Source organism: Pseudomonas sp. 10C3 (genome assembly GCF_036346185.1).
In the GTDB taxonomy this organism is placed as follows: Bacteria; Pseudomonadota; Gammaproteobacteria; order Pseudomonadales; family Pseudomonadaceae; genus Aquipseudomonas.
This window is the reverse complement of sequence record NZ_JASJVE010000011.1, coordinates 114,645-172,315: the sequence shown is the minus strand read 5'-3', so window position 1 is coordinate 172,315 and position 57,671 is coordinate 114,645. Positions and strand designations below refer to the sequence as shown.

The window sequence follows — 57,671 nt, the reverse complement described above, 5'->3', positions numbered from 1 at the left end:
CCTCAGGCGCTGATTGAACGCCAGGCATAACACCAGGTCGACACCCTCACCTGCCAACAACTCGAGTTTGTCACGCAAACGTGTCAGGCGCGCTGGCGCAGTGTCGGGGGCAAAAAATTCACGCGGTTGCGGTTCAAAAATCACCACGCAGCTGGGCACGCCCAACTCGACCGCTCGCTCACGCAAGCGCGCCAGAATAGCCTGGTGGCCACGGTGAACACCGTCAAAGTTGCCAATAGTGGCGACACAGCCCCGATGCTGGGGGCGCAGATTGTGGAGGCCTCGAACCAGCTGCATAACACGCTTCTTGCTCATAAAGTGGCCGATTATAACCACACACAGCCCTGGACGACAGGCAACAGTCCGAGGCAAAACGCAAGCAGTCGGCCTTCAGCCCGAAAAACCGACGATTGCCCCTCCTCTCACCCCCTACATAATCGCCTTGCGAGCGAAGTCCTTCAGGCGAAAACCTAGCAACAGCAACGCACCGAAATAGACCGCGACACCCGCCGTCACCAACGCCCCCAGACGAATAAGGCGCTCAAGCATGTGCCCTTCGTCCCACGCCGGCATGACGTGCATCAGGCCGAGCAACACGCCGGACATCAACAACACCGCGACGACCAGCTTGAATAGAAATTTCGTCCAGCCTGGCTGCGGCTGAAACAGCGCCTGCTTGCGCAACTGCCAAAACAGCAGCCCGGCATTGATGCAGGCGCCCACGCTGATCGCCAGTGCCAGCCCGGCGTGCTGCAGCGGGCCAATGAACGCGAGGTTGAGCAGTTGAGTGACGATAAGCGTGAAGATCGCGATTTTCACCGGGGTGCGAATATTTTGTTGCGCATAAAACCCCGGCGCCAGGACCTTGATCACAATGATGCCCAGCAGCCCCACCGAATAGGCGATCAAGGCACGCTGAGTCATGACGGCGTCCAGCGCATCGAATTTGCCGTACTGAAACAGCGAAACCGTGAGCGGCTCGGCCAGAATCCCCAGCGCCAGGGTGCACGGCAAGACCAGCACGAAGCACAGGCGCAGGCCCCAATCGAGTATCCGCGAATACTCTTGACGGTCTTTGCTGGCGTAGGTTTTCGACAGGACCGGCAGCAGGATGGTACCCAGCGCCACGCCGAGGACGCCGGAAGGCAACTCCATCAGGCGGTCGGCGTAATACATCCAGGACACAGAGCCGGCAACCAGAAACGAGGCAAAAATCGTGTTGATGATCAGGGATATCTGACTGACGGAAACACCCAGAATCGCTGGCAACATCTGCTTCATAACGCGCCAGACACCGCTGTCGCGCAGGTTCAGACGCGGCAGGACCAACATGCCGATTTTTTTCAGGTGTGGCAGCTGATACAGCAATTGCAGAAGCCCGCCGGCCAGCACTGCCCACCCCAACACCATGACCGGCGGATCGAAATACGGCGTCAGGAACAGCGCAAACCCGATCATAGCGACGTTAAGCAGGGTTGGAACGAAGGCCGGTACTGCAAAGCGGTTCCATGTATTGAGGATCGCTCCCGCGAGCGATGACAGGGAAATGAGCAATATATAAGGAAAGGTCACTCGCAACAGGTCAGTGGTGAGCGCGAATTTTTCCGGCGTATCGGCGAAGCCGGGGGCGGTTACCCAGATCACCCAAGGTGCCGCGACGATCCCCAGCAGCGTAACCAGCGCCAGCACCAGGGTCAGCAAGCCACTGACGTAGGCAACCAGCGTGCGCGCCGCCTCCTCGCCTCGCTGGCTTTTATATTCGGCCAGAATCGGCACGAAGGCTTGAGAGAAAGCGCCTTCGGCGAAGATCCGGCGCAACAGGTTGGGCAGCTTGAAGGCGATAAAAAAGGCATCCGTCGCCATTCCAGCACCGAAAGCACGCGCAATAATCGTGTCCCGCACAAAGCCCAATACGCGGGAAAGCATCGTAATAGAGCTGACGGCGGCTAATGATCGAAGTAGGTTCATTGAAAGAGTTGTGCGCCTTGACTAAAGGACGGGCCCTTAAGCTGCCCGTTTATGCGATACTCCGCGCCGCAGCAGCACAGAGCCAAAGTCCGCGAGTTTACAGGTCGTACGCTGGAAATAAATAACCCGGCGATATACCAGGACCACTCAGCGGAGCGCATCATCTGCCCTTGACAAGACATCAACTCGTCGGCATGATTCGCGGCCTTATTTGTTTGCTATTTCACAAGTCTTTCGAGGAGCTCGACGGTGGCCAACACACCTTCCGCCAAAAAACGTGCAAAACAGGCTGAGAAGCGTCGCAGCCACAACGCCAGCATGCGTTCCATGGTTCGTACCTACATCAAGAATGTAGTTAAAGCCATTGACGCAAAAGACGCTGAAAAAGCGCAAGCTGCTTATGTTCTGGCTGTGCCAATCATCGACCGTATGGCCGATAAAGGCATCATCCACAAGAACAAAGCTGCTCGTCATAAGAGTCGCCTGAACGGCCACGTCAAGGCTCTGAACCTTGCTGTAGCTGCGTAAGCGATAAGCTTGTTAAAAAACCGACCCCAGGGTCGGTTTTTTATTGTCTGCGATTTGATCAGCACACCGAACATTTGCAGGCGTGACCGGAACGCGCAGACTAGCCTTCGCAGACAAAACTACACGCCTCGATCCCTCTTACAGGACGAACGCCAGGCGCACCCTCAAGGCGCGCTGTGTGTCCACGGCAGGATCGGAATAGCTGTCACCGCATTCTGCGGACTGCCTTCGATAATTCGGTCGCTATAGACCAAGTACACCAGCGTATTGCGCTTTTTGTCGAAGAAGCGAACGACCTGCATGGTTTTGAAAACCAGCGAGGTGCGCTCTTTGAAAACCTCTTCGCCATCCTTCAACGGCTCCTGGAAACGAATCGCCCCCACCTGACGGCACGCAATGGAGGCTTCGGCGCGATCTTCTGCCAGACCCAGACCACCTTTCAACCCACCGGTCTTGGCGCGGGACAGGTAGCACGTCACACCTTCGACTTTCGGATCGTCGAATGCCTCGACCACGATTCGATCATTGGGCCCGACAAACTTGAACACCGTCGACACCTGACCGATCTCTTCGGCCGAAGCCATCAAGGGCAACGCCAACAGCACGCCCAACACACCTTTTAAAACTCGCATCACACCTTCCTGCTTCTTAATAGGGGCCGGATCGCAACCGTTCACACCAGAATCAGGTTATCCCGATGCACCAACTCCGGCTCAGCCATATAGCCCAATACACGGACGATGGCCTCGGATGATTGGCCGATGATTTTTTGAGCCTCCAGCGCACTGTAGTTGCTCAAGCCTCGGGCAATCTCACGACCGTCCGGCGCCACGCACACCACCATTTCACCGCGACGGAAGCTGCCCTGCACCAACTTGACGCCCACCGGCAGCAAGCTTTTATTGCCTTGCGCCAAAGCGACCACCGCACCTGCATCGAGCACCAGGGTGCCGCGCGTTTGCAGATGCCCGGCCAGCCACTGTTTACGCGCTGCCAGCATTTCCCGCTCAGGTGACAGCAGTGTGCCCAGCCGCTCGCCCGCTTTAAGCCTCGCCAGCACGCGCTCGATACGCCCACCAACGATAACGGTGTGCGCCCCGGAACGCGCAGCCAGACGCGCCGCGCGCAGTTTGGTCTGCATGCCACCACGACCCAACGCGCCGCCGGTACTGCCCGCAACAGCGTCCAGTGCCGGATCATCGGCACGCGCTTCGTGAATCAGTTTCGCATCAGGATTGTTGCGCGGATCAGCATCGAACATGCCGTCGCGATCAGTGAGGATCACCAACAGATCAGCTTCAACCAGGTTCGCCACGAGCGCCGCCAGCGTGTCGTTGTCACCGAAACGGATCTCGTCAGTGACCACCGTGTCGTTTTCGTTGATCACCGGGACCACGCCCAGCTCGACCAAGGTGCGCAACGTGCTGCGTGCATTCAGATAGCGTTTACGGTCAGACAGGTCGTCGTGAGTCAACAGGATCTGCGCGGTATGGCGACCATGCTCGGCGAAACTCGACTCCCACGCCTGCACCAGGCCCATCTGACCGATGGCCGCAGCGGCTTGCAACTCGTGCATGGCCGTAGGTCGCGCCGTCCAGCCCAAACGACTCATGCCTGCCGCGACAGCACCGGAAGAAACCAGTACCAGTTCGACGCCCGCCTCGTGCAACGCCACCATTTGCTCGACCCAGACACCCATTGCCGCCCGATCCAGGCCCTTGCCATCAGCGGTCAGCAAGGCACTGCCGATTTTCACGACCCAGCGCTGGGCACCCGTCACTTTGCTGCGCATCATCTTCCAACCTTAGCCAGAGAATTTTGGTTAATACAAATCCGAGATACTAAAACGCCGCTATTAAGCGGCGTTTAGTTTACTGCACCCGATCAGTCACGGACGTAAATGATTTCCGGACCATCTTCATCGTCCTCTTCATCATCGCCCCAAACATCTTCTTCGGCATCATGCACGCTCTTCACGCCGCTACGGCGCAGAGCACGCTGATCGTCCAGCGCTTGCAGCTGCGCACGCGCCTCGTCTTCGATGTTCTGATCCAGCTCGGCCAGCTCACGGGCGAACGCCGGATCTTCAGCGATACGCAGGTTACGCTCTTCGAGGTAACGCATGATGTCGCGGCTAAGCTGCTCGGTGCCTTGCTTGGAGATCGCTGAAATGACGTAGACCGGACCGGTCCACTCCAAACGATCCACGATTTCCTTGACCCGCTCTTCGTGCTCCTCTTCGAGGATCTGGTCGCACTTGTTGAGTACCAGCCAGCGATCACGCTCAGCCAGTGACGGGCTGAACTTGATCAGCTCGTTGACGATGACTTCAGCCGCGTCCGGTGCACTGGTGTCATCCAGCGGCGCCATGTCGACGAGGTGCAGCAGCAAACGCGTACGCGCCAAATGCTTGAGAAAACGAATCCCCAGACCGGCACCGTCGGAAGCACCTTCGATCAAGCCTGGAATATCGGCTACCACGAAGCTCTTCCAGCGATCGACGCTGACCACACCCAGGTTCGGAATCAACGTGGTAAACGGATAATCCGCCACTTTCGGTTTGGCCGCAGACACAGAACGAATAAAGGTACTTTTGCCCGCGTTTGGCAGGCCCAGCAGACCGACGTCCGCCAACACTTTCAATTCCAGCTTGAGATCACGCTGATCGCCGAACTTGCCTGGCGTGGTCTGACGTGGCGCACGGTTGGTGCTGGATTTGAAACGGGTGTTGCCCAGGCCGTGCCAGCCACCGCTGGCCACCAGCAAGCGCTGACCAGCCTTGGTCAGGTCACCAATGATTTCCTGAGTAGCCGCATCGATCACCGTGGTGCCGACCGGCACACGCAGCACCATCTCTTCGCCTTTCTTACCGGTGCAGTCAGCACTGCCGCCGTTGGAACCGCGCTCAGCATCGAAGTGCCGGGTGTAACGGTAGTCGACCAAGGTGTTCAGGTTTTCGTCGGCGATCATGTAGATCGAGCCGCCATCACCGCCGTCGCCGCCGTTAGGGCCGCCGTTCTCGATGAACTTTTCCCGACGGAAGCTCATGCAACCGTTGCCGCCATCACCTGCTTTTACTCGAATCGAAACTTCATCTACAAACTTCATAACGCACGCCTCCCGCCACAGGGACGAGCTGAAAAACACAAAGACATAAGACTCTTGCAAAAATGAGCGTTGCGATACCGATCAGAAACCAGCAGCCCCAGGGGCCCACATCACAACAGCCCGCACAAACAGTTTTGCGAGAGACTCACCTACATCTACAAACAAAAAAGCCCCGTCGCTAGACAGGGCTTTTCCAGCAACTACGTGATTATGCCGCGACGACTACAGTCTTCGGGACAATGCTCACATAACGGCGACCGAAGGCGCCTTTAACCTGGAACTTGATCACGCCTTCCACTTTCGCGAACAGGGTGTGATCTTTGCCCATACCAACGCCGTAGCCAGCGTGGAATTGGGTGCCGCGCTGACGCACGATGATGTTGCCCGGAATGATTGCCTGGCCGCCATACATCTTGACGCCAAGACGCTTGGCTTCTGAGTCGCGACCGTTACGGGTACTACCACCAGCTTTTTTGTGTGCCATGAGTTCAATACTCCAAATAGTGGATTAGGCTGAATTAAGCCTGAATACCGGTGATTTTGATCTCGGTGTACCACTGGCGGTGGCCCATACGCTTCATGTGGTGCTTACGACGACGGAACTTGATGATGCGAATCTTGTCGTGGCGACCTTGGGAGATCACTTCAGCGACTACAGTGGCGCCAGGAACGACTGGAGCGCCGATGCTGACGTCGTCGCCGTTGCCGATCAACAGAACACGATCAAAAGTCACGGATTCGCCGGTAGCGATTTCCAGCTTTTCGATCTTCAGGTATTCGCCCGGGGCGACTTTGTACTGCTTGCCACCGGTAACAATTACTGCGTACATGGTATTTCTCCGTTAATCCTGCTCACCCAGCTCTTTATAAGTAGAGTATTGGCTGGCATGGCTGCATTGGGCTGGAACGGCCCGTTGCAATTGCGTAAGGCAGGTGCTGCCCAGGAAAGTTAGGGTGCGCGATTGTACGCAAGGCGCAAAAGCGATGCAAGTGCCTAATCAGGATACCTTGACAGGGTCAGGCCCTAGACCTAGCATGCCGCGCAACCCTTTTGGAGCGCCTGTCGCTGATGCAACCCCAAGCTTTCTACCGCACGGTGGCGGACGACTTTAGTGCCGTTGACGTCATTATCAAAAAGCAGCTGGCGTCACGCGTGCCGTTGGTGTCGAAAATCGGCGACTACATTACCTCGGCCGGCGGTAAACGCCTGCGTCCTTTATTGGTACTGTTGTGCGGCAAAGCGCTGGGGCGCGAAGGCGATGACCTGCGTCTGCTGGCGGCTACCATCGAGTTCCTGCACACCGCCACCCTGCTGCACGACGACGTGGTCGACATGTCCGGTATGCGCCGTGGCCGCTCCACCGCCAACGCCTTGTGGGGCAACGCCCCCAGCGTATTGGTCGGCGACTTCCTGTACTCGCGTTCTTTCGAGATGATGGTTGAACTGGGCTCGATGTCCGTGATGAAAATCCTCTCCAAAGCCACGCGCGTCATCGCAGAAGGCGAAGTGCTGCAGCTGTCGAAAATTCGCGACGCCAGCACCACTGAAGAAACCTATATGGAAGTGATTCGCGGCAAGACAGCCATGCTGTTCGAAGCCTCGACTCATAGCGCTGCAGCCTTGTGCGGCGCCACCCACGAGCAAAGTGAAGCCCTGCGCACGTTCGGCGATCACTTGGGCGTGGCCTTCCAGCTGGTCGACGATCTGCTGGATTATCGCGGCGATGCCGAAACCCTGGGCAAAAATGTGGGTGATGATCTGGCAGAAGGCAAACCTACCCTTCCGTTGATCTACACCATGCGCGAAGGCACGCCAGAACAGGCTGCACTGGTGCGCCAGGCTATCCAGAAAGGTGGCCTGGAGGACCTGGAAAGCATTCGCGAAGCCGTCGAAAACGCGGGCGCCCTGGATTACACCGCACAACTGGCCCGTGATTACGTCGCCAAGGCCATTGCTTGCCTTGAAGTGCTGCCAGCGAGCGAATACCGCGATGCGTTGATCGAGCTGAGTGAGTTCGCGGTAGCGCGCACGCACTGAGACACAGCGGCACCCCATTTACAGACACGTCAGCTCCAGAATCGCGTACACCGCGACAGGTGCACCCGGCACAGATTATGTGCGAGAACTGACGTGTCTGCGAATGCGACCTCGCTCCCCCGCCAATCAAATATCCAATAGTCCCTTGCTATTATATGAATAAGAATTATTCTCATCTAAACCCAGAAGGAGATGAGACATGACTTATTTGATTGATGCCTGGCTGGACCGCCCACACCCTTACCTGCGAATCATCCATCGTGAAACCGGAGAGGTTTGCGCGGTGTTGGAAGAGGACGCGCTGGACGAACTGCGTGATCAGGGGGATCTGGACGTTACAGGACTGTGTTCGAGCGAACCCTGCGTACTGAAGGAGATGGTGCGAAATCTGTTTTTATTTTGCTACGCGCGGGCGCTACGCCCTGCCGGTGAACTGCACTGAACATGCGCGCTGAACGCAACATGCCTGCCTGTCATGATTGAACGGATCAGGACGATCCGTTCAACCATCATCTGCTTACAACGCGACGGTTACAGAACGTCCAGCAGCTCGACGTCAAATACCAGAACGCTGTGCGGAGGAATGCCGCCGACGCCTTGTGCGCCGTAAGCCAGTTCGCTCGGAACGTGCAGACGCCATTTGCTACCGGCGTTCATCAGTTGCAAGGCTTCAGTCCAGCCGGCAATCACGCCACCAACCGGGAATTCAGCAGGCTCGCCGCGATCGTAAGAGCTGTCGAACACCGTACCGTCGATCAGCGTGCCGTGGTAGTGGGTGCGAACCTGATCTTCGCGCGATGGCTTGGCGCCTTCACCGGCGTTCAGGATTTCGAATTGCAGACCTGAAGCCAAGGTTGTAACGCCCTCACGCTTGGCATTCTCAGCCAGGTAAGCCAGGCCAGCACCCGCAGCTTGTTCAGCCTTGGCCGCTGCTTCTGCCTGCATGATTTCGCGGATGACTTTGAAGCTGGCAGACATTTCGTCCTGACCTACACGGCTTTCTTTACCGTGGAAGGCGTCATTCAGGCCCGCCAGGATCGCGTCCAGGCTGATGCCCGGTGGCGGGTTATCACGCAGCTGGTCACCCAACTGACGACCAATGCCGTAGCTGACGCGGGTTTCGTCGGTGGACAAGTTAACTTCGGACATAACACTGCTCCGCTGAGGGGGCGCTTGGAAAAGACCGGACGTGGGCACGCTGAGCGGCTAATCCACGGCTCGCCTGAAGACGCCCCGAACCAAAAGGGCAAGCAGCCTAGCACAGATGAGCAAGCGCTCCCTACCCGCAGGTATCACCACGCAGAGTGGAAGGCTATCGGCACACTCAGGGGTTCTTCGTCGACATTGTGCAGACCGCACATTTCGTCGTGAACCACGGCGTGCACCAGATTGAACGGCACCTTTGGCAAGGTGTGCAGCAGATCCCGAGCATGCTCCACGGAGCGTAAGTGCAAGGTTTTGCCGTTCAAGTCATTGAGCGGGTACGCCACGCCACGTACGCGGGCCTCCAGTAAATAGATGCCCCCTTCCATAGAGATCAGATTCAATTCATCCACAAGCCCTGCATGGGCAAAAGCGGTCAGTTCCTGGAGATTCATGAGAAGGCCCTGTCAAACTGTACCGATGAGTCAGAAGTATAAGTCTTGTACAGGACGGCGAAATCACAACCTGGAAATGACACCGCCCGTCCATTACCTCTCCGAAGAACGCAAGGGCCAGACGTCTGATGGTGGATGGTCAAAACTCTTAGCACTTTCATCGTCCCAGCCAAGCTACTCACACATGCTTAAAAAATCGTGGCCGTTTGTGCAAAATGGTTGATAGGTACTGTAAGAAAGATTCACTCGAGCAAAACTATAACCAAGGATATAGAAGCAGGGAGCGCCCCGGGGGCTCCCTGACACACGTTAAAAACAACAGCACCCGACGAGAACGTGTAACGAACCTCGTCAGCGCCGCGAACTCAAACCGGGGACATTCGCTGACAACGCGAACCTTCTCCGTTTATGCGACGCAACTCGCCTTGCAGGTGTACCTGCCAAATGGGGACGTCTTCGGCCACCTGATAGCCGTGCAACGTCAGGCTTTCGGCAATGGCCATCAATACCGATTCAGCGGCCAGTGGCCCATGGAAAGGCCCTTGAGCCTTGAGTGCGGAGGGTTGCTCGTCAGACATGCCGGCGGCGAACAGTAACGTCCACATACCGTTATCTCCTGAGAGCGGGCGAATCACACATTCGATACGGGTGACCAGACCCAGACATTGGCGGGTAAGACAGAGGCTGCGCGACATGGCGAGCTCCTCGGTAGATACAGTGTTCGCCCCTCGAACCGCAGGAAGGAGCGCGTCAGTCCTTTTGACAACTGTGATATGTGCCAGAGTAGAACAAAAGCAGAATTCGAAAAGCACCCGCAGTGACTGGGCGCCGAATGGTCATGCCACCACTGCGGCGCCCTGCCCTTTCAATCCGCTTTTTTTGCCAAGGCCTTGAGTTCCGGCTGCAACTGCGCCGGTTCTTTCCCCAGTTCCTTGAGCTCTTCATCACTGAGCATCTCGGCAATGTCCCGCAAACGCTCAACCACACGGGCGTTAACGCTGCCTTCCGGGAACTGACCGTCTTCATCTGGCGCACCGGCAGGCTCGCCAACCAACAGGCTCAGCGCCTCATCGGCCTGACGCACCGCGTACACATGGAACTGCCCGGCACGCACGGCTTGCAGCACACGCTCGTCGAGCATCAGGGTGGCCACGTTCGCCTGCGGAATGATTGCGCCCTGCTCGCCAGTCAAGCCACGCGCTTCGCAGAGACGGAAGAAGCCTTCGATTTTTTCGTTGACCCCGCCCACCGCCTGCACTTCACCAAACTGATTGATTGATCCGGTAATGGCGAAACACTGCTTAAGCGGTGTTTTCGACAGTGCCGAAATCAAGGTGCACGCTTCGCCCAGTGACGCACTGTCGCCATCCACATAACCGTAGGATTGCTCCAGAGCGATGCTCGCGGAAATCGCCAGCGGGAATTCCTGCGCGTAGCGGCTGCCCAGATAGCCCGTGAGAATCATCACCCCCTTGGAGTGGATCGGCTGACCCAGGTTGACCTCGCGTTCGATATCGACAATACCGCTGCCTCCGGGATAAACCGTCGCCGAAATCCGCGCAGGTACGCCAAACGCCGAGTCGCCGACTTCCAGCACCGTCAGCCCGTTGCACTTGCCCACGGCCGCACCGGCGGTGTCGATCAGGATGATGCCCGCGAGCATGTCGTCGAGAATCCGCGCCGACACCCGGCCCGTGCGCGTGGCCTTGGCCTTGAGCGCGCGCTCGATGTGCCCGGCATCGGTCTTGTCATCACTGGCCAGTTGGCGAATGAAATCCGCCTCGCTGACCAATTGGAACAGGTCTCCGATGCGCGCCGACAACCGGCCCTGATGTTCAGCCAGGCGGGCGCTGTACGTGGCCAGGCGGGCGACAGCGTCAGCGGTCAACGGTGCCATGCCTTCTTCGGAGGTGCGGGTTTTGAGCAACTGGGCGAACTGCTCCAGCGTCTCGTCGCCCATCGGGATGTCTTCATCGAAATCCACCAGTACCCGGAACATCTCCTGAAAATCCGGATCGGCGTCTTGCAACGCGTAATACAGTGAACGCGCACCAATGATGATGACTTTGACCTGGAGCGGAATCACTTGCGGGGTCAAAGTCACCGTCGCCAGACGACCCAACTCGCCCAGAGGCGATTCCATTTTCAACTTGCGCGATTGCAAGGCGCGCTTGAGCGCATCCCAGACAAACGGCTCGCTGAGCATTTTTTCGGCTTCGAGCACCAGAAAACCACCGTTGGCCCGATGCAGTGCACCGGGGCGCAGTTGACGGTAGGTGGTGTATAGAGCGCCTTGATCGGTGCTGTATTCGATGCGCCCGAACAGGTTGTCGTAGGTGGGATGCGGTTCGAAAATCACCGGCGCGCCCGAATTGACCGGGTGGTCGACCACCAAACTCGGGCAGTATTGTTCTTCGAGCAGCTTGCGCGCCTCGGCGTCGGTCTTGCTATCGTCGACCAACTGCTCGACCACGGTTTTCAGCAGGTAGACCTGCACCCCTTGCAGGTAAGCGCAGACCCCGGCGTTCTCGTCGTACTTCTCGGACAACGGCGCCAGCAACGGCTGCAAGGCCAGGGTGATGGTTTCTTCATTCAACTGACGCATCTGGTTGCTGGATTCACGCTTCCATTGCGGCAGGCTGGCCAGCTCCTCGTTGAGGCGCTCTTCCAGACCGGAAATGTCGGTATGAAAACGCTCACGGTCCACTTCAGGCAACTGCGAAAATTCGGCCTCGTCCAGCGCCTTGCCTTCGCTCATCGGTGTAAAGGCAATGTTGGTGCTGTCGCGGTAAAGGGCGACTTCTTTTTCCAGGGCCAAGCGCTCGATAACGTCCAGCGCTCGGTCATAACGTTGATTAAATGCGCGGTCGATGGCGCTTTTTTTCTGTTGGTACGACGGGTGTTCGAACACCGCCGGGAAGGTCGCCAGCAGGTTATCGATCAGGCCATTGATATCCGCAATGAACGCACCCGCGCTGCCAGGAGGCAACTCCAGTGCGCGCGGCTCGCGCGGTTCATCGAAATTATTGACGTAAACCCAGTCCGACGGCGTCTCCATGCGCTTGCCTTCGGCTTTGAGGTAGCGCTTGACGAAGGAGAAGCGGCCGGTACCGGGCTCGCCCATCACAAATACGTTGTAACCGGGGCGCGGCATGGCCACGCCAAACTGTAAGGCTTCGACTGCTCGCTCTTGGCCGAGCACACCGCGAAAGGGTTCCAGATCATTGGTTGTCGTGAAGCTGAACTGTTCAGCGGAGAAAGGACGTGTCAGCGCTTCAGGCGCAAGACGCAAGCTGGCAGCAACAGGATCGGGCATCGGACATCCTTACATCGAGCGGGGCAGATAGCGGCATTCTGGCGCTCGCTGTACCCCGCTGGCAAGGCACGGTGCGGCCGATTTTTTTGCACGTAAAAGCTTCACTCTCCTTAATGGGAGAAAAGTCTCCAACCCTATAACAATTTGCAATAAATCACGGAACCCCTGGATCGGACCTAAACTCAAACTTGCGCAGCCAGTCATAACAACTCTGGCTTGCCCTGGCGCAATGACCGGCCAGGAACCTTGACCCTTGGTTGATCACAAAAGAGACTAAAGCTATGAAACGGATTCTTCTTGGTACTCTCTTCACCGTCGCATCCCTCAACGCCATGGCCCAAGCGCCAGGTGGCCCGGATTGCGGCTGGGGCAATATGCTGTTTGAAGGCCAGCGTGGAACTCCAGCCCACTTTCTGGCTTCCACCACCAACGGCACATCGGGTAACGCCACCTTCGGCATGACCTCCGGTACAAACGGCTGCTCCACCAACGCTGCCTTGACCTACGGCGGTAAATCCTGGCTTTCCATGAACGGCATGATGGACGAGCTTTCCAAAGACATGGCCATGGGTCAGGGCGAAGCGCTGACCACGTACGCGGTCGTGTTGGGCGTTGCACCACAAGACCGTGCGCATTTTGCCGCAGTCACCCACGAGCACTTCCAGCAGATTTTCAGCAAAGCAGATACAACGGCCGAAGATGTCCACAACAACACCCTCGCGGTGTTGAAAAACGACCCTCTTCTGGCGAAATACGCAACTCAGGCTTAAGCTCGCACCGCCTGCCCCCGCCTCAGGGGGCAGGCCCCTGTTTACGACCCCGAACATTGATTGCCCTGCCTCCTGACTAGTTGCCCTCTATGCTCAAACGCCTTGGTTATGTGGCGCTCTGTATCTGCGCCCCGCTGTATGCCTCGCCGCATATCGACAATGATCGCTTGCAGCAACTGGCAAATACGCAGTTCTGGATATCCCTGGGGCACTATGAAACGGCCAAGCTGGGTGGCTGGCGCAGCTATGTAGATGACCCCAAATTTTTTCTTGCTGCCAACGGTGCCCACGATCCTGCAGCGGAACTGAGCGCCACGCTCGATGCGATTTATGCCCCCGTCAGCAGCTTCGACACCCTGGCTCAAAATAACCACGCCCAATGCGTTTACCCGGCACGGACCCGCTGGCTGCGTGACCAATTGCAGCTGAGCGACCTGCCCGCCGTAGACTGCAAAGAATTCAAGCAATGGTTCAAGGACGTGGCACCCGACAGCGCCGTGTTGATCTTTCCGGCCGCTTACTTGAACAGCCCTTCCTCCATGTTCGGTCACACCCTGTTGCGCATCGACCAGGCTGACGTGCAGACCAATCACACCGCCCTGCTCAGCTATGCAATTAACTTTGGCGCGTACATCGAAGGCATGGACAACAGTATTCTGTACGCGTGGAAAGGCTTGATGGGCGGTTATCCAGGCCTCTTCGCACTGGTGCCTTACCAGGAAAAACTGTCCGAATACCGCAGTCTGGAAAACCGTGACCTTTGGGAATACCGGCTGAACCTGACCCACGAAGAAACCGGGCGGATGGTCGAGCATGTCTGGGAGCTCAAGCAGATTCGCTTCAGCTATTTTTTCTTCGACGAAAACTGCTCGTATCGCTTGTTGGAGCTGCTACAAGTCGCACGACCCGGCCTGAACCTGACCCAGCACTTCCCGCTGACAGCGATCCCGACCGACACCGTACGCGCCGTGAAAGACGCAGGTCTGGTGGAGAGAACCGACTATCGCCCGTCCCGCGAGCGAGAGTTGCTCAGCCGCGCCGCGCCCCTTGAGAGTGAAGAACAGCAATGGGTGCTAAAGGTCAGCGCCGATCAGAAGCAATTGCAAAACAGCGATTACCTGACCCTGCCCAAAGAACGCCGCGCGTTGATTCAGGACGCCGCCTACCGCCTCGAACGCTATCGCGCAAATGGTCTGGAACGCGATACAGAACGCTCGCAGCGCAGTTTCGAGCTGCTGCGTGCGATCAACCAGAATCCCCCGCCACCACTGGACATCGCACGCCCCGGCTTAACGGAAGACGGCCATGAGTCTCGTACCTGGCAATTGGGCGCGGGCAGCCGTGATGACAAGGCGTTCGCCGAATATGGCCTGCGCATGGCGTATCACGACCTGAACGACAATGCCTATGGTTTCCCGCTGGGCGCGCAGATCGAGATTCTCCAGCTAAAATTACGTCAATACGAAGGGAATCACTGGCAGGTCCAACAGTTCGATCTGGCAACCATTCGCTCGCTGACTCCACGCAACGCCCTGCTCCAACCCTGGTCCTGGCAAGTCTCCGGCGGACTGGAACGGGTGCTGGGTAAACATGCAGATGAAACCCTGGTCAGCCACGTCAACGGTGGCGGCGGCGGCACTTGGCAACTGACCGACGACATGCTCGGTTTCGCATTGGGCACCGTGCGCATCGAACACAACGCCGACTTCGCGGCCCTTGTTTCGCCTGCTGCAGGCTTCAACACTGGCCTGCTGTGGCGCAACCCGCTGGGCAACCTGAGCCTGGAAGCCAAGGGAGATTACTTCACCAATGGCGAAGTACGCCGCAGCATCAGCCTGAACCAGCAATGGGAACTGTCACGTAACCTCGGTCTGCGCCTGAGCGCCCAACGCGAGTACAGTCAACTGGCTTCGCCGGTCAACGAAGTGATGCTGGAAATGAAGTGGTATCACTATTGATCTTCAGCGTCTTCACGAACGCTTTCGCGGATAAATTCGCGGGTAATGCGACGCGACCATCACCGTTCTAAAACCCACTAAAGGGAGAAAAGCCATGAGTCGCGCCTTCGTCAATGAAGATCAAGCCGCCGAGCAAGCCGACCAACCGGTGGAACGACGAGTCAGCGAGCAGCCCAACTACGTGACCGCCCGCGGCCTCGTGCAGTTACAGACGCATGTGGCCGAGTTGCAAGCGCAGTACAGCGAACAATCGGCCCAGGGAGATCAAGCTGACAAACAACGTCAGGCCGACATCGAGCGCGATCTGCGCTACTTCAACCAACGCCTGCAAAGCGCCCAAGTGGTCGTACCGGCCCTCTCGACTGACAAGGTACACATAGGTAGCTGGGTGACGTTCGCCGATGAGAGCGGCGCAGAGCAACGGGTGCAGTTGGTGGGTGAGGACCAGGCCGATGCGGCCAGCGCCTTGATCAACTGGGGCTCACCGCTGGGCCGAGCGTTGCTGGGCGCGCAACCGGGCGATGAGGTGCTATGGAAGCGCCCTGCGGGGGATCAGTTGATTGAGGTGATCAGGATAGAGGCGGAGGCTTGATTTATTGCGATCACTTCGTGATCGTTCGCAGACAAGTCAGCTCCCACGGCCTAGCGGCCAGACGCGGAGGCCGTGTGGGCAACGCTTTTAGGAACTAAAAGCCTGCGAAGACGGCATCTCAGGCACAAGCGATATGCCTGAACTAAACCCCACATGAAAACGGAGCCCGAAGGCTCCGTTTTCATGGCAGATCAAATCACGCCAGTTTCTTGTGACGTACCCGGTGCGGCTGGGCCGCGGCTTCGCCGAGGCGTTTTTTACGGTCAGCCTCGTACTCGGTGTAGTTACCTTCGAAGAACACGGCTTGCGAGTCATCTTCGTACGCGAGGATGTGCGTCGCTACCCGGTCCAGGAACCACCGATCGTGAGAGATCACAATGGCCGCGCCCGGGAAGTCGAGCAACGCTTCTTCCAGCGAACGCAGGGTTTCCACGTCGAGGTCGTTTGACGGTTCGTCGAGCAGCAGCACGTTGCCGCCCTCTTTGAGTGTCAATGCCAGGTGCAAGCGACCGCGCTCACCGCCAGAGAGGTCCTTGACGAACTTCTGCTGATCGCCACCTTTGAAGTTGAAGCGGCCAACGTAGGTGCGCGACGGGATTTCATAGTTGCCGATGCGGATCACATCGGAACCATCGGAAACCGCCTGGAACACCGATTTGCTGCCGTCCAGATCGTCGCGGCTCTGATCCACGCACGCCAGCTGCACGGTTTCACCGACTTCAATCGTGCCGGAGTCCGGTTGTTCCTTGCCCATCAGCATGCGGAACAAGGTCGACTTACCTGCACCGTTACCACCAATAACCCCGACGATAGCGCCTTTAGGCATGGAGAACGACATGTTGTCGATCAGCACGCGATCGCCATAGCCTTTGGAAACGTTCTTGAACTCGATGACCTTGTCGCCCAGACGTGGACCGGCGGGGATGTAGATCTCGTTGGTTTCGCTGCGCTTCTGGAATTCCTGCGATTGCATTTCTTCGAAGCGTTGCAGACGGGCCTTGGATTTCGATTGGCGCGCCTTGGCACCTTTGCGAACCCACTCCAACTCGTCTTTCATGGCCTTTTCATGAGCCGACTGCTGCTTGGATTCCTGGGCCAGACGATCGGACTTGGCTTCAAGCCAACCCGAATAGTTGCCCTCGTAAGGAATACCGGCACCGCGGTCGAGCTCAAGAATCCAGCCAGCGACGTTATCCAGGAAGTACCGGTCGTGCGTGATCGCAACCACTGTGCCCGGGAAGTCGTGGAGGAAATGCTCCAGCCAGGCGACGGAATCGGCGTCCAGGTGGTTGGTCGGTTCGTCGAGCAACAGCATATCCGGCGCGGACAGCAGCAGACGGCAAAGGGCCACACGACGCTTTTCACCACCGGACAAGAATTCGATCTTCGCGTCCCAGGCCGGCAGACGCAGCGCATCGGCGGCGACTTCCAATTGACGGTCCAGGTTATGACCGTCGCTGGCTTGCAGGATGGACTCAAGCTTGGCCTGTTCGGCAGCCAGCTTGTCGAAGTCGGCATCCGGCTCGGCGTATTCGGCATACACCTGATCAAGGCGCGCCTGTGCATTTTTGATCACGCTGACCGCTTCTTCGACCACTTCACGCACGGTCTTGGTCGGGTCCAGCTGTGGTTCTTGCGGCAGATAGCCAATGTTGAGCTCAGGCATTGGCCGAGCTTCACCGTCGAACTCAGAGTCGACACCGGCCATGATTTTCAACAGTGTGGATTTACCCGAACCGTTCAAGCCCAGCACACCGATCTTGGCGCCAGGGAAAAACGACAGGGAGATATTTTTCAAAATTTCCCGCTTCGGCGGCACAACTTTGCTCAGCCGATGCATGGTGAAGACGTATTGAGCCATGGAAAGAAAACCCGGTATCTGTAACTGTGATAAAGCGCGGGCTTAGAGCGCGCCTCGAAAATAGCGGTGCAATTTTATTTATCTCCGGCGCTTGCCGCCAGAGAGATTGACCCTTTGATTGAAAATGCGCCGACCGGACATCGATTGCCGACATCACGTTATCTGGATATGGATCAATGCTTGCAGGCAGTGAAATCACTATCGTTAGAAACGGCCTAAACCGCACATCAAGCAAAGCTACCCGAATGCATCCGTCAGGGCAAACCATCCGGCCTAATGGGACTGGCACTTAGCCACGCATCAAGGCATGCTAGCCGCCCTTTGGGCGCCCGGCTTATAGTGCATCTCGCATTCGCCGCTTCAGTCCCGTCGTCAGGATTAGAGTTTGTCCACATCACTCCCCCCTGTTCCCCTGCGCACCTCTAGAGGCGCACCCACCGCGCATTTTCGCGGCTCATTAAAAGCTGCGCTCGCAGCCTTGGTGTTGCTGATGGTTGTGCTGCTGTTCTGGCAACTGATGGATCAGTTCCAGCAGACCCAGGACCGCCAGCGTCAGCGTAGCCTCGACTACAGCGCACAACTGGCCGATCGTTTGGGCCTGAACATGGCGCTCAGTGCACAAAGCGCACTCAACGTCCTAGATAATACGAAAGCGCAAACCCAAACCGCCGCACAACAAGCGCTGATGCTGGACACCCTGCGCCAGACCCTGCCGTCATTGCACAGCGCTGTCTGGTTGAATGCCGAAGGCGAAGTGCTTAAAGACAGCGCCCGCAGCGATGCAGGCTCATCCAGCGACGCACCCATCCTCGCGCAATTGATGCAGCGCGGTCAGGCGTATCCTTATTATTTCGGCAACGCGCCGGATGGCTCACGCGTCTATTTGTTGGTGCGCCAGCCTGGCGAAACGACAAAAGGCTATTGGGTACTGCGCCTCGCGCCCAACGTGCTGACGAAACTTACTCACCAGACAACTCAGGATTTCCAGCCCATGTGGCTGCTGGAAAACAGCATCACCCAAACAGTGATCCATCGTGATGCCGCTGGCATGGACAGCCCGGAAGACGCCAGCCGTGATGGTATCCAGAATGTGTTGCTGTCACCGTTGACCCATAGCGACTGGCAATTACGTGGCTTGTTCGATGCCAGCAAGGCACGTCAAGTATTGCTGCCAGCGCTGATCGGCAAATGCCTGATCGGGCTGTTGTGTTCCCTGTTGCCGCTGCTGGCCCTTGCCGGTCTGCGCCGTCGTCAACGGCAAATGCTTGAGAGCAAACGTCGTTATCAGGACATTTTCGACGGCACCGGCGTCGCGCTCTGCGTGCTCGACCTGTCAGGGCTTCATGGCTATTTGAGTAAGCTGCAAGTACACAGCAGCGATGATCTGGACCGTGTGCTAAAGACACAACCGCAGCTGTGCCCGGAACTGCTACAGCAACTGCACATTACCGAGGTCAATCAGGTCGCACTCGATCTGCTGAAAATCGAATCTGGCGCCGAGGCGTGGCAGCACCTGATAGAGGGGTGCCCGAGCACCCAACAAGGGATTGGCCTGCAGCTGATTCACGCGGTGCTCACCCGGCAGAGTCAACTCGAACTGGAAATCCGTCTGGCCAGCCCACAAGGCGACGATCAGTACCTGTGGCTGGTGATGCGATTGCCTGAACCGGCCGACTATAAGGCGGTGATCCTCAGCATCAGCGACATCAGCAGCCGCAAGCGCGTCGAACTGTCGTTGGTCGAGCGCGAAGGTTTCTGGTCCAATGTGGTGCGTACCGTACCGGATCATCTGTACGTGCAGGACGTCATCAGTCAGCGAATGATTTACAGCAACCACCATCTTGGTGAAACGCTGGGCTACAACAAGGCCGAGCTACAGAAGATGGGCGAGTACTTCTGGGAGATCCTGCTACACCCGGACGACGCCGAACACTATCAGTCCATGCGCCAACTGCAGCGGCAAACCGGGCATGCCGAGCTGCTGCAATGCCAGCTACGGTTTCGTGATCACAATAACCACTGGTGTCGCTTCGATATACGCGAGCAAGCATTGGTGCGCGACAAGAACGGGGTTGTGACGCGCATCATCGGCGTTGCAAAGGACATTACCGAACAGCTCGAAGCCAGCGAGTCCCTGCGTGACAGCGAACAGCGCTACCGGATGCTCGCGGAAAGCATCAGCGATGTAATTTTTTCCACCGACAGTGCGCTGAAACCCAATTACGTCAGCCCGTCGGCGCAGACAGTCCTGGGCTACAGCGCTGAATGGATTCTTGAGAACGGGTGGCAACCGACCATCGCCAACCCGCAGCAATTGACCAAGATGAATGCGCTGCTTGAGCACGTCGCCAAGGCCCTGGGCAAACCCGACGAGTTGGCGAAACTGCGCGCGGGCCTGCCGACCCAGCTGTTCCTCTTCGACTGCCTGCGAGCCGATGGACGCAAGATCCCGATCGAGCTGCGCCTGATTCTGGTGTGGGATGAGCACGGAGCCTTCGAAGGCATCCTGGGTGTCGGGCGCGACATCAGCCAGCAACGTCGTGCCGAGAAAGACCTGCGTATGGCCGCCACGGTATTCGAACATTCCACGTCGGCGATCCTGATCACCGACCCGGCTGGCTACATCGTGCAGGCCAACGAAGCGTTCAGTCGCGTCAGCGGTTATGACGCGTCACAAGTACTCGATCAACTGCCCACCCTGCTGACCGTCGATGATCAGCAGGAAGCGCACTTGCGTTACATCATCAAGCAACTGCACCAACGCAGCAGTTGGGAAGGCGAAGTCTGGCTCAAGCGTCGCAGTGGCGAGCATTACCCGGCGTGGGTCGGCATCACTGCGGTGCTTGACGATGAGGGCGATCTTGCCAGCTATGTGTGCTTCTTCAACGACATCAGCGAGCGCAAGGCCAGTGAACAACGCATCCATCGGTTGGCCTATTACGACGCCCTGACGCACCTGCCCAACCGCACCCTGTTCCAGGACCGTCTGCACACTGCACTTCAGCAAGCCGAGCGCCAGCAGGCGTGGGTGGTGCTGATGTTCCTCGACCTGGACCGTTTCAAGCCTATCAACGACTCCCTCGGCCACGCCGCTGGCGATCGTATGCTCCAGGAAATGGCATCGCGACTGCTGGGTTGTGTTGACGACGACGACACCGTGGCGCGCATGGGGGGGGACGAGTTCACCCTGCTGCTGCAACCGCGGGCCACCCGGCAGATCGCCCTGAACCGTGCGATCAATGTTGCTGAACAGATCCTCGGCAGCCTGGTGAAACCGTTCGTCCTCGAAGGTCGTGAGTTTTTTGTGACCGCCAGTATCGGCATCGCGCTCAGCCCGCAAGATGGCAACGAGCTGAGCCAGCTGATGAAAAACGCCGACACGGCCATGTACCACGCAAAAGAACGCGGCAAAAACAACTTCCAGTTTTATCAAGCCGACATGAACGCCACGGCCCTTGAGCGACTGGAGCTCGAAAGCGATTTGCGTCACGCCCTCGAGCAAAAAGAGTTCACGCTGTATTACCAACCGCAGTTCAGTGGTGACGGTAAGCGCCTGACAGGTGCCGAAGCCCTGCTGCGCTGGAACCACCCCCGACGCGGTCTGGTACCGCCGGGCGACTTCATTCCGGTGCTTGAAGAACTCGGACTGGTCGTGGAAGTCGGAGATTGGGTACTGACCCAGGCGTGCCGTCAGCTCAAGAGCTGGCACCAGGCCAAGGTCCGCGTGCCCAAAGTATCAGTCAACATTTCCGCACGGCAGTTCTCCGACGGTCAGTTGGGCACGCGCATTGCCGACATTCTCAAAGACACCGGCCTGCCGCCGGCCTGTCTCGAGCTGGAGCTGACCGAAAGCATCCTGATGCGTGAAGTCAACGTGGCCATGCTGATCCTAGACGGTTTAAAACGTCTGGGCCTGAGCATCGCGGTGGACGACTTCGGCACGGGCTATTCATCGCTGAACTACCTTAAGCAATTCCCGATTGATGTGCTGAAAATCGACCGGACGTTCGTCGACGGCCTGCCATCGGGTGAGCAGGACGCGCAGATCGCTCGCGCCATCATCGCCATGGCCCACAGCCTCAACCTGTCGGTCATCGCCGAGGGCGTGGAGACCCATGAACAGCTGGAGTTCCTGCGCGAACACGGTTGCGACGAAGTTCAGGGCTACCTGTTCGGCCGCCCAATGCCACCTAATCGCTTCGAAGCGCAATTCAGCAATGATGCGTTGTTCATGTTTGATTGATGGTGGCGGTGATCCTCGTGAAAACCGCTTGTCTCCGACATGACTGCCTTTCATATGCCAGATAAAAGCCGATGGGTTAGAATGCCCTCCTTTTCTACTGCCCCGATCCTTGAGGACCGCCATGTTCAGCCGTGATTTGACTCTCGCCAAGTACGACTCCGATCTCTTTGCCGCCATGGAGCAAGAAGCTCAGCGCCAAGAAGAGCACATCGAGCTGATCGCTTCGGAAAACTACACCAGCCCTGCCGTGATGGAAGCTCAAGGCTCGGTCCTGACCAACAAGTACGCTGAAGGCTACCCAGGCAAGCGTTACTACGGCGGCTGCGAATACGTCGACGTGGTTGAGCAACTGGCTATTGATCGCGCTAAACAGCTGTTCGGTGCCGATTACGCGAACGTTCAACCACACGCGGGCTCCCAAGCCAACAGCGCGGTTTACCTGGCGTTGCTGCAAGCGGGCGACACCATTCTGGGCATGAGCCTGGCCCACGGTGGTCACCTGACTCACGGCGCCAGCGTCAGCTCGTCCGGCAAGCTGTACAACGCCGTACAGTACGGCATCGACGGCAACGGCCTGATCGACTACGACGAAGTCGAGCGTCTGGCGGTTGAACACAAGCCAAAAATGATCGTGGCGGGTTTCTCCGCGTACTCGCAAATCCTGGACTTCCCGCGCTTCCGCGCAATCGCTGACAAAGTCGGCGCTTACCTGTTCGTCGACATGGCGCACGTGGCCGGTCTGGTTGCTGCAGGCGTGTACCCGAACCCGGTTCCATTCGCTGACGTGGTCACCACCACGACTCACAAAACCCTGCGCGGTCCACGTGGCGGTCTGATTCTGGCCAAAGCCAACGCCGACATCGAGAAGAAGCTGAACTCGGCCGTCTTCCCAGGCTCCCAGGGCGGTCCGCTGGAACACGTAATCGCAGCCAAGGCCGTCTGCTTCAAAGAAGCCTTGCAGCCTGAGTTCAAGACTTACCAGCAACAAGTGGTCAAGAACGCCAAGACCATGGCCAGCGTGTTCATCGAGCGCGGCTTCGACGTAGTGTCTGGCGGTACCGAAAACCACCTGTTCCTGCTGTCGCTGATCAAACAGGACATCTCCGGCAAAGACGCTGACGCTGCCTTGGGTCGCGCGTTCATCACCGTGAACAAGAACTCGGTGCCGAATGACCCACGCTCCCCATTCGTGACCTCCGGCCTGCGCTTCGGCACCCCAGCCGTGACCACTCGCGGCTTCAAAGAAGCAGAATGCAAGGAACTCGCTGGCTGGATCTGCGACATCCTGGCTGACCTGAACAATGAGGCCGTGATCGACGCCGTACGTGAAAAAGTCAAAACCATCTGCGCTAAATTGCCGGTATACGGCGCTTAATCGCCCCGTATTACTGGCGACATAAAAAAACCGGCTCTTAGAGCCGGTTTTTTTTGCAGAATCCCCAGTGTTTGGCCTGTCGCATTCGCGCCCACAAATTCTGCGATCCATCCCGACCTCGTGACGACTTAACCGGAAATAGCTGACACTCCGCAGCCGTTAAGCCATCTCAACTCGCGCAAACCCCGTACGGATTTTCTCTTCCGGCAAGTCATCGGCAATGAACACAATCACACTTTCGCGCTTTTCGTCTTCAGCCCACTCCGTGTCCCAGTCAAAGCCATACAACTTCAGCACGCCTTGAAACACCATGCGTCGGGGTTCGTTGGCGATGTTAAGGACGCCTTTGTAGCGCAGCAGTTGTTTGCCGTGGTCTTCCAGCAGTTCGTTCATGAACTCGCTGAGCTTGTCGATATCCAGCGGTTTGTCGGTGCGCAGAACGAGGCTGGTGATGCGGTCAATGTTGCCTGCGCTGCTCACTGGTTTCAGCGGACGCAGCATCATGCCGCCGCCAACGTCAGCGTTGAGGTTGAAACCGCGCACGTCCAGCAATTCAGCCAGATCAATATTGCCGTGTTCAACCACTCGAATCGGAGCGCGACGGTTGATCCGGGTCAGCCGTTCGCTCAGGGCATTAAAAGCGGCGTCATCCACCAAATCGCGCTTGCTCACCAACAGGCGATCAGCGAAACCGATTTGCGCCTGGGCGATGGTTTGGGTCAGGTGTTGCTCGGCATGGGCCGCGTCGACCAAGGTGATGATGCCGTCGAGGAGGTAGCGCTCGCGCAACTCCTCGTCAATGAAGAAGGTTTGCGCCACCGGTGCCGGATCAGCCAGCCCGGTGCATTCAATCACCAGACGGTCAAAGGCAATCTCACCGCTGTCGAGCCGCTCAAGCAGCAAGTACAAAGCCTTGGTCAAATCGGTGTGAATGGTGCAGCACACGCAGCCATTGGACAGGGTCATGACCTGTACGGGCTCGGTGCCAAGCAATTGGGTGTCGATCCCGGCATCGCTGAATTCGTTCTCGATGACGGCGATTTTCAGGCCGTGTTCAGCCTTGAGCAAATGACGCAGCAAGGTGGTTTTGCCGGCGCCGAGAAAGCCACTGAGTACAGTGACCGGAATGGGTTGCGAAACAGTCATGCGTACTCCTGCGTTTAAATGCGCTTCATAACCAGACCCCATAAACGAAAACGCGCCACGACTGGCGTGGCGCGCGGGATCAGAGATGACTATCCATCAGAGGCTCAGCAGCATTTCGGGCCACCTTTGCCGCCGTAACGAGCCTCTTGGCGTTCACGAAAGAACGCTTCGTAGGTCATCACAGGCTTGTCCGGGTGCCTGATCTGCATATGCTCGACGTAATTGTCATAGTCAGGCATCCCCACCATCAGGCGGGCGGCCTGACCGAGGTATTTCCCGAGGCGACTCAGGTCATTGAACATGTGCAATTCCTCCGTTGAAGCCTGGGTTCATCGTGCGTTCGGCAGCGCCTGGAAAGGCGCCTCTTTGTCCGTACGCCCTTTGGTGCCCCATGCTGCCACACCGACCTTGATCGCATAGAACAGGATCGCGAACACCACCACCATGAACAGCGCGGTCAGGGTAGCGTTGGTGTAGGCGTTGAAAATCACGTGCTGCATCTGATCAATGCTGTTAGCCGGAGCCAACACCTGACCCGCGTCCAGGGCTGTACGGTACTTGGTCGCCAGTGCCAGAAAACCAACCGCAGGGCTCGGGTCGAACAGCTTGATGTAGCCGGCGGTGGTGGTGCAGATCAGCAGCCACACCGCTGGCAGCATGGTGACCCAAATGTAGCGTTGGCGCTTCATTTTGATCAGCACAACAGTAGCGAGCATCAGCGCGATACCGGCCAGCATCTGGTTGGAGATACCGAACAATGGCCACAAGGTGTTGATCCCGCCCAATGGGTCGATCACGCCTTGATAGAGCAAGTAGCCCCACATCGCGACGCAGCCTGCGGTGGCGATCAGGTTGGCAGGCCATGAATCCGTGCGCTTGAGCGACGGCACAAAAGTACCCAGCAAATCCTGGAGCATGAAACGACCGGCTCGGGTCCCCGCATCCACGGCGGTGAGAATGAACAGCGCCTCGAACAAAATCGCGAAGTGGTACCAGAACGCCATGGTGTCTTTGCCCGGCAGTACCTGGTGCAGGATCTGCGCGATACCGACCGCCAGGGTCGGCGCACCGCCAGCACGGGCCAGCACAGTGGTTTCACCGATGTCTTTAGCCACCGCAATCAGCGCGTCCGGGGTAATGGCAAAGCCCCAACTGCTGACGGTTTGCGCAACCGTGACCGCGTCGCTGCCGACAATCGCTGCAGGGCTGTTCATCGCGAAATACACGCCCGGATCAATCACCGAAGCCGCCACCATGGCCATGATCGCCACGAAGGACTCCATGAGCATCGCGCCGTAGCCGATGTAACGGGAGTGGGCTTCGCTCTCTAGCAGCTTCGGCGTGGTACCCGACGCAATCAACGCGTGGAACCCGGACACCGCACCGCAGGCAATGGTAATGAACAGGAAGGGAAACAGCGCGCCTTTCCAGACCGGACCGGTGCCGTCGGTAAACTGAGTCAGCGCAGGCATTTTCAACTCAGGCGCAATGATCAGGATGCCAATCGCCAAGGCGAGGATGGTGCCGATTTTCAGGAACGTCGACAGGTAATCCCGGGGCGCCAGCAACAGCCAGACCGGCAGTACCGCCGCGACGAAGCCATAACCGACCAGCATCCAGGTGATTTGTATGCCGGTGAATGTGAAGGCCTTGGCCCAGACCGGGTCCGCAGCAATCTGCCCGCCGGTCCAGATCGACGCCAGCAGCAGAATCACACCCACCAATGAGATCTCGCCAATGCGACCCGGACGGATGTAGCGCATGTAGACACCCATGAACATCGCAATCGGGATCGTCGCCAGCACCGTGAACATACCCCACGGGCTACCCGCCAGCGCTTTAACCACGATCAGTGCCAACACCGCGAGGATGATGATCATGATCAGGAAGCAACCGAACAAGGCGATAGTGCCGGGCACACGGCCCATTTCTTCACGCACCATCTCGCCCAGGGAGCGACCGTTGCGCCGGGTAGACAGGAACAGAATCATGAAATCCTGCACCGCACCGGCGAACACCACACCGGCAATCAGCCAGAGCGTACCGGGCAGATACCCCATCTGCGCCGCAAGCACCGGGCCGACCAGAGGGCCGGCGCCAGCGATGGCGGCAAAGTGGTGACCAAAAAGAATATGTTTGTTGGTCGGCACATAGTCCAGACCATCGTTATTGAGGACCGCAGGGGTGGCGCGATTAGGGTCCAGCTGCATCACTTTGGTGGCGATGAACAGGCTGTAATAACGGTAAGCAACCAGATAAATCGCGATAGACGCGACCACGATCCAGAGTGCATTGATGGCTTCACCGCGACGTAAAGCCACGACCCCCAAGGCAAACGCCCCAACAACTGCAAGGATCAGCCAGGGCACATGACGCAGCAGGCTAGTATTGGTTTTCATTTTTTTTATTTTCCAGCGAGTGATCTAGGAACAGACCTCCGAGTTTAGACTCAACAGCGCGAAAGGCCACCCCCCGAACAGGGTCCTGCGCGGGTTTTCGGCGACGAAAGACCAAGAACGGGTCGCAATCAACCTGCGGGGAAAATGTCGGCAGGTACAGGTCGGTTTATGAAGCTATAGTCAGCGCTTCAGAGGGTGAAACCATGACCGAATCCAACGCAGAGCGTCGACGCTTCAAACGCATCGCCTTCGACGCCAAAACCGAACTCAGCCAAGGCCCGAACCGCTGGCCGGTTCGGCTGCTTGACCTGTCCCTCAAAGGCCTGCTCATCCAACGCCCAACCCCATGGCTCGGCAACCCGGATCAACCCTTCGCCGTCGACATCCACCTGAGCGAAGACGTCGATGTGCGCATGGACGTCCAACTGACCCACGAAGACAATCAACAACTGGGGTTTGTTTGTTTGCATATCGGGCTGGAGTCGATCAGCCACCTGCGCCGTTTGATCGAACTGAACCTGGGGGATATGCAGGAGCTGGAGAGAGAGATAAAGGCGTTGGTTGAGGGTTGAGGTACCACTTCAAAGCACCTCAACTCCTCGCTGATGATTAGCACCCACCGAGGCGGGCGAACCGAACGCCGATGGTTTTATCGCCCACCAGGGACAGGTTTACTTTCTGGACAAACAGGCCAAAAAACAAACGGGAGCCTTTTAATCTTATTGACGATTACAACGTCATTTAGTTTCTTTGGTAACCGTGCCGAGAGAAGCCTCTTTGACAAAGTAACGACCTTCCATATCACCTAACAGGCTCAGGCTGTTCCTGGCCATCACAAACCCGACTTCCACGCTCTGTTTAACGTAGACGATCTCCCCTGCACGCACGTTTACTTTCAACTCGGCCCAGTTTTCAGCCTTAGAGTTAAGGGTATGCGAACCCGGTGTAACGTAGAAATAAATGTATTCATTCCCACGTGTATAACCCATTTCAGAATGGGCCTCTTGGTCATCCAGGAAAACATTGAAACGAACCAGCGTACCCGCTGAACTTGGACGAATCACATAAACTAATCCCTTGTCCCCAACGGCAGGCTTCGGCAGCGAATACCCGGCCAACTCACCTTGCATCGTGCTAACTGATGGCGCAGACGCACAGCCATAAAGCAGAACTAGCGCGAAAAGGACGAACATTTTTGAGATATTTTTTATCACTTAAAACTTCCCTATTTTTTGGTCATTGTTGACGCTGAACATCACCTGCGACTCGAGGCGCGAGGAAGGCAATCAAGACAAGGCGTTGCAATAAAAGAGAGCGGACTTATCCACATGCCCTGAGATGCAATTTATATAACCCCCCCTTGTCTGCCCCATGGAAGATGTTTCTGGCGATGAAGCTGGCGCTCATTGGCCATAGCTCTCTGAAAGAGCCACAACCCGTCTAGCCACCATAGATATCAAAGTGCCACACATGGTAGCCCGACGGATTTGTGACGTCAATTTATCAGTCACTGGACAAACTTGATTGCCTGCACACCTTGGCTAAGAAGGGTGACAGCCTGCACCTGGCAGGCCTTGAATCCGCGTAACGGCCTGGTCTCAGGTGCGAAAATGGCTGACCATGACCTGCAGCTCGTTGCCCAAGCGCGCCAGTTCGACGCTTGAGGCCGCCGTTTCCTCGCTGGCGCCAGCAGTTTGCTCGGAGATGTCGCGCACGTTGAGTACGCTGCGATTGATCTCCTCGGCCACGGCGCTCTGCTGCTCGGCGGCGGCGGCAATTTGCTGGTTCATCGACTGGATCGTCGACACCGTGCGCGTGATACTTTCCAGAGATGTGACGGCGCGACGGGTCAATTCGACGCTGCTGTCCGTGAGGACACGGCTGCTTTCCATTACGGTCGACACTTCCTGTGTACCGCTTTGCAGGCTAGTGATTAGCCCTTCGATTTCTTCGGTGGATTTCTGAGTGCGCTGAGCCAGGCTTCGGACTTCGTCTGCAACGACAGCGAAACCCCGTCCAGCCTCTCCCGCTCGCGCGGCTTCAATGGCGGCGTTGAGCGCCAACAGATTGGTTTGTTGAGCCACGGCCTTGATCACATCGAGCACGCCGCCGATTTTTTCGCTTTCCTCCTTCAGATGATTCATCGCTTTGTTAGAGTTATCGACCTCGACGGCCAACAGTTCGATTTGATCTATAGCCTCACCAATAACTTTTTCACCTGCTCGCGCCTCTTTATCAGCGGCGGCGGCGGCATTTGAGGCTTCTTCGGCGTTACGTGACACTTCTTGTACGGTGGCGGTCATTTCGTTCATGGCGGTCGCGACTTGATCGGTTTCGACTCGCTGGCTGTTCACACCCGCACTGGTCTGCTCGGTAACGGCGGACAACTCTTCCGCCGCACTGGCAATCTGGGTGACACCCTTGCTGATGCCACCGATCAGCTCGCGCAAACTCACCGTCATACCCTGCATGCTGCGCTGTAACTGGCCAAGCTCGTCACGCCGCTCGGTCTTGATGTCGTGACTAAGATCACCCGCAGCGATGCGTTCTGCGGCTTTCAGGGTTTCCAGCAGCGGATGGACTATCTGTGCAGTGATGACCCATGCCGCGAGGATGCCCAGGGCCAACGCCAGCAGCGTACTGATCACCAGCAATTGGCGAGCACTTTGCGCCTCGCTGTCGCGCGCCTGACTCTGGCTGTCGATGAGTTTCTGGCTAAGCGCCTCGAGACTGACGCCAGAAACAGCCATCTGATCAAGCGTTTCCAGGCTGGTGTGTACCTGTGCAGCATAGTTCTGCACATCCTTGCGGTACTGTTCCAGCACGTGTTCCGCTTGCGTCAGGCGGCCTTGTTCTCGAGGCGCAGTCGCGTCGCGGACCTTGATCAGTTCGGCTGTGACCTGATCAATAGTCGCCAGAGTTCCTTGCTCTTTGCTCGGATCATTGGTGTAGATGAAGCTGTACACCACTATGCGGGCCTGCTGGATATGCACGGCGAGTTGGCCGATGGCCTGAAACTGGCTCAAGCGCAGAGTGTCATTTTGACCTTCAACCGCAGGGGCGCTGACAAGGTCCTGGGTGGCTTCATTTAGCGCCTCGGTGATTTCTGCAGCGCTCTGCACCAACTTCGCGAGCGCTGATTCACGGTCTTTAAAGGTTCGCTCAAGCGTGCTGAAGCGGGTCCGGTAGTCCTCAACGATGCGGCCTTGCTCCTCGATAAGTTGCAGGTCCACAGGATTACTCACCACGCCGCTCAGAGACCGTTGATTGTCCTGGATACGTTCCAGCACGCCTGACACTGCGGCGCTGTTTTGTTCGTTGCGCTCAGCCAGATAGCGCAGGCGGTTAACGCGTAAATCTTTAGTCAGGGCGCTTAGGTTCGCAATGGCGCTGATCTTGTTGCCGCGGTCGACCATGTTATTGGCGCTGTGCCAGCCGGTCAGCGCGATCAATAAGGTCAGTAACACCAAGAGGCCGAAGCCCAAGGCAAGCTTGGCCTTTACACCGACATGACCCAAGGCCTGACTAAAACGTTTGAACATTGCATTTCCTCAAAGTGCTGCGAACTGACGGCCATAGGCTGCTGATATGACCACTATCGGCAATGTCCAAGTGGAACTGTAGGGTATGAGGGCGAGACTTTAGTCTGCTTGTGCACGTGTGCCATAAGACACTATGGGGCAACAGAATGAGTGCGGCATAGCCTATGCCGAGCAAGCGATTGCGACAAAGTGTCGACAGACACTCGATCGCTGATTTCTGATGATTTCGATCGCAATAAATCAGCTTCAGTGCTGGATACGCTGTCTCAGCAGACGCCTGGCATGGTGATCTCCGATGTACAGGGCAACCCGTTTTCGCAGGACATCAACTTGCCTGGCCTATGTCGATGCCACTTATCAATCCAAGTTAACCCTGACGTTGGCCAATAACCCCGATGCCGATGCAAACGGTAATATTCTTGTCACCCCAGGCAACAAGATCCCTGGCATTTCGCCCCTACAGTTCAAGTTGGGCGGCGACTATAAGATGACGTCTGCATGGACCCTGGGTGGAGACGTGATAGCCAACAGCGGCCAGTATTATGTGGGTGACGATTCAAACAAAAATGCCAGGTTGGGCGGGTATACGGTTTTCAATGTCCACAGCGCCTACCAGCTTACCGACAACATCAGACTGTTCGCCAAACTTGATAACGCCCTTAATCGGCAATATGCCACCCATGGTGGATTCGCCGCCGTTGGCGACATCCCCTCCCTTGGGCTATCAAACCCCCAATCAACCACCCCAGCGGCGCCTCGCTCGATGTTTGCAGGCTTCAACATCAAGTTCTGAGGCCTTCAAAACGGGGCGGTCGTTTTCTGCCTGTAGCCACCAGCATCAGTGATCAGTGCTCTCTGCCGATCATGGTTACTAAACGTGAAGGTCAGATTCGACATGATCGGTGGCCCGATCGAAGGCAAGGGCGGCGTTGTCGACAAAGTCACGTTGCTCTTTTTTGTAGCCGGTGCTGCTCTGGTGGCTGGTGACCGTGCGTTCGTTGATCACGTCGCCATTGATGGCGGTGAGACTGATGTCGCGACCGGCGATGATCCCGCCAGCCTTGTTGGTCAGGTCGTTGCCCGCGCTGGATCATCCAATGCGGCGAGCACTTGCAACCGTTGCTGAGTCTGATGCGTGATCGGTTGCTGGAAAGCCCGGTCATTCACTGCGATGAAACCCGCGTCTAGGTACTCAAGGAGCCAGGTCGAGACCCGACCAGCCAATTCTGGATGTGGGTGCAAGCCAGTGGGCCGCCAGATCGAAAAGTCGTGCTGTTCGACTACACCTCCAGCCGTGCGCAAGAAGTACCGTTGCGCCTGCTGGAAAGTTATCGAGGCTCGTGATGACCGACGACTACGCGGGTTACAACGCATTGGCGTTGCAACCTGGCGTGGAGCGTCTGGCGTGCATGGCCCATGCGCGACGCAAGTTCGTTGACGCGCAAAAAGTGCAGCCCAAGGGCAAGACGGGACGTGCAGATATCGCGCTGACGATGATCAACAAGCTGTATGGCATAGAGCGTGAACTCAAGGACGTCAGCGATGAACAGCGTTTTATGAATCGTCAGGAAAAGAGCCTGCCGATCCTGGCTCAGTTGAAAAGCTGGCTGGAACGTTACATAGAGGCTGGTTGTTTACCGATAGACAACAACCGAGCTGAGCGTGCAATAGAACCGTTTGTCATCGGGCGCAAGGCATGGCTGTTCAGCGACACGCCCAAGGGCGCGACGGCCAGTGCGCAGATATACAGCTTGGTCGAGACCGCCAAGGTCAACGGCCAGGAGCCCTATACGTGGCTGCGCCACGTACTGGAAAGGATGCCACATGCGCAGTCGGTAGCTGATTACGAAGCGTTGTTGCCGTGGAACTGCTCGTCAGAGATGCCACGGTAAACGCGAAGCGCGTCTGGCGGTAGGTATGGTTCATGGATCGGATACCTTCGTTTGACCGGGTAGGCGCTCAGATAACCGCTTTTACGATCCACCAACGTGACCAGATTGCCACCAACGCCATGCACCGTATCACCTTCCCAATCGCCCAGCCGCTCGCGGGTTTCAGCTTCGGATGGTCGTTCGGTTATCGACACCCGATTACGCAACTGCCCGCGCCGGTCGTGGCTTCCGTAGCGTTTTCGATAGCGCTTACGGCGGGGTCGCAGATACATATAGAGCGCGCCACCGGCATGTTTGTCGGTGGCAATAAACCGATAAATCCACTCATGGCTAACTGCATGTTCCGGTTGTTCTTGCTTCAGTCGCTGAGCAATCTGTTCCGGGCTCATGCCGTGTTTTAGCCAGAGCGGCAGGTAATGGCTGAACCACGTTACAGGCTTGCAGTGTTTGCGCGCATCAGCTCGACGGGCATCACTTTGCATGGTCGCCGAAACAGCTTTGTAGCACGTCTGGCTGCTATTGCGGCGAACCTCACGACTGATCGTTGCGGGATGCACGCCCAGCTGTTTAGCAATGCTTGCTTGGCTTTTTCCAGCGGCTAAGCCGCCCTCGATCTGATAACGTTGGCCCTGAGTCAGCTGCCGGTAAGGCGTACTCATCTGCGCTTGAATCCTTCGGTGTGAGAGCCTGGACTCTATCGGTGGCTGGCTCTCTGCCTATCATTTCAAACGTTGCACTTATTCTATGAATTCAGGTTCGGTACATTCAAATTCCCTCGTTGTTATCGCTTTGTCTATTTCTTATGTATTCTTAAGACCTTTAATAGGATTAGGGTTTACCCAGACCTTTATTACCTGCCCAGGCTTCAACACCACATCATCGTTTGAAGATGGATTCAAGCCATCCAAAAATGCATCAATCCCCACTGATAACTTCACATAACCATCTAAGATTTCATGATCAACAAAATAAACACAACCATCTATCAAATCAACCGCCAAATAATTGCCACCTTCGGCCCAAGCAATCGGAATAAACCCTTCTCTAAACTCGAACCGCTCAAGCTCTGAAACCACCTCATCAATAGGAATAAACTGATTCACACCACTATTATTATCACTGCCCACATCAAAAATATTTAACGCTGGTTTCCCGCCATTAAACTTTTCAAAAAAAAGCCTGATTGAATTATTTAGAACCCTACCAACAAATGCCTCAACCGCCTCAAAAGCCCCAAACTCCACACCTCTAACTTCTTTAACTTCAACTTTCATTTATCAAACCCTCCATTTCTAATAACTGAGGCACCACCGGTATGTCTCGTAGAGTTATGCACATCTTGGGGTATTAGGAGCATTGTCTGTCCATCCTCAACATGATGCCAGACAAACCCGTTGGGGGTTGCGACTAATCCAACCGCCAAGTTTGCAAGCTTAGAGTCTACTCCGTACATCCCGGTAAGCCCCACAATTTGCGCCCCATATTTAGCATAAGGGGAAAAGTCTGGAAATCCCTGTTCAGTAAAATCTACTCCTGAAGGATGGGTACTACCGGCATAGCTACTATTAATTGGAAGTCGCCCCCTAATAGTGGGAATGGTGCTACCCAGAGGGCTAGCACCACCATGTGGTCCTTGCATGATGTCGATAGGCTCGACCTTAGCAAGGTCATCTTGCTCCTGCTGAGGGATGGATTCACCCATCATTTTCCTCAGCTCATAGTCTGCTTCCTCTACTTGGTTCTGGTGTAGCTCGTTGTTGTACTTCTCCCCGGCCCCGCCAATCAAACTGCCGGTATTGGGGTTGCCACCCGCCAGTGATGCTGAGAGCAAGCCAATAAGTTGAGCCGTCGCGATCTTGTCTTGACTACCTTGCAGACTTAAATCGCCAACGTTGAAATGATCACTGACGTACTGCGCCAGTAAATCGTTAGCCTGAGGTGTCAAGCCCTCAGCAACACCACCCGCAATAGCCCCACTGGCAAACCCTTCCCCTTTTGCCGACGATATCAACCCACCCAATACAGCATGTAGAAATATTGTCTCGGCTGTTCCAGGATCAACTTTCAATTCATGAGCAAGATCACCAACCCCCTGGTTACCCGCCGCCGCAGCTAGGTCCAAGCCCTCACCCACAAGCTCGCCGCCCAAGCTCTGACCCAGGCTACCGCCGTTGATAGCCGTCGAGATCCCGCCGTTGATCAACGCATGCGTACCGCTGCGCAGTGTGGTTTGCTCGGCATTACTCCAACTGAGCATATCGCTGGAATAACCAGGATTTTGGATGGGGCCCGCGCTCGTGACTTGCGATCCGCTATTGGTTGCGTCGACCGGGCTCTGAAACCATGTGCTGTCGGCATAGCTCATCGCGCCGGCAGTCAAACTCCCAATCACGGCATTTTTCAAGCTATTGCTACTGAAGGTGTCTTTGAAAGTGCCGCCCAGATTGCCCTTGTTGTTGATAAAACTGACGGCACCGGTACTGGTCATCGAGGTCAGCGCGGCCGTAGCCATGACGTTGCCCCATCCTGCCGCTGCCGTTCCCACGGCAGTTCCCGCCTCTACCATCGCGCTACTCCCGGCGGCAGCCATCGCGGACCCGGCTCCGGCCTCGGTTCCAGCCATCATGCCCACCGCGCTACTCGCCGCCCCCGCAGTGAGCACCGTGACGATGATAATGATCGCCAGCATCGCCCCTTCGCCCAGGCCGGAGTTGCTGTACTTGAAGGAGTCGTGCAGTTCCTTGACCTGCTTCCAATTCACGTCGCCACGGGCTTCGGCTTCTTTAAGCCACGCCAGTTGAGGGTCGGCCTTGACCATGGCGTCGATGGTTTGCGAAACAGTGTGTTGGTCGATCTGCTTGATGTCGATGTTCAGGCCATTGACGGCATTGATGACCGTCTGCCCTTTCGCCGTCAGCTGGCTTTGACGCAACGTTTCATCGGTACTGCCCTTACCCTCGAAGGACTGCCATGCCAGGTCGCTATCGCTCTTGGTATGACTCTCCTGATGCAGGTCCTTCACCGCCTCAAAGGTGATGCTCCCGCCACTGTCGAGGGTCAGGTCCTTACCGCTGTCCAGCTTGGCGCCCTGGTAACGCTGATCGCCGCCACTGACCAGCGTCAGATTTCCACCCGTGGTGATTTCACTCCCGACGTTGGTGACTTGGGTGACTTCATCGCGCTGGGTCTTTTTGCTGCCCCAACTGCCGCTTTTCTTCATGTCGTACAGCGAGTAGTCGCTGTTCTGCGCGGCCAGTAGTTGAAGCTTGTTGCCCGCCGCCAGATAGGCTTCGTTTCCGGCCTCGACCTTACTGGCAATCAAGCCCAGGTCGTTGCCCGCACTCAGCGCAACATCGCCGCCCGCCGTAACAACCGTCGACACCTGACTAACGTGATCTTGCTGGCTCGTGACCTTCTTGGACTTGCTGTATGAATGCTGCTCATCCGCCGCCGAGGCCAGGGTGAGGTTTTCGGTAGCGGCTATGGCTGACACCGCGTCAGTGCACGTTAATCAGATTCGGCGCTATGAGGCAGGGACGGCGCAACCAACCTTAGAAGCCCTAATTAGGCTTGCTCAGGCGCTGCACGTCAGTCTGGATGATTTGGTGTTTGCTGAAGGAGAGCGTGGGCCGTCCGACGATTTACGCCTGCGTTTCGAGGCCGTCAGTCATATGCCCGAAGCCGAGAAATCAGTGATCAAGGCACTGCTCGATGGGATGATTCTCAAGTACCAGGCATCAAAAATCATGGGGGCGGATAACAGCAGCCGACCACCCAGTGCGTAACCAGAAAAAAGGGCCGATCTGAAAGAGTGAACCGACCCCCATGCTTCACTGCTGCGTATAGCAAAAGCTATACGCCATACGTCAGTGTTTATTGGGTGAAACCTGCATTTCGTATTACAAGTGTATAGCAGCACCTAGAAGACATAAACCGGATAACCAATTGATACATATAGAAAATACCCACCTCGCAAGAGGTACGTGTTGTGTATTGAGATTTTGCTCCTGTTAAGGAGCGAAAATTCATGCTCAAAAAGGGCGTATTGAGCAGATAGACCGTAGGTCGTCAGGGTGGTAGACAAAAAGGAGACAAAGGGACTGCAAAAAGGATACAGCTTGAGTACAAGAAGGCTACAGGATGGGTGCAGGAAGGCGGCAAAAAGGGTGCAGATAGGGTGCAAAAAACACCGGCATAAGGCCGGTGTTAGTAATATTCCTATAAAGGCTACTCACCATCTATCCATGCATGTTTTATCCAACTAGCGAGACTGGGCCAAGTTTCATTGGAGCGCCCATCATGCGCCCAGTAACTGACAGAGCCATCCTCAAGAAGACAATAGTAGTTCCCATTATCCTCGCAAATGGGGAGCCACGACTTTGGAACACCTTGCTCTCGAGCCTCCGCAACAACGTTCAGAAGCTCTCTCGGGCTATTTCTGTCCACGGTTAATCGAAGCGCATCCTTGCCATTAAAAATACTATCACTTGCCTCCTTGGCAAAAATCTTATACTCATCCGAAAATGAGATACCGAGTTCACGCTCATAAGCAATAATTAAGGCATCATCAGGAAGTCGCTGTGCATTTGGAAGAGACATACGAACGCTTTTCAGCTCTGCGACAACATCTCTTATGTCAATATCCATAATAACCTCCAATACTAAAATTCATAATTCAAAAATTATTTGCTCGGCTTCTCCAATAGTCTTTTTTCCACTTTTCAAACTGTGATCTGTTGATTCCAGAAGGAATATCAGAACCCGAATTTATATGAATAGCACCACTATTTTGTTGGTGAAAGCTTTGCGTAACCTCAGCAATTGGACCGTCTTGGGTTTGCAACATATGATGCAGATTGACCTTCTTGCCATCAGGCCCATATGGAGCCAATCCATTTTTCACGAGATCCAAATTTGTCAGACCAGTTTGGCTATCCACCCTACTCGGATCAACCAAGTCATTCCTCTGATAAACTTTATTACCATTAAATTGTATTGGCTCTTGAGACCAATACTTTCTTTGCTGACCAAAGAAGCCCGTCGCCTCGCTCTCTAACGCCGCTCCAGTTGCTTTTGCACCAAAGAATCAACTATTTTCTTTTAGACGAGCCTTCAGCGCCTCAATAAACTTATCACCACCATCACTTTGCGACTCCAAGGTAATCATTACAGGAAAATCTTCATACACAAGCCTTAGGCTCTCGTTATTTAAAGACACACCCCAAACCCTAGTATCAACGGAGTCGCTTCTACTAACAATCTCTCCAAAAAACATATTTACAAATGCTTCAGCATAACTAGGAAACCCTTCCCAGCCCACCTCCGACGTTAAGTCCGCATACAATCTTCCAGAACTCATACTCCCAATAGAGAATGTTTTTTCATCAATAAGCATTGGCATTTAGAAAATATCCCCACCACCAGCTCGCGTAGAGCTTTCTATAATTTGCTCAAAAGTTTTCCCTTTCTTAACGAGATCGTCAAACGCAGGACCAATCTTATTTCCGTATCGTTCCATGTTTCTCGCATCAATAGTCTCTAGCATATCTGGCGGCGTATACTCTCTATATTTCAACTTCAGATCATTCCTAGCACTGTATGCATATTTTGCTATGTCTTCAGCGCTAGCGCCTCCAGCGCGCAAATTATCTACGGACGTTTGTAGATCGTAAACTTCTCGAACGTAATTTTGCCGGAGGGGTGGCAGATAGCCAAAATCTCCATCGGCTTTGGACACAGCATTATCCCAAGCTGGTGCCGTAGAGGTCCCTTTTGCACCACCCAAATCCCCCACTGCACCGATCTGAGCAGCTTTACTACCGCCCACCGGCATCTCGGCGATCGCACTGACCAGACCTTGAGCAGCAGTGGGTAACTTGGCCACTACCGCTGCCGCACCACGAACCGCTGTTAGTACCCCGACAAGCTCGGCAGCAAATCGTCCGCCTTCAACTCCGGCGGTTACTGCTCCATCCCAACCTGCATCGTTGTATGCCTGGGTTAGCAGTGTAGCCCTGGTTTCCAAATCCTTGAAGTAGTTGTCACCAAACTGTTGACGAAACTCTTCTGAGGTTGCTAGCTGTTTCAGGGCGGCCATGGTTTCTGGTAGGTTTTTGGCTAACTCCCACATCCCCTCAGCAGTTTCCGCCGCCGACAAACCAATGCCACCGCCTACTCCGACACCTAGGCCTATGTCTTGCTGAATATCAACCAAGGCCCATTTGGTTGAAGTGCCCATGGCGCATACTTTGTCCTCACCGCATTTCTTGAGTTGCTGATTCTTCTCTTCTTCCTGATTGTGGGATAGGTAGTTGTACTGCGTCCCATTCTGCGCAACCCACGACCCAACCTGCAATTTCGCGGTATCGGCATTCGGATCCGCCACAGCCGTCGTCAGTACACCGATCAGTTGCGCATTCATCGTCAACAACCGGGCCTTGTCCTCCGTGGACATCCCGGCATAGGCCGAGGCCAAATGATCGACTAACGCTTCGTTAACCCCTGCCGCCAAGGCTCCTGTTTTGAAGTCCTGCCCGGCGGCTAGGGACGCCAAACCGCCCATTACCGCGTGCAACCCAATTTTAGCCAGACCACTTTCTTGCAGTTTGTTGTCCACCCCGATGTCACCGACAAGGTTGAATCCGTAGGCGGCAAACGCATTCACCAGGCTGTTTTGCAACGCGTCGCTAAGGCTGCCGTCACGACCCAATGCTTTGTTGAGCACCGCGGAGGTGGTGTTTTGCAGCGCCTGGTTTGCTGCGAATTGACCGATACCGCTCAGGCTACCCAGCCCACTCGGGTTGGCAACGATGACCTTGCCCGTGTTGGCCAATGCGCCACTGGTGGAGTCGGTTAACGCGGTGCCTGAACCAGTTGTGGTACTGGTCCAACCGTTGTACAGCCCAGCAGCAAGACCCGCTGTGATGCCAGCGATAATGTAATTTTTCATGCTGTCGCTGCTGAACGTCTCTTTTACAGCAGCGCCGAGGTTGCCTTTGTTGTTGATGGTGCTGACCGTAGCCGCACCCGCTGCGGAAGTGAGCGCAGCACTAAGGGCGATGTTGGCCCAACCAGCGGCAATCGCATTTGTAGTGGCTGTGGCTGCAACGCCTGCCGAAAGTGCGGTCGTTGAACCAGCGGTGGCGCCAGCAGCTGAACCGACGAAACCCGAAGCTGCACCCGCAGTGAAGTAAGTGACGATAATAATGATCACGATCATCGCTGGACCGCCCAACCCGGAATGGCTCACGTCCCAGCTGTCATGCAACTCTTTGACCTGACGCCAATCCACATCGCCCCGCACTTCAGCGTCTTTCAGCCAAGCCAGACTTGGATCGGCTTGAACCATGGCGTCTATCGTCAGGCTTACGCTTTGCTGGTTGATGTCTTTGACGTCAATGTGCAGCCCATCAACTGCGTTGACGAGCATCTGGCCTTTGGCGGTCAGTTGGCTTTGGCGCAACGTTTCGTCAACCTGACCTTTGCTCTGCATGCGGGTCCATGCCCAGCTGTTGCTGCTCTTGTCGTGGCTTTCTTGATGCGAGTCCTTCACCGCCTCGAAAGTGATGCTCCCGCCACTGTCGAGGGTCAGGTCCTTGCCGCTGTTCAGCTTGGCGCCCTGGTAACGCTGATCGCCGCCACTGACCAGCGTCAGATTTCCACCCGTGGTGATTTCACTCCCGACGTTGGTGACTTGGGTGACTTCATCGCGCTGGGTCTTTTTGCTGCCCCAACTGCCGCTTTTCTTCATGTCGTACAGCGAGTAGTCGCTGTTCTGCGCGGCCAGTAGTTGAAGCTTGTTGCCCGCCGCCAGATAGGCTTCGTTTCCGGCCTCGACCTTACTGGCAATCAAGCCCAGGTCGTTGCCCGCACTCAGCGCAACATCGCCGCCCGCCGTAACAACCGTCGACACCTGACTAACGTGATCTTGCTGGCTCGTGACCTTCTTGGACTTGCTGTATGAATGCTGCTCATCCGCCGCCGAGGCCAGGGTGAGGTTTTCGGTAGCGGCTATGGCGATGTTGCGCTTGGCGTCGATCTGGCTGGCTATGGCGGTGAGGTCACGGCCGGCGTTGATCGTCAGGTCACGACCAGCGTCGATGCTGGAGCCGTTTTGCGTGATGGTTTGATCCCGGTGGTTGCTGCCGCGCTCGTTGCTGACGATTTGCTCGGCCGAGATGATGTTGACGTCTCGACCGGCATTGATCGTGGTGTCGGCGCCGCTTTTCAGGACACCGCCGCTGTTGTTGATGTCGCGCCCAGCGTTGATGGTCAGGTTGTTGGCCGCTTCAACACGGGCGGTGTTGTCGACAAAGTCACGTTGCTCTTTTTTGTAGCCGGTGCTGCTCTGGTGGCTGGTGACCGTGCGTTCGTTGATCACGTCGCCATTGATGGCGGTGAGACTGATGTCGCGACCGGCGATGATCCCGCCAGCCTTGTTGGTCAGGTCGTTGCCCGCGAGCAGGTCGAGGCGATTGCCAGCTTCGATCAGGCCGCTGTTGACCAGATTGTTGCCTGCAGTGGCCGCCAGGTTGTTGGTTGCGCGCAAGGTACCGGCGTTATTCAGGTCCTTGCCGGCGATCATGGTCACGTCGCTGCCCTGGATCAGGGCGCCGTTGGCAGCCAGGCGGTGGTTGGCGTTGGCCAGGTACAGCACCGGCACCAGCACTTGCTCACCATTGACCGTGGCATTTTCCATCCAGACGATGTCATGGGTCAGCGCAGCAACTTGTTCGGAGGTCAGGCTGACGCCGAGCGACAGGTTGAGTTCCTGTTTACTGGCGATGGCGTTGCTCATCAAGTACTTGAACTGCGCCTCATCGGAGGTCTGACCATCGATGAAGCGCTGGCCGGTGCGGGCAACAACGGCCTGCTGGATCAACCGTTGCTCGTAGAGCCCGTCACCCAGGCGCTTGGCGCTGTCGTCAGGGTTGTAGCCGAGGCCCGCGAGCAGGTAGTCCGAACTCATGAACTGTTTGAGGTCAGTGAGTACCGGATTGGTTTCGATCAGGTATTTCTGGGGGCTGGACTGGCTGCTACTGGCCGGTAAACCCTGGACACGGTTGACTGTAAAGGCCGTGGAGCGGCCGGGCAATACAGCGCCCGATGGGGCTGCGCCTGGAGTGGTGACATTAATTGTGCTGGCATCAGCGCCGATGCTGGCGACGTGACGACTTGCCGGGCTCAGATCAACAGCGCTGGCGGAAGGCTGGGTGCCGGTGCCCAACTGAATATTCCGCGCCGGGCCAGTAGGGAGCGGTTGTTGGCGCTGTGCCGAGGAGAGGCTGGCGCCGCCCATGGTCCAATTTTGCGGGCCGCTGGCGACCGGGGTGTTGGTGCCTTGTCCGCTCAGACGGAACAAGCCGTTCTGGCCGGTCGGAAGGCTGAAGCCCGGCAACGCCAGTGGGTTGACCTGCTGCTGCGCAAGGTCCGGAGGCAGTTGCTGATTCAGGGTCACGCGGGTCGAGAAGGCACTGCCCGCCGCGTCGGTACCGGTCCGGGGACCGCTGCCCACGTAGTTGTAGCCGGGGCGTACCACGCTGTTATCGATGTTGTTCTGGGCGCTGATGTTGACCGCACCGGCCGCCTGAATCACGGCGGCGTAGCTTTGGTCGCTGGAAGCCAGCTTTTTGCTCAGAGCAAATTGCGTAAGCTCCCTTTCAGTCATGCCAATAAAGCTGCTCATCCCCGCTTCAAGACCACCCAGGTCATTGGCGTTGTAGCCGCTGCTCTGATACCAGTACTTGCCCGTAAAGGCACCGGCTGCGTCATACCACCCCCCGGCATCCCTAGTGCGCTCAGAGACATATACCCGTGTGGTTTCGGTTTCACCTGTCTCGATGCCGCTGTTGACCAAGTTGTTGACGGTGGCTGTCAGGCTGCCGCCGGTGGCGATGGTGCTGCTCTGGTTGAGCAAATCACCGCCGTTGATGTTCAGGTTTCCGCCCACCGTGATACTGGAGGCGTCGCTGGCAGCGATGACTTCGAATTTATCGCGCTGAAGTATTTGCCAGACGTGGTTTTCCTTGCCGCCGCTGCAATCACCCGCGTTATACCCCTCAATGCATTGCATCTCGGTAATTGATGCGGTGTAGATGCCCTGATTATTAGTGGTCAGCACCGCACGGATATTCTGAATCGTGCTCGCCGCCAGGCTCATGCTGCCGTCGCTTTGAATCGACGCAGAACTGTTGATGATGCTGCCGGCCAAGCTTCCCTGCCCATCACGGTCGATGCTGAGATTACCCAGGCTATAGATGTTGGCGTAGTTGTTGTTCAAGGCATTGACCCGAAGGCCCATGTCGCCGCCGCTGAAAATCAGTCCGTGATCGTTGACCATTGAGCCGGTGGTGACGGTCAGTTGCTGTCCGCTGCCCAGCGTCCCGAGGTTATTGATCGCGCCTGCGGTCAGATTCAGGTTGGCGGCCGAGGTCAAGCGACCCGAGTTGGTCAGAGATCCACCCACGTTGATCGTGGTATCACCGCCGCCAGCAATGCTGGTGGCCGCATTGAGGCTCAATTGCGCGGCGCTTAGCCCGAGGGTCCCAAGACTGCTGAGCCGACCATTGCCCCAGTACGTGCCGCCGAGATTCAGGTTCAGGCTGCCATCACTGGCGATCAAGCCGTCGCTGTACCAGTTGCCGCCACTGCCGACGAAGCTGTTGGAGGTCAGCAGTTGACCGCTTGAGGTCTGACTGAAGTTGTTGACGTTGACGTTCAATCGCCCGGCCTGAATCACGCTGCTGTTGGTCCAGCTATCGGCGTTGAGGCTCAGGCCGCCACGGGTGACGATGCTGCCACCGGCGCCCGTGACGTTGGCGGTGGAAATATCAAAGGTGCCATTGCCCACGTGCAGCAAACTACCGCCGCCGTTGAGGAAACCACCCACTGCCAGCGTCAGATCGGTGTTGGCGCTTTCCAGGGTGCCGTTACGGTTGTCGAACAGGCCACCGATCTGGAAACTGGTTTTGCCGCTGGTGCCCAGGGCTCGCAGCTGGCCGGTCTGGTTATCGAGGCTGGCGGCCTTGATCGCGAGGGTGCTGTCGCTCTCGATAATGCCCAGGCGGTTGTTCAGCGCGCCACCGAGGTTGAGGTCGATTTGTTGACCGGCGATCTGGCCGTCATTGTCGCCACTGTTATCAAAGTTGTTGCCGGTGACGTTGATCTTGCCTTTGGCGTACAGGCCGCCGTTGCGGTTGTCGAAGTTTGCGGTGTTGATAGTCGCGTCGCCGCTTTGCGCCGAGATGCGACCGCCATAGTTGTCGATACCGCCTAGGGCGGTCAGGTTCAGGCGCTGAGCCTGGGTGATGCCACCCTGACGATTGTTGTTCAGGTCATAGCCGTTTTTCAGCACGCCGGTCAGGTGCGAGGTGAACGCACCTTGCAGGCTGGAGAGCACACCGCCACGGCTATCGACGTTGCCGGCGTTAATGTTGAGGTCGCCACTTTGCGCGATGATCCGACCGCTTTGGTTGTCGATGTCGCCGGATACCGTCAGGCCCAGCGCGCTTTGGCTTTGCAGTGAGCCTTTGCCGTTGGCGAAGCTGCCCGCTTGTAATTGGACGTCGGCGTTCTGGCTGTAGATCAAGCCATCGGCGTTGTTCAGCACCGCGCCGGTCGCGGTGAGCAGCAATTGGCCGCTGGCCGCGACGGTACCGTGGTTACTGTTGTCAAGACCGCCCGTGAGCAAGGTCATCAGGCTTTGGCTGGCCAGTTGGCCGCCTTGGTTGTCGATCTGGCTGGCGCGCTGAATCAACAACGCACCGGCGCTGGCGAGTTTGCCGTTGGTATTGATCAAGGCGCCCAGCAGGTCGAGGGTCACCGCGCCGTTGGCGGCCAGGCTGCCGGCGCTGTTGTCCAGGGTGGTGCCGGTGAAGCTGAGGTTTTGTTGCGCGTTTATCACACCTGCCGCGTTGCCAAGAGTCATGGCCTGCACAATAAGTGCTGCGCCGCTGTCGATCAGGCCGTGTTGACCGTTGTTCAGCAGGCCGCTGACGGTCAAGGCCTGGCCTGCACCGCTGGACAAAATACCGCCGCTGTTGTCGAGGCTGGCGGCAGTCACGCTCAGCGCTTGTTGGCTAACCAGTGCGCCGTTATTGCTGTTGAGCAAGGCACCTCTGAGGGTCAAGCCGAAGTTGCCGTTGCGGCTGGACAGTGTGCCGCTGTTGCGGTTGTCGAGGCTGCTGCCGCTGACAGTGAGGCCCTGCCAGCCAGAGATCAGGCCGTTCTGGTTGATCAGGCCGATGGCGTTAAGGCCCAACAGGTTGCTGCTGATCAGTTTGCCGCTGGTATTGTCGACGTTACGCCCGCTCAGGCTGAAGCTCTGGCTGCTGGAGACTTCGCCGCTCTGGTTGTTGAGGTCGCGCAGGCGATTGAAGGTCAGTGGTCCCTTGGCGGTGATCAGACCATTTTGGTTAGCAATATCACCGCCGCTCAGGTCCAGAGTGATCCCGGCATCGCTCAACAGGCGTCCGCCGTTCTGGGTCAGTGCGTTTAGGGTCAGGCCAACATCGCCCTTGGCGGACACTTCGCCGCCATTACTGGAGTTCAGGCTGTTGGCGCTCAGCAGCAAACTGCCTTGGCTATTGATCAGGCCGTTGCTTTGATTAGCCAGCAAGCCGGTGACGTTCAGCGCGAGGTCGCCGCGACTGGTCAGGGTTCCGCCGCTGTTGTCCAGCGTAGTGGCACTGGCATCGACGCCCGCCGCAGCGATCAAGCCCTCGATGTTGCTCAATGCCTGATTGATGCGCAGGGTCAGGCCTTGGTTACTCAGCAGTTTGCCGTTGCTGTTGTCGAGGGTTTGCGCGGTCAGGCTGAACGCTTGGGCGCTGGATATTTCGCCGCCCTGGTTGGCCACGCCACTGAGATTTTTCAGCCGCAGCGGACCCGGCGCATTGATCAAGCCGCCCTGGTTGTTCAACTGGCCGTGGTTCAAGTCGAGGGTCAGCGCGGTGTTGCTGAACAAGGTGCCGTTTTGCTGATCCAGTCCGCTGACGCTGGCGGTCAGCGCATTGTTGCTGCCGATGCTGCCGCCGTCCTGGTTGGTCAATTGTGCAGCGGTCAGGTCAAGCCGATCAGCACTGCTGACGCGTCCGTTGTGGCTGTTATCAAAGGCGCCGGTTTGAATCAGCAGCGGACCTTTGCCGCTGATGCTGCCGTGCTGGCTGTTGTCGAGGCTAGCGCTGTGCAGGTCAAGGTTACCGTCGGTGACCAACTGCCCACCTTGGTTGTTGATCGCTGCAACGCTGCTGACACTCAGAGCGCCAGCGCTGGACAGACTGCCCGCACTGTTGATCAACGCGCCAACGCGCACGCCGAGGGTACCTTCACTGCTGAACAAACCCAGGCTGTTGTCCAGGGTGCCAAGCAGCCCCACATCAATGCTGTGCAGGCTGAGTACGCTGCCACTGCCGTTGTCCAGCGAAGTGCCGGACAGGCTCAATCCGCTGCTGCCAGACAACAGGCCTTTGTTGCGGTTGATGATGTTATCGACAGTGAGCGCCAGGGTTGTTTGTCCCAATATTTGGCCGCTGTCGCTATTGTCCAATTGCTGGCCGATCAGGCTGATGACGCCTTGGCTGGACAGTTCCCCGCCACGGTTGTCGATGTTTCCGACCTTGATGCTCAGCCCATTGGTAGCGCCGACCAAGCCTTTTTGGCGGTTGTCCAGGTTGTCACCGGTGAGGCTCAGAGTGCCTTGGGCTATCAGTTGACCGCCCTGTTGCTGCAGGCTGCCAATGTTGGCGATGACATCTTTTTTGCCAGCCATTTGACCCAGGCTGTTATCGGCCGTGACGGCGTTGAGCAGCAGATCTCCATCGGCGATCACGGTGCCGTTGTGGTTAACCAGCACACCGTCCACGACCAGGTTAAGACTGTCGTGGCTGCTGAGTAAACCGTCAGTGTTGTCGAGGCTGGCGCTGTGAACGTCCAGCGCGGCAGCCGAAATCAGCCCGTTGATGTTGTTCATGGCCTGGGCCAGGCGCAGGGTCAGCGCTTGATTGCTGAGCAGCTTGCCACCGCTGTTGTCGAGACTTTGGGCGTCGAGGGTGAAAGCTTGCGCGCTGGAGATTTCGCCGTTTTGGTTGGCGACGCCGTTAAGGTTTTTCAGCAGCAGTGCGCCGGGCGCATTGATCAGGCCGCCTTGGTTGTTCAGTTGGCCATGGTTCAGGTCGAGGCTCAGCGCGGTGTTGCTGAACAGCTCGCCGCCTTGTTGATCAAGGCCACTGACGTTGGCGGTCAAGGCCATGGCACTGGCGATGCGGCCGGAGTCCTGGTTGATGACGTTGGCTGCGTTAAGGCTCAGCGTGTTGGCACTGGTCAAGCGCCCGCCGTGGCTATTGTCGAAGGCACCGGTGCTGACGTGACTCACGCCTTTGCCCGACAGTACGCCGCTGTTACGGTTATCCAGGCTGGCGCTGGTCAAGGTCAGACCGACATCAGTGCTGATTGAACCGCCTTGGTTGTTCAGCGCCCCGGTGGCCGCGACGGTCAGCGCGCCACCACTGGAAAGACTGCCCGCGCCATTGTTCACATTGCCAGCGTTGACCGTCAAAGCACCGTCACTGCTGAGCAGCCCGCTGTTGTTGCTCAAGTCGCCCGTGAGGTTAAGGGCAAGCCGGGTCTGGCTGGACAGTGTGCCGCCGGTGTTGTCCAGGTCCGAACCATCAAGGCGCAAGGTGTTGCCGAACATCAGGCCCTTGTTCTGATTGATCAGGTGATCGACCGTCAGCCCTAGCGCGGTGCCGGCCAGCAGCTTGCCGCCGTTGCTGTTATTCAGGTGCTGAGCGAGAACACTCACACCGACTTGGCTGGATATTTCCCCGCCACGGTTGTCAATGTCGCCGACGTTCAGGCTCAGCGCTTTTGTCGCCCCGACCAAGCCGCCCTGGCTGTTATCCAATGTGCTGCCGGTCAGACTCAGATTGCCTTGGGCAACTAACTGACCAGCCTGCTGGGTCAACGAGCCGATGTTGGCGGTCAGGTCATTCTGACTGGTGATGCGACCGGCGTTATTGAGCACGAGACCTGCGTGCAGTTGCAGCGGTCCCACGGCGCTGAGCAAGCCGTTTTGGTTATTCAGCAGCCCGATCACGTTGAGATTGAGGTCGCCGTCGGTGACCAGACTACCGGCCTGACGGTTATCGAGGCTGCCAGCGCTTATTTGCAAGCCTTGGCCGGCAGCCAGCGTACCGGCCTGATTATTCACTGCGCCGCTGACGGTCAGATTCAGACGCTGGTCGGCCAACACCTGACCATTGGCATTGCTGAGGCTGGTGGCGCTGATGACGCTGTTGCCAGTACTGTTGATCAACCCACCTTGGGCATTGAGCAACTGACCCGCGCTAACCCCCAAACTACCGATGCTTAGCACACGGCCTTTGTTTTGGTTGTCCAGGGTGTTGACGGTAATTTGCGTGCTGCCCTGTCCGCTGATCGTGCCGCCCTGATTGAACAAGGTCTGCGCCACCGTCGCTTGTAGCGCACGACTGGCGATCAGGCTGCCAACGTTGGTGAAGTTCTGCGCCGTGACGCTGACATCGCCCGTGGTGTTGCGACTGCTGTCGGCGTTGACCCCGGCTTCGATGATGCCGTTGTTGGTCAGTTGCCCGCCGCTGGACAGGTTGATGCTGTCCCGCGCGGCAAGGCTTTGCTGGGCGTTGAGATCGCCGCTGGTGCTGATCGCCAAGCGGGTGCCGGCGTACACAGGGCCGTTGACCTCAAGGCTGGCGGCGTTGACGTTGACTGCGCCAGTAGCAGCGGTTTGCGCCAGGCTCAGGTGGCCGTTGACGTCGAGCTGAATATCGCCCGCGCTAGCGGCGAGGTTGCCAGCCAGTTTCACCCCGACACCGGCTTCGGTGCCCACCAGTTTGATCGCGCCCGCATACATCCCACCCAATGCGCTGGAGTCGATGGCCAGTGCCGGTGCGTCTGCCGGGCTTGCGCTGCGTGAGGTGGCGGCCAGGGTCTGCGCATCGACATCGTTGCGACCGGTGACGATGGTCAGCTGTTTGGCATGCAGTTCGGCGTTGAGCTTGGCCGAGCGCGTAACGATTTCAAAACGGTCGATGTTGGTGGCGTTCAAGCCCGCGCCATCAAGACTGACGCTGCCGCCGTCGACTTGGTAGTGATCGAGTTTGCCATTGCCATCGAGTATCGGTTTGCCGGTGCTCAGGGTGACTTGCGGACTGTTGATGAAGCCGCACCCGTTGCAACTGACGCCGTACGGGTTGGCAACGATGACATGGGCGGCCTGCCCTGCTACCTCGGTGTAACCGTTGAGCTGGCTCGGGTTACCGCCATTCACTTCGTTGAGAATGGTGCTGGCGGCAGTGCCGTGAAAGTTCGGGTTACCGAGAATGATCCCGCCTAACTGCGTGGCCTGGGTGCGGTCGGTGGCATTGTTGAGGATGACGCCTTGGGCACCAACGTTGTAGTCCTGAAACTGGTTGTGCGACAGACCGCTGCCATTGGGCGCGGCGATGTTGACGATGGGCACACCATTGCCGGCTTGCCCGAGAGTCGTGCCTGGGGCGCTTACCACGATGCCGTCGGCCTGAGCCATCAGCGGTTGCCAGAACATTGCATTGGCGAGAATCAGCGCGATACCACGCTTGGGCATTCCCCAGAAACGTTCGCGCGGAGCTATGGCAGCGGAGGGCTGGCGAGCGAGGAAAGCGTACTGCTGGACATCCATGTCAATATCTCGGTGCAGCAACAATTAAAGAAAGAAATCCATCTGGAAATAGATCGGCGTTTCGCGCTCGCTCAGGGCATCCGGGCGCTCCAGCGAATGAGCGAAAGTCACGCTAGCTGACAGGTATTTGCCTCGGGCGAAGAGTTCCACCGAGTCACTCGATACGCGCCCATGTTGTGTGCCGTTGTAGCGATCCCGACTGATCACGCCTTGGTCGTAACCCAGACTGCTGCCGTATTCCGCCAGCGCCGGGCGCAGCCAGGCCCACGTAACCGGGCGACTCCAGCGCAGGTCGTTACGCCAATAGCCACCGCTGTCACCCGACAGGTTCTGGTCTTTGTAGCCCCGCACCGATGATTGGCCGCCCAGGCTCATGCGCTGTGGGCTGAACAGCACGTCTTCACTGTGCTGGCCGGTCATGAGGCTGCTGAAGCTCAATGACTCATTCCACAGCTTGAACGGTTGCAAATAACTCAACGTACCCGTGTATTTGCGGTAACGGGCATCAGGCTGCCCAGGGCCCGGATTGTTGTTGCTCTGGGCACCAAAGGCGCCGATACCGTCTTGCATCCCCAGGTCAATGTTAACGAAGGCCGTGCCTATACGCCGACCATGGTTGATGCCGAACTGGGCTTCGCTGAGGCGATTGCTGCTGACGTCGAGACGGCTGTCTTCGATGAAGTTGTTGCTACGCAGGTAGGCCAACCCCGCGTTGAGCGAGGTCTTGCTGACCGAGTCTCGATAGATCACTCGCTCGGCGCGGAATTGATGGTTTTCGCTGTCACCGGTCTGTTTGAAGCTGAAGCCATTCGCCTGGGCCTGAGAGCGATAGTCACTCTGGCTGTAGCTGTAGCTGAAGTTCCACCAGCCCCATGGCAGGTTGTAATACAGAAAGGCGTTTTTTGAGGTGCTGGTGTGATCGCTGACCAGGTCATGGCCGTCGCGCAGCATCAACTGATCGGACAGCCCTAATGGGCTGTCCCACTCAAGACCGATAGACCCTTGCTGCTCGCCTGTGCTCTTTTGACCATTATTATTGCGCGACAACGAAGCTTGCCACGGCGCACTGGGGGTGTTTTTGACCAACACTTGACTACCGCCCACTTCGTTGCCGGGTGTCAGCTCCATCTGTGCATGATTGGACGGCAGTCGATTGAGCTGATCAACCATCTGCTCAATCTCGCGCAGGTTGAGCATAGCGCCCTCGCTGCCGGGGAAACTCATCGCCAGTTCACGGGCGGATAAACCGCTGCCATCGGCACCCTTGAGGCTTTCGAGCTTACCCTCAACCACCAGAATGCTCAGGTGCCCGCCAGACAAATCCTGTTGTGGCAGGTAGGCGCGAGTGGTCACCATGCCTCGGTCGAGGTACAGATCGGTGATGACTTTCAACAGTTCGTTGAGCTGGCTGACACCCAGGCATTTACCCAGGAACGGACGCGTCAGTTGCTGGCGATCAGCCTCGGAAAGATGATCGGCACCTTTGATTTCGATGTCTTTGATGATGAAGCAGCGAGTCTCAGCAGGGGCTGTCGGCGCGCTGGGAGTACTTGCCTTGCCGGGGAGTTCCCGAAGGTCCTCAAGACGCCTGCGCTGTTCTTCCAATAAACGGTCCTGACGCTCACGAATCTGGTCCTGCTCTCCTGGTGTGGGTCCGGGAGCTGCCAATGCAGGGCTCAACGTACTCAAAAAAAACAACAATACAGCCATCCACAACCTCATCCCGAGGGTGAGTCTCCACATGTTCGTTCCCTCGAGACAGCACTTAATGTCAATATGACACCAATGGTAATTCGCCATCTTTATGGCGTCAATTTATTGTTTCGAGTCGATTCACACATTTCAGTAAGCGATTACCTTTCAAGCAACCTGCCGAAAAAAAAGCCAACCCGTAGGGCTGGCTTTCGATTTCAAACGGCGATTACGTTATTCGAACAGCGCATCCAGCGCCTGTTCCAGACGGCTCACGGCAATGATCTGCAACCCCGGAGGCGCTTCCTTGGGGGCGTTGCCTTTGGGGACGATGGCGCGTTTGAAGCCGTGTTTAGCCGCTTCTTTCAACCGTTCCTGACCGCTGGGCACCGGGCGGACTTCGCCGGAGAGGCCAACTTCACCGAACACCAGCAAGTCGTGGGGCAGCGGGCGGTTGCGCAGGCTGGACATGACAGCGGCCATCAAGGCGAGGTCGGAGGCGGTTTCCAGTACTTTCACCCCGCCGACCACGTTGAGGAATACGTCCTGATCATGGGTAGGAATCCCGCCGTGGCGATGCAGGACGGCCAGCAGCATGGCCAGACGGTTCTGATCCAGACCAAGGGTGACCCTGCGTGGATTGGCCAAGTGACTGTCGTCGACCAGCGCCTGAACTTCCACCAGCATTGGTCGGGTGCCTTCCCACGTCGCCATGACGACACTGCCGGGAACTTCTTCTTGAGCGCGGGTCAGAAAAATCGCTGAAGGATTGGAGACCTCTTTCAAGCCCTTATCGGTCATGCCGAACACGCCCAGTTCGTTGACCGCGCCGAAACGGTTTTTCACGGCGCGCAACAAACGCAGACGCCCGTCGGATTCGCCTTCGAAATACAGCACGGTATCGACCATATGTTCAAGCACGCGAGGACCGGCCAATGAGCCTTCTTTAGTGACATGCCCAACCAGGAAAATCGCGGTACCGCTCTGTTTCGCGTACCGCACCAACAGCGCCGCGCTCTCGCGCACTTGCGACACGCCGCCCGGCGCCGATTGCAGTTGTTCGGTGAAGATGGTCTGGATCGAGTCGATCACCATGACTTTGGGCTGCTCGATGCGGGCCGTGGCGATGATGGTTTCGATGCAGGTTTCGGTCATGACCCGCAGCTTGTCCTGGGGCAAACCCAAGCGTCGGGCGCGCATGGCGACCTGTTGCTGCGACTCTTCGCCGGTGACATAAAGCGCGGGCATGCGCTCGGCGATGGCGCACAGGGTTTGCAGGAGAATGGTGGATTTGCCAATGCCAGGGTCGCCGCCAATCAGCACCACCGACCCATCGACCAGGCCACCGCCCAGCACACGATCTAGCTCGGCAGAGTTGGTGGAGAACCGGGGGACTTCCTGGACGCTGACTTCAGCCAGGGTCCTGATTTGCGCTTGCTGCCCGGTCCAGCCAGAGCGACCGCTCGGAGGGGTTGCGGCACCGCTTCCCAGGAGGGTCTCGACCAGGGTGTTCCAGGCACCACATTCGCCGCACTGGCCCGCCCACTTTGGAAAAGTCGCACCGCACTCGGTACAGCCGAACATGCGCTTAGCCTTGGCCATAACCACCCCAGTCTTAAAAGGGGGCAATCATAACGCAGGTTTGCGCGCCTGAGCGGGTGCGAAACATGAGTACGCTCATGGGATTCCTTTGCGCGCATCGCTCCCGCCCAAGCTGCACCGGAGCAGAAGTGACGCGACGCGACCCGCCTGAATCAGTCCGTCAGTTTTTTCGCCAGCGCTCTTACCCGAACGAGATCGCCCATCGCAACCTTGGTGACGCCGGTGCCGTATTCCGGATCTGCCTTGTAAAGGAACGAAAGGATGATGTGCTTGCTTTCATCGTCGGAGGAAGATAATGAGCCGCCGAAATTCTCAATCAGATCGGCCCGCTCTTTTTTGCTGTAGGAACGGTACAGCTCTCCCGCTTGCTTGAAGTTCTGCTCACGCTGGATTTTCGCTTGCTGGGTTGTACCTGCCAACGGCAGTTGACTGTAACGGGCATCGGCCTGCTCTTCACGCGGGTTAAAGCGACTCGGCTGATAGTTAACACCCGACGTGCTGTGACCAGCGTTCATCGCACCGTCCTGATTACCGTTATTAACCGGCACTTTTGGCGCATTGACCGGCAGTTGCTGCGCGTTTGCACCCAGGCGGTACAACTGCGTGTCGGAATACGAGAAGACCCGTCCTTGCAGCAGGCGGTCTTCGGACGGCTCAATGCCCGGCACCAGATTGGAAGGCGCCATGGTGACCTGCTCGGTTTCCTGGAAAACGTTGCCCGGGTTCTTGTTCAAGACCATCTGCCCGACCTTGCGCTGAGGAACGTCTGGCCAGATTTTGGTGGCATCCAGCGGGTCAAAATCGAACGCCGCCAACGCTTCAGGCTTAAGCACCTGCACATACAGGTCCCATTTCGGAAAGTTGCCTTGGTTGATATGGGTCACCAAGTCGTTGGTCATGTGGCTGTAATCACGGCCTTGCACTTCAGCCACCTGCTTCGAGTTGAGGTTATTTATGCCTTGCAAACTCTTCCACTGGAATTTCACGTAGTGAACCTGGCCCCTGGCATTCACCAGTTTGTAGGCATGCACACCGTTACCGTCCATTTCACGGTAGCTGGCTGGCGTACCGTTATTGGAGTACAGCTCGGTCAACGTGCGGGTGGCCTCTGGGACATGGGAGAAGAAATCAAACCGACGAGAGTCGTCGTCAAGGTTGGTCCTCGGGTCCGGCTTGAACGCATGCACCATGTCCGGGAACTTGATGGCATCGCGAATAAAGAAAGTCGGAAAGTTATTGCCTACCAAATCCCAATTGCCTTCACGGGTATAGAACTTGGTCGCGAAACCTCGCGGATCGCGCAAGGTCTCAGGGGAATGATTGCCATGCACCACGGCGGAAAATCGCACAAACACCGGGGTCGTCTCACCCGCTGCGAAAACGTGGGCTTTGCTCAAGTCGCTCAGGTCGTCCGTTACCGTGAACTGACCATGGGCCCCTGTGCCGCGAGCATGCACGACACGCTCGGGGATACGCTCGCGATCGAACCGCTGAAGCTTCTGGATCAACTGCACGTCTTGCAGCAAGACCGGGCCGTGCTCGCCCGCGGTTTGCGAGTTTTGATTGTCACCGACGAGCGCCCCGTTATCGCGGGTCAGGTTTGCGGCTTGCACTGAAACGGAAAGCAGGCTGACCGTCAAAAGGCTCAGAAGTCTTCGGCGGGAAACAATTCCGAGCGCGAGGGTGGCGTTCATGCTTAAAGTCCTTTTATTAAGATTTTTAGGCGCATTCAACTGCGCCCTTCAATCCTAAAAGCAATCGCCGCTTTTTTTCGCAAAACTCACCCTATGAAACACATCTGAAAACTTGTTTATTTTCAAAAAGATAGCTTGATACAGAATCCATCTGAAAACCCTGGTAAAACTAATCAGGCAATTTTCGGTCGATTGCCAAGTCGCAGGGCGCGATGCGTATAGCTGAATTACACTGCGTTAACCCACTCATCTGTAACAAGGAACAACCTATGAGCGTACTAAGCGAGTTCAAGGCATTCGCCGTCAAAGGCAATGTGGTCGACATGGCGGTCGGGATTATCATTGGCGCGGCCTTCGGAAAAATCGTTTCGTCGTTCGTCGGCGATGTTGTCATGCCACCTATTGGGCTGTTGATCGGCGGAGTGGATTTCAGCGATCTGACCGCTACCCTCCGACCTGCAGAAGGCACTCTGCCGGCCGTGGTCGTGTCTTACGGCAAGTTTATCCAGTCGATTATCGACTTTGTGATCGTGGCGTTCGCCATCTTCATGGGCGTCAAGGCCATCAATCGCCTCAAACGCGAAGAGGCTGTTGCGCCAACGCTGCCGGCCACCCCTAGCCCGGAAGAAGTGCTATTGAGCGAGATCCGTGACTTGTTGAAAGTGCAGAACGGCAGACCGCTGGAAAGTGTGATTGCCGATCCAACCCGGCTGGGTTGATGCACCACTGATCGTTCCCCGCGTGGGAGCGGCCACTTACCAATAATTTTCCACCGCCACCTGCCCCGGGCGGCGGCTCAGACTGAGTTGCAGGTCGCGCAGTTTGAGCATCTGGCGGGTGTCGTCGATCATTTGCGGGTTACCACACAGCATGACTCGCGAGTGCTCGGGGGTCATTTTCAGCCCCGCCGCCCGCTCCAGCTCGCCGCTTTCAATAAGCTGAGTAATGCGTCCGCCCAATGCGCCGGGGTAATGCTCGCGGGTGACGGTCGGCAAAAACAGTAACTTGCCGGCGTAGTCGGCCAGATAGTCCCGCTCGGTGAGTCCGGCGATCAGTTGCTGATAGGCCAGCTCGCGGGCTTCACGCACGCTATAGACCAGAATGATGCGCTCGAATTTTTCCCACACCTCAAAGTCCTGCAGGATCGACAGGAACGGCGCAATGCCAGTGCCCGTGGATAACATCCACAGGTCACGCCCGTCGACGAAGCGGTCCAGGGTCAAGAAGCCGAATGCCTGACGATCGATCAGCAACGTGTCGCCTTCACGCAGGCGGCTCAGTTCGCTGGTGAATTCGCCGTCCGGTACCACGATGGAAAAGAACTCGAGAAATTCATCGTGGGGCGACGACACCATCGAATACGCCCGCCAGACAATGCTGCCATCGGCCTTGGTCACGCCCAGCCGTGCAAACTGACCGGCCCGAAAGCGAAAACCGGGATCGCGGGTGGTACGCAAGGTGAACAGATTCGAGGTCAATGGCGTGACGTTGAGCAGCGTCTGGTGGGTGTATTTCTCTGCGCTGGCAGTCATGGGCGCTCCTGGCTCCTGCAATTAAAAAGAGGAGCGCCCAGTGTCCCGCAAAGCGACGTCGATAAACACCGGCGGTTTGTAGTGGCATTTAGAAGAAAAGAGCGTGTTGACCATAAGCAAATGCTCTAAATACAAAAACGTATAACACCACGCCGAATCATTCCAATCTGGACTTAACAGGGCCCGTTTTTTTCGAGAGTCGTGGCCTCCTCCCGCACAAGCAGGGGGTCTATGGCAAAGTGAACCAAAAAATATCGTTCATTTGAATAGCGTGTAACGGCCAAGCCATTCACCCGATGACTTGATGCCCCCTACTGACCTCCCAGTGCAGGAAATCCCTCCTACACTGGGAATCGTATGTATCGAGTATGGAAGCTCAATCATGAACAGCTTGAACCCGGATCAACTAGAGACATTGATGGCCACTGTGGAAGAATCCGTTTGGGAAAATGCCTTTTCCTCTCGGTTAAGGCGGGGCGAAGTCCACTCTATTCAGGACCTTCGTGGCGTCAAAAAAAGACTGACACAGACACGTAATCACGAAACGACTTCATCCACAGAGTGCTACAAGAAAGTCGAACAAACTTTATGGCTGTGCCACCTGCTACGGACCTTCATGACAGAACGGTTGTTGACCCAAACCCCGCCCTCCATCAGTCCATCGCTGTCGATCCGGGAAACTGAAATACTCAAATGGTCTGCCAAAGGCAAAACGGCAGATGACATCAGTACCATCCTCAAGTTGAAAACACGCACGATCAATTTTCATATCGCCAACGCGATTAAAAAAATGGGTGCGACCAACAAAACCTCGGCCGTGGTGCAGGCTGCCTTGAACGGCATTCTCTGAGCGTTTTTTTAGCCCCTCGGAAATCCAGCAGATGTCCGGGTGCAAAAACACGTAAAATCGACGGCTTCTGCGCGCGTCTTGACATCAGAGACGTGCGCAATAGTCTCCGAAAACAGAGTTCCCCTGCCCATGCCCCTGCTTAACAGCCCTTTCGCTCAGCTCGATCTCATCCGCCAGCCTGACCAACAGAACGAGCCGTTGCAGGCGTTCGACGCAGCCGATGAATACCTGCTCAGTCATGTGGCGGAGCAGGGCCTGACTCCAGACAGCCGCGTGCTGGTGCTCAACGACAGCTTTGGCGCGCTGGCAGCCAGCCTCGCCAGCCACGCGCAGGTGATGAGTAGCAGCGACTCCTTTCTCGCCGCGCTAGCACTGGAAAAAAACCTCGTGCGCAACGGCCAGGCCTTTGATGCCGTGCCGATGATTCCGGCCAGTGACATGTTCACCGGACCGTTCGATTGGGTACTGATCCGTGTCCCGAAGACCCTGGCCTTGCTCGAAGAACAACTGATTCGCTTGCAGGGGCAACTGGCACCCGGCGCGCAGGTGATTGCAGCTGCGATGATCAAGCATCTGCCGCGCGCGGCGGGCGATTTGCTGGAGCAATACATCGGACCGGTGCAGGCGTCATTGGCGGTGAAAAAAGCGCGCTTGCTGTTTGCCACCCCGCACATCAAAGGCGTGCAGCCCTCACCCTACCCGAGCCGTTACACACTTGAAGACCCGGTCATCGAACTGGTGAATCACGCCAACGTATTCTGTCGCGAAGGACTGGATATCGGCACCCGGGCGTTTCTACCGCACCTGCCGAAAAACCTCGGCTCGGCACGTGTAGCGGACCTGGGCTGCGGCAACGGAGTGCTGGCCATTGCCAGCGCACTGGCCAATCCGCAAGCGCATTACACGCTGGTGGATGAGTCGTTCATGGCCGTGCAGTCAGCCACTGAAAACTGGCGGACCGCATTGGGTGAGCGCGAGGTTATTGTGCGGGCCGGCGACGGGCTGGCCGGTCAGGAAGCTGACTCGCTGGACGTGGTGCTGTGCAATCCGCCCTTCCATCAACAACAGGTGGTCGGTGATTTCCTCGCCTGGCGTATGTTCCAGCAAGCGCGCGATGCGTTGGTGGTCGGCGGCGCACTGTACATCGTCGGTAACCGCCATTTGGGCTACCACAGCAAACTGGCGCGACTGTTTCGCGGCGTCGAGCAAGTGGCCACAACCCCGAAGTTCGTGGTGCTTAAAGCGCGCAAGTAAAGGCACCGCCGCGATGG

Annotated in this window: 40 protein-coding genes and 5 pseudogenes (1 of these 45 only partly in view); 15 read left to right on the top strand and 30 right to left on the bottom strand. The window is 57.0% G+C overall.

The genetic code is table 11. The annotated features are described in order from the left end of the window. Window positions 1–297 carry the start of a bifunctional riboflavin kinase/FAD synthetase gene (gene ribF, locus QN399_RS12895; RefSeq protein WP_322182014.1) on the bottom strand. Its footprint begins 630 nt before the window's first position, so the window shows 297 of its 927 coding nt (coding positions 1–297); the start codon lies at window positions 295–297; its stop codon lies beyond the left edge, outside the window. Between the two features lie 132 nt (window positions 298–429). After that, window positions 430–1,968, bottom strand: coding sequence for a murein biosynthesis integral membrane protein MurJ (gene murJ, locus QN399_RS12890; protein ID WP_322182016.1), 1,539 nt, complete (start codon window positions 1,966–1,968; stop codon window positions 430–432). A 249-nt stretch (window positions 1,969–2,217) separates the two neighbouring features. Here murJ and rpsT point away from each other — a divergent pair, with 249 nt between their 5' ends. Further along, window positions 2,218–2,496, top strand: coding sequence for a 30S ribosomal protein S20 (gene rpsT, locus QN399_RS12885; protein ID WP_219062599.1), 279 nt, complete (start codon window positions 2,218–2,220; stop codon window positions 2,494–2,496). Window positions 2,497–2,660: 164 nt separating this feature from the next. Here rpsT and QN399_RS12880 read toward each other — a convergent pair whose 3' ends face one another. The 5 genes from QN399_RS12880 to rplU all read right to left on the bottom strand — a co-directional run bounded on the left by QN399_RS12880 (window position 2,661) and on the right by rplU (window position 6,434). Further along, a complete protein-coding gene (locus QN399_RS12880; RefSeq protein ID WP_330201013.1) occupies window positions 2,661–3,128 on the bottom strand; it encodes a CreA family protein in 468 nt (155 codons plus the stop codon). Window positions 3,129–3,169: 41 nt separating this feature from the next. Next, on the bottom strand, window positions 3,170–4,288 hold the full coding sequence (gene proB, locus QN399_RS12875) for a glutamate 5-kinase (protein WP_322182872.1): 1,119 nt from the start codon (window positions 4,286–4,288) through the stop codon (window positions 3,170–3,172). A 92-nt stretch (window positions 4,289–4,380) separates the two neighbouring features. Next, the gene (gene cgtA / locus QN399_RS12870; RefSeq protein ID WP_219062601.1) at window positions 4,381–5,604 is read right to left on the bottom strand and encodes an Obg family GTPase CgtA; all 1,224 of its coding nucleotides are present in this window, start codon (window positions 5,602–5,604) and stop codon (window positions 4,381–4,383) included. 208 nt (window positions 5,605–5,812) lie between these two features. Next, window positions 5,813–6,088, bottom strand: a complete 276-nt coding sequence (rpmA, locus tag QN399_RS12865) for a 50S ribosomal protein L27 (protein ID WP_048359284.1) — start codon at window positions 6,086–6,088, stop codon at window positions 5,813–5,815. A 34-nt stretch (window positions 6,089–6,122) separates the two neighbouring features. Further along, window positions 6,123–6,434 carry a 50S ribosomal protein L21 gene (gene rplU / locus QN399_RS12860; protein ID WP_219062603.1) on the bottom strand — a complete coding sequence of 104 codons (312 nt, stop codon included), beginning with the start codon at window positions 6,432–6,434 and terminating at the stop codon, window positions 6,123–6,125. Between the two features lie 239 nt (window positions 6,435–6,673). Here rplU and QN399_RS12855 point away from each other — a divergent pair, with 239 nt between their 5' ends. Beyond that, window positions 6,674–7,642 carry a polyprenyl synthetase family protein gene (locus QN399_RS12855; protein WP_322182022.1) on the top strand — a complete coding sequence of 323 codons (969 nt, stop codon included), beginning with the start codon at window positions 6,674–6,676 and terminating at the stop codon, window positions 7,640–7,642. A gap of 199 nt (window positions 7,643–7,841) precedes the next feature. Continuing rightward, on the top strand, window positions 7,842–8,084 hold the full coding sequence (locus tag QN399_RS12850) for a hypothetical protein (RefSeq protein ID WP_322182024.1): 243 nt from the start codon (window positions 7,842–7,844) through the stop codon (window positions 8,082–8,084). Window positions 8,085–8,173: 89 nt separating this feature from the next. Here the strand turns inward: QN399_RS12850 and QN399_RS12845 are convergent, their stop codons facing one another. The 4 genes from QN399_RS12845 to QN399_RS12830 all read right to left on the bottom strand — a co-directional run bounded on the left by QN399_RS12845 (window position 8,174) and on the right by QN399_RS12830 (window position 12,556). Continuing rightward, a complete protein-coding gene (locus tag QN399_RS12845) occupies window positions 8,174–8,791 on the bottom strand; it encodes an FKBP-type peptidyl-prolyl cis-trans isomerase (RefSeq protein WP_219062606.1) in 618 nt (205 codons plus the stop codon). A gap of 143 nt (window positions 8,792–8,934) precedes the next feature. Then, window positions 8,935–9,240, bottom strand: coding sequence for a DUF6482 family protein (locus QN399_RS12840; protein WP_323569030.1), 306 nt, complete (start codon window positions 9,238–9,240; stop codon window positions 8,935–8,937). Between the two features lie 365 nt (window positions 9,241–9,605). Further along, window positions 9,606–9,935, bottom strand: coding sequence for a hypothetical protein (locus QN399_RS12835; protein ID WP_322182029.1), 330 nt, complete (start codon window positions 9,933–9,935; stop codon window positions 9,606–9,608). A 170-nt stretch (window positions 9,936–10,105) separates the two neighbouring features. Continuing rightward, on the bottom strand, window positions 10,106–12,556 hold the full coding sequence (locus QN399_RS12830; RefSeq protein WP_322182031.1) for an AAA family ATPase: 2,451 nt from the start codon (window positions 12,554–12,556) through the stop codon (window positions 10,106–10,108). 281 nt (window positions 12,557–12,837) lie between these two features. On the opposite strand from QN399_RS12830, the gene QN399_RS12825 reads away from it, so the two are divergent. From QN399_RS12825 to QN399_RS12815, 3 genes are all read left to right on the top strand, one after another. Further along, window positions 12,838–13,326 (top strand): DUF3015 domain-containing protein, encoded by a 489-nt coding sequence (locus QN399_RS12825; protein WP_322182032.1) that lies wholly within the window; start codon window positions 12,838–12,840, stop codon window positions 13,324–13,326. A gap of 89 nt (window positions 13,327–13,415) precedes the next feature. Further along, window positions 13,416–15,284, top strand: a complete 1,869-nt coding sequence (locus QN399_RS12820) for a DUF4105 domain-containing protein (protein ID WP_330201012.1) — start codon at window positions 13,416–13,418, stop codon at window positions 15,282–15,284. A gap of 94 nt (window positions 15,285–15,378) precedes the next feature. Then, window positions 15,379–15,876 (top strand): GreA/GreB family elongation factor, encoded by a 498-nt coding sequence (locus QN399_RS12815; RefSeq protein ID WP_322182036.1) that lies wholly within the window; start codon window positions 15,379–15,381, stop codon window positions 15,874–15,876. Window positions 15,877–16,072: 196 nt separating this feature from the next. Here QN399_RS12815 and ettA read toward each other — a convergent pair whose 3' ends face one another. Continuing rightward, window positions 16,073–17,737 (bottom strand): energy-dependent translational throttle protein EttA, encoded by a 1,665-nt coding sequence (gene ettA / locus QN399_RS12810; protein ID WP_322182038.1) that lies wholly within the window; start codon window positions 17,735–17,737, stop codon window positions 16,073–16,075. Between the two features lie 385 nt (window positions 17,738–18,122). Here ettA and QN399_RS12805 point away from each other — a divergent pair, with 385 nt between their 5' ends. Together QN399_RS12805 and glyA are read left to right on the top strand one after the other, a co-directional pair. After that, window positions 18,123–21,980 carry an EAL domain-containing protein gene (locus QN399_RS12805; RefSeq protein WP_323565672.1) on the top strand — a complete coding sequence of 1,286 codons (3,858 nt, stop codon included), beginning with the start codon at window positions 18,123–18,125 and terminating at the stop codon, window positions 21,978–21,980. Window positions 21,981–22,101: 121 nt separating this feature from the next. Then, window positions 22,102–23,355 carry a serine hydroxymethyltransferase gene (gene glyA, locus QN399_RS12800; protein ID WP_322182043.1) on the top strand — a complete coding sequence of 418 codons (1,254 nt, stop codon included), beginning with the start codon at window positions 22,102–22,104 and terminating at the stop codon, window positions 23,353–23,355. 159 nt (window positions 23,356–23,514) lie between these two features. Here glyA and yjiA read toward each other — a convergent pair whose 3' ends face one another. The 3 genes from yjiA to QN399_RS12785 form a co-directional block, all read right to left on the bottom strand. Next, window positions 23,515–24,501, bottom strand: a complete 987-nt coding sequence (yjiA, locus tag QN399_RS12795) for a GTPase (protein ID WP_322182046.1) — start codon at window positions 24,499–24,501, stop codon at window positions 23,515–23,517. Between the two features lie 104 nt (window positions 24,502–24,605). Then, window positions 24,606–24,803, bottom strand: a complete 198-nt coding sequence (locus tag QN399_RS12790) for a YbdD/YjiX family protein (RefSeq protein WP_219062619.1) — start codon at window positions 24,801–24,803, stop codon at window positions 24,606–24,608. A gap of 27 nt (window positions 24,804–24,830) precedes the next feature. Next, window positions 24,831–26,900 carry a carbon starvation CstA family protein gene (locus tag QN399_RS12785; RefSeq protein ID WP_322182048.1) on the bottom strand — a complete coding sequence of 690 codons (2,070 nt, stop codon included), beginning with the start codon at window positions 26,898–26,900 and terminating at the stop codon, window positions 24,831–24,833. 203 nt (window positions 26,901–27,103) lie between these two features. On the opposite strand from QN399_RS12785, the gene QN399_RS12780 reads away from it, so the two are divergent. Next, complete coding sequence (locus QN399_RS12780; protein WP_322182050.1) at window positions 27,104–27,472, top strand: PilZ domain-containing protein; 369 nt, start codon at window positions 27,104–27,106, stop codon at window positions 27,470–27,472. A 165-nt stretch (window positions 27,473–27,637) separates the two neighbouring features. On the opposite strand, the gene QN399_RS12775 is transcribed toward QN399_RS12780, so the two are convergent. Both QN399_RS12775 and QN399_RS12770 read right to left on the bottom strand, forming a co-directional pair. Continuing rightward, on the bottom strand, window positions 27,638–28,030 hold the full coding sequence (locus QN399_RS12775) for a DUF2846 domain-containing protein (RefSeq protein WP_323565679.1): 393 nt from the start codon (window positions 28,028–28,030) through the stop codon (window positions 27,638–27,640). A gap of 468 nt (window positions 28,031–28,498) precedes the next feature. Next, window positions 28,499–30,442 carry a methyl-accepting chemotaxis protein gene (locus QN399_RS12770; RefSeq protein WP_330201011.1) on the bottom strand — a complete coding sequence of 648 codons (1,944 nt, stop codon included), beginning with the start codon at window positions 30,440–30,442 and terminating at the stop codon, window positions 28,499–28,501. Window positions 30,443–30,737: 295 nt separating this feature from the next. Here QN399_RS12770 and QN399_RS12765 point away from each other — a divergent pair, with 295 nt between their 5' ends. Together QN399_RS12765 and QN399_RS12750 are read left to right on the top strand one after the other, a co-directional pair. Further along, window positions 30,738–31,235 (top strand): TonB-dependent receptor, encoded by a 498-nt coding sequence (locus QN399_RS12765; RefSeq protein ID WP_322182061.1) that lies wholly within the window; start codon window positions 30,738–30,740, stop codon window positions 31,233–31,235. 282 nt (window positions 31,236–31,517) lie between these two features. Further along, window positions 31,518–32,334: pseudogene (locus QN399_RS12750) on the top strand (IS66 family transposase); the annotation flags it as partial. A gap of 44 nt (window positions 32,335–32,378) precedes the next feature. Here QN399_RS12750 and QN399_RS12745 read toward each other — a convergent pair. The 3 genes and pseudogenes from QN399_RS12745 to QN399_RS12735 all read right to left on the bottom strand — a co-directional run. Beyond that, window positions 32,379–32,993: pseudogene (locus QN399_RS12745) on the bottom strand (IS30 family transposase); the annotation flags it as partial. Between the two features lie 141 nt (window positions 32,994–33,134). Next, complete coding sequence (locus tag QN399_RS12740) at window positions 33,135–33,608, bottom strand: SMI1/KNR4 family protein (RefSeq protein WP_330201008.1); 474 nt, start codon at window positions 33,606–33,608, stop codon at window positions 33,135–33,137. Then, a pseudogene (locus QN399_RS12735) lies at window positions 33,605–35,818 on the bottom strand (DUF637 domain-containing protein); the annotation flags it as partial. The pseudogene QN399_RS12735 and the gene QN399_RS12740, both read right to left, overlap by 4 nt. Here QN399_RS12735 and QN399_RS12730 point away from each other — a divergent pair. Beyond that, window positions 35,817–36,119, top strand: a complete 303-nt coding sequence (locus QN399_RS12730; protein WP_330201007.1) for a helix-turn-helix transcriptional regulator — start codon at window positions 35,817–35,819, stop codon at window positions 36,117–36,119. The pseudogene QN399_RS12735 and the gene QN399_RS12730 overlap by 2 nt on opposite strands. A 442-nt stretch (window positions 36,120–36,561) precedes the next feature. Here the strand turns inward: QN399_RS12730 and QN399_RS12725 are convergent, their stop codons facing one another. The 9 genes and pseudogenes from QN399_RS12725 to QN399_RS12695 all read right to left on the bottom strand — a co-directional run bounded on the left by QN399_RS12725 (window position 36,562) and on the right by QN399_RS12695 (window position 54,018). Then, the gene (locus tag QN399_RS12725; RefSeq protein WP_330201006.1) at window positions 36,562–36,981 is read right to left on the bottom strand and encodes an SMI1/KNR4 family protein; all 420 of its coding nucleotides are present in this window, start codon (window positions 36,979–36,981) and stop codon (window positions 36,562–36,564) included. A 28-nt stretch (window positions 36,982–37,009) separates the two neighbouring features. Beyond that, window positions 37,010–37,291: an HNH/ENDO VII family nuclease gene (locus tag QN399_RS12720; RefSeq protein ID WP_330201005.1), complete on the bottom strand. Its 282-nt coding sequence runs from the start codon at window positions 37,289–37,291 to the stop codon at window positions 37,010–37,012. Between the two features lie 129 nt (window positions 37,292–37,420). Then, entirely contained in the window at window positions 37,421–37,735 is a 315-nt protein-coding gene (locus tag QN399_RS12715) for a DUF3630 family protein (RefSeq protein WP_330201004.1), read from the bottom strand. Beyond that, window positions 37,736–42,706, bottom strand: a pseudogene (locus QN399_RS26825) (DUF637 domain-containing protein); the annotation flags it as partial. A 235-nt stretch (window positions 42,707–42,941) separates the two neighbouring features. Further along, the gene (locus QN399_RS26820) at window positions 42,942–43,055 is read right to left on the bottom strand and encodes a polyketide synthase docking domain-containing protein (RefSeq protein WP_369125132.1); all 114 of its coding nucleotides are present in this window, start codon (window positions 43,053–43,055) and stop codon (window positions 42,942–42,944) included. A gap of 293 nt (window positions 43,056–43,348) precedes the next feature. Continuing rightward, window positions 43,349–48,898 (bottom strand): annotated as a pseudogene (locus tag QN399_RS26815) (filamentous hemagglutinin N-terminal domain-containing protein); the annotation flags it as partial. Window positions 48,899–49,054: 156 nt separating this feature from the next. Next, entirely contained in the window at window positions 49,055–50,773 is a 1,719-nt protein-coding gene (locus tag QN399_RS12705) for a ShlB/FhaC/HecB family hemolysin secretion/activation protein (RefSeq protein WP_330201002.1), read from the bottom strand. A 183-nt stretch (window positions 50,774–50,956) separates the two neighbouring features. Next, window positions 50,957–52,324, bottom strand: a complete 1,368-nt coding sequence (radA, locus tag QN399_RS12700; RefSeq protein ID WP_322182062.1) for a DNA repair protein RadA — start codon at window positions 52,322–52,324, stop codon at window positions 50,957–50,959. 152 nt (window positions 52,325–52,476) lie between these two features. Then, window positions 52,477–54,018: a catalase gene (locus tag QN399_RS12695; RefSeq protein WP_330201001.1), complete on the bottom strand. Its 1,542-nt coding sequence runs from the start codon at window positions 54,016–54,018 to the stop codon at window positions 52,477–52,479. Window positions 54,019–54,287: 269 nt separating this feature from the next. Here QN399_RS12695 and mscL point away from each other — a divergent pair, with 269 nt between their 5' ends. After that, window positions 54,288–54,737, top strand: a complete 450-nt coding sequence (gene mscL / locus QN399_RS12690) for a large-conductance mechanosensitive channel protein MscL (protein WP_322182067.1) — start codon at window positions 54,288–54,290, stop codon at window positions 54,735–54,737. 36 nt (window positions 54,738–54,773) lie between these two features. On the opposite strand, the gene QN399_RS12685 is transcribed toward mscL, so the two are convergent. Beyond that, complete coding sequence (locus QN399_RS12685) at window positions 54,774–55,550, bottom strand: ferredoxin--NADP reductase (RefSeq protein ID WP_330201000.1); 777 nt, start codon at window positions 55,548–55,550, stop codon at window positions 54,774–54,776. 382 nt (window positions 55,551–55,932) lie between these two features. On the opposite strand from QN399_RS12685, the gene QN399_RS12680 reads away from it, so the two are divergent. Next, window positions 55,933–56,400: a LuxR C-terminal-related transcriptional regulator gene (locus tag QN399_RS12680; RefSeq protein WP_322182071.1), complete on the top strand. Its 468-nt coding sequence runs from the start codon at window positions 55,933–55,935 to the stop codon at window positions 56,398–56,400. A gap of 129 nt (window positions 56,401–56,529) precedes the next feature. Continuing rightward, on the top strand, window positions 56,530–57,654 hold the full coding sequence (locus QN399_RS12675) for a class I SAM-dependent methyltransferase (RefSeq protein ID WP_322182074.1): 1,125 nt from the start codon (window positions 56,530–56,532) through the stop codon (window positions 57,652–57,654). Window positions 57,655–57,671 lie beyond the last annotated feature (17 nt).

Coding starts and splice junctions, on each gene's coding strand:
- murJ (WP_322182016.1), bottom strand. CDS start 1,968: ATGAACCTACTTCGATCATTAGCCGCCGTCAGCTCTATTACGATGCTT.
- QN399_RS12880 (WP_330201013.1), bottom strand. CDS start 3,128: ATGCGAGTTTTAAAAGGTGTGTTGGGCGTGCTGTTGGCGTTGCCCTTG.
- proB (WP_322182872.1), bottom strand. CDS start 4,288: ATGCGCAGCAAAGTGACGGGTGCCCAGCGCTGGGTCGTGAAAATCGGC.
- cgtA (WP_219062601.1), bottom strand. CDS start 5,604: ATGAAGTTTGTAGATGAAGTTTCGATTCGAGTAAAAGCAGGTGATGGC.
- rpmA (WP_048359284.1), bottom strand. CDS start 6,088: ATGGCACACAAAAAAGCTGGTGGTAGTACCCGTAACGGTCGCGACTCA.
- rplU (WP_219062603.1), bottom strand. CDS start 6,434: ATGTACGCAGTAATTGTTACCGGTGGCAAGCAGTACAAAGTCGCCCCG.
- QN399_RS12855 (WP_322182022.1), top strand. CDS start 6,674: ATGCAACCCCAAGCTTTCTACCGCACGGTGGCGGACGACTTTAGTGCC.
- QN399_RS12850 (WP_322182024.1), top strand. CDS start 7,842: ATGACTTATTTGATTGATGCCTGGCTGGACCGCCCACACCCTTACCTG.
- QN399_RS12845 (WP_219062606.1), bottom strand. CDS start 8,791: ATGTCCGAAGTTAACTTGTCCACCGACGAAACCCGCGTCAGCTACGGC.
- QN399_RS12840 (WP_323569030.1), bottom strand. CDS start 9,240: ATGAATCTCCAGGAACTGACCGCTTTTGCCCATGCAGGGCTTGTGGAT.
- QN399_RS12835 (WP_322182029.1), bottom strand. CDS start 9,935: ATGTCGCGCAGCCTCTGTCTTACCCGCCAATGTCTGGGTCTGGTCACC.
- QN399_RS12830 (WP_322182031.1), bottom strand. CDS start 12,556: ATGCCCGATCCTGTTGCTGCCAGCTTGCGTCTTGCGCCTGAAGCGCTG.
- QN399_RS12825 (WP_322182032.1), top strand. CDS start 12,838: ATGAAACGGATTCTTCTTGGTACTCTCTTCACCGTCGCATCCCTCAAC.
- QN399_RS12820 (WP_330201012.1), top strand. CDS start 13,416: ATGCTCAAACGCCTTGGTTATGTGGCGCTCTGTATCTGCGCCCCGCTG.
- QN399_RS12815 (WP_322182036.1), top strand. CDS start 15,379: ATGAGTCGCGCCTTCGTCAATGAAGATCAAGCCGCCGAGCAAGCCGAC.
- ettA (WP_322182038.1), bottom strand. CDS start 17,737: ATGGCTCAATACGTCTTCACCATGCATCGGCTGAGCAAAGTTGTGCCG.
- glyA (WP_322182043.1), top strand. CDS start 22,102: ATGTTCAGCCGTGATTTGACTCTCGCCAAGTACGACTCCGATCTCTTT.
- yjiA (WP_322182046.1), bottom strand. CDS start 24,501: ATGACTGTTTCGCAACCCATTCCGGTCACTGTACTCAGTGGCTTTCTC.
- QN399_RS12790 (WP_219062619.1), bottom strand. CDS start 24,803: ATGTTCAATGACCTGAGTCGCCTCGGGAAATACCTCGGTCAGGCCGCC.
- QN399_RS12785 (WP_322182048.1), bottom strand. CDS start 26,900: ATGAAAACCAATACTAGCCTGCTGCGTCATGTGCCCTGGCTGATCCTT.
- QN399_RS12780 (WP_322182050.1), top strand. CDS start 27,104: ATGACCGAATCCAACGCAGAGCGTCGACGCTTCAAACGCATCGCCTTC.
- QN399_RS12775 (WP_323565679.1), bottom strand. CDS start 28,030: ATGCAAGGTGAGTTGGCCGGGTATTCGCTGCCGAAGCCTGCCGTTGGG.
- QN399_RS12770 (WP_330201011.1), bottom strand. CDS start 30,442: ATGTTCAAACGTTTTAGTCAGGCCTTGGGTCATGTCGGTGTAAAGGCC.
- QN399_RS12765 (WP_322182061.1), top strand. CDS start 30,738: ATGTACAGGGCAACCCGTTTTCGCAGGACATCAACTTGCCTGGCCTAT.
- QN399_RS12740 (WP_330201008.1), bottom strand. CDS start 33,608: ATGAAAGTTGAAGTTAAAGAAGTTAGAGGTGTGGAGTTTGGGGCTTTT.
- QN399_RS12730 (WP_330201007.1), top strand. CDS start 35,817: ATGGCTGACACCGCGTCAGTGCACGTTAATCAGATTCGGCGCTATGAG.
- QN399_RS12725 (WP_330201006.1), bottom strand. CDS start 36,981: ATGGATATTGACATAAGAGATGTTGTCGCAGAGCTGAAAAGCGTTCGT.
- QN399_RS12715 (WP_330201004.1), bottom strand. CDS start 37,735: ATGCCAATGCTTATTGATGAAAAAACATTCTCTATTGGGAGTATGAGT.
- QN399_RS12705 (WP_330201002.1), bottom strand. CDS start 50,773: ATGTGGAGACTCACCCTCGGGATGAGGTTGTGGATGGCTGTATTGTTG.
- radA (WP_322182062.1), bottom strand. CDS start 52,324: ATGGCCAAGGCTAAGCGCATGTTCGGCTGTACCGAGTGCGGTGCGACT.
- QN399_RS12695 (WP_330201001.1), bottom strand. CDS start 54,018: ATGAACGCCACCCTCGCGCTCGGAATTGTTTCCCGCCGAAGACTTCTG.
- mscL (WP_322182067.1), top strand. CDS start 54,288: ATGAGCGTACTAAGCGAGTTCAAGGCATTCGCCGTCAAAGGCAATGTG.
- QN399_RS12685 (WP_330201000.1), bottom strand. CDS start 55,550: ATGACTGCCAGCGCAGAGAAATACACCCACCAGACGCTGCTCAACGTC.
- QN399_RS12680 (WP_322182071.1), top strand. CDS start 55,933: ATGAACAGCTTGAACCCGGATCAACTAGAGACATTGATGGCCACTGTG.
- QN399_RS12675 (WP_322182074.1), top strand. CDS start 56,530: ATGCCCCTGCTTAACAGCCCTTTCGCTCAGCTCGATCTCATCCGCCAG.